Source organism: Candidatus Poribacteria bacterium (assembly GCA_009839745.1).
Classification (GTDB): Bacteria; Poribacteria; WGA-4E; order WGA-4E; family WGA-3G; genus WGA-3G.
In genome coordinates, this window is sequence record VXPE01000122.1 from 14,666 (window position 1) to 72,336 (window position 57,671).

The window sequence follows — 57,671 nt, forward strand, 5'->3', positions numbered from 1 at the left end:
TTTTAGATCGGCGTTGACAACGGAAACGCCGTCCAGAAGCACATGGTTAAAAAAACGATTAAAGCTGTGTCGTGCTCGTTGTCCTTGCAGTATTCCAATTGTTAACAGACCCTTCATAACCTGAAACAGAATCTTAACAATTTTAGATCGGCGTTGACAACGGAAACGCCGTCCAGAAGCACATGGTTAAAAAAATGAAACTTTCACTTTCCGTCCGCGTCGCAGAAACGGCATCGAAAAGAGATGCCACGCATACCTTTGAACAACTGACTGAACTGGCAGCAGGACTCGGCTACGAGGCAGTCTGCATGCGTGCCTCCCAAGTCGGTATCCACTCGCCTTTGGAGCACATTACCGCCGCGCGCAAACAGGCGGCATCGCTTAACCTGAAGGTCTCAATGATCACTGGGGATTTTCCTGTTCCGCTCAACAACGAGCAAGGACCGGATGGACTCCGCAATATAACCCCCTATCTGGATTTAACGGAACTTCTTGGCGCGGATCTCATCCGCATTGCGATGAAAGTCGAGGCAGACATCCCATGGGCACAACGTGCCTCCGATGAAGCCGCTGAGCGCGGTATCCGTCTGGCACATCAATCGCATACGCAAAGTCTGTTTGAAACGGTAGAGGGTTCAGTCGATGTATTGAAGCGGGTGGGTAGAAAAAATTTCGGGATCATCTATGAACCTGCCAACCTCGACCTGTGTGCTCAAGATTACGGTGTTGAGACACTCAAACGCTTTTCACCGTATCTTTTCAATGTCTATCTTCAGAATCACATTCGCCGACCAGAGGGAAAGACACGCCTTTTGACGTGGATTCAGGGTGAAGTCCCGCACGATCCGATCCGTTTGCAGGACGAAGGTGGCATCGATTATCCACTGGTGTTTCGCGGACTGAAAGCGCTCAGTTACGATGGATACGTGACGGTGCATCAGGCATTCCGAGAAATTATGGAGCCTGAAGACGCAGCGGAGCAGAGTTACACCTATCTCAAACCCTTTTGTGGATAGGAAAGGTAGCACCTTTAGCACTATGAGCACACAGCAACCGAATATCCTGATTATCACGACCGATCAGCAGCGGACAGATAGTTTGAGCTGCTATGGGTCAGCGTTTACAGATACACCGCATCTGGACCAGTTCGCCGCTGAAGGTGTCTGTTTTGAACGGGCATACTGTGCAAATCCAGTCTGCACACCCGCTCGCGCCTCAATTTTTTCGGGACGATATGTGAGTCGTCACGGGGCGTGGAACGTCGGCATGAACGTCCCTGAAGACGAAACCCTGCTGTCACATCGACTTGCTGAAGTCGGCTATCGCACGCACTACATCGGTAAGGCACACTTCCAACCTTTCGGCGCATCCCCGGCAGTGTCAGTTGAAACCCGCGGCGATACGAGGCGTTACCCGAATTTCCGGGGTCCCTACTATGGATTTGAGACGGTGGAACTGGCACTCGGTCATGCGACTTATGGCGTTGCGGGACATTACGGTGAGTGGGTGCGTTCGTGCGTTTCTGCGGAAACGTTCGCGAGTTACAGCAAAGCAACACGCCTGAGTGAACGGGGGTTCGGGGGCGAGGCTTACGATTGGGATATACCCCTGAAATACCATAATAGCGTCTGGACAGCCGATCGGACAATAGATTTCCTATCAAACCGAGACACCTCTCAGCCGTTCCTATTGGCGGTCGGTTTCCAAGATCCGCATCATCCACACTGTGTTCCAACTGAATTCGAGGCGCGCGTTGATCCAGCGCACGTCTCACTGCCGGATTTTGTCGAAGGCGAGTTGGATGACAAGCCGCCCCACTTTTTAGAGGCACGATATGGTCAGCTTGAAAAGTCGGAGATCCGTGGCACGTTTGCCATCGCGGGACAGGGTGGTGGTGCGGATTATCGCAAGGTCTCCGAAGCCGATGCCCGTCTTGGTAGAGCATACTATTACAATATGGTGAAGATTATCGATCAGCAGATGGGACGGATTCTGGAGTGTTTGGATACATACGGACTGACAGAGAATATGTTAGTGCTTTTCACGACCGATCACGGTGAACTTCTCGGTGATCACGGTCTCTGGATGAAGGGACCGTTCCATTATGAGCAGCTCGTCCGCGTGCCAACGTTGCTGCGATTCCCCGCAATGATTCCTGCTGGACAGCGGACACAGGCACTTTTCAGCCATGTTGATATCGTCCCGACGGTCCTCTCTGCAATCGGCTTGCCACCCCCATCAAATACAGATGGTGTGGACGTTATACCGATGCTTACAGGTGGGACGGCATCCACCCGAGATTCGGTATTGGTTGAATGTGTGGACGATCCGCGCGGCTTGCGACTCAAAACGATTGTGACGGATACACGGAAACTGACATGGTATTGTGGGCACACTTATGGGGAACTCTACGATCTGGAGCAGGATCCGAGTGAACGGGTCAATCAGTGGGAGAATAGTGCCTACGCTGCAGATAGGATGTATCTTATGGGTCGTATTCTTGAGACGATGGAACCATTGGAAAGAAGGGTTGAGCGGCTATCGTATGCGTAGGATTCGATTTTTAGACTTGCATAAAAAAGAAAGATTGGGTATCATACTAAAATAGGAGGCGCACACCGTGTGCCGTAACCAGATTTCCAATCCTCTTTCGTCCCGTAGGGACGATATATTTATAGAGGGAAAACATTGGGGGCATCCAGATGGAGCCTACACTATCCATTGTGATTCCGATTTACAACGAGGTTGCAAGTCTAAAAGAACTCCTGCAACAGGTCGGTAGTGTTGAAATCGGTATGAAAAAAGAGTTGATTCTCGTTGATGATTTTTCAACAGATGGCACACGCGATATTTTAAAGGAAATTGAAGCCATTCAAGCAGATTCAGACGAGATACGTCAGTATATCTCAGTACCCCAGATGCCCTCAAATGAAAATGCTATCTCCGATAGCGAAGTCCCGAAATCCGAAAGTTCCGCAGAAAACACCTCTGATATCTCCGCAAAAGTCTTTTATCACGATGTGAATAAAGGAAAAGGAGCAACTCTTCGGACTGGATTCCAGCATATCACGGGTGAAATTACTCTCATCCAAGATGCTGACTTGGAGTATGATCCAGAAGATTATCCTAAATTGCTTCAGCCTATCCTCACTGGAGAAGCCGATGTTGTATACGGCTCTCGGTTTCTGGAGGGGCGACAAACGGGATTGTTGCGCAGTTACCTCGCAAATCAATTTCTGACGACCCTTGCCAACATCGTCAATGGCACAAGGCTTACCGATATGGAGACTTGTTATAAGGTGATCCGAACATCAATTCTAAAGGAGATTTCGCTGTATTCGGATAGGTTCGGCTTTGAGCCTGAAATTACGGCGAAACTTGCCCGACGAAAGTGTAAAATCGTTGAGGTGCCTATCTCCTACCGCGGCAGAGACTACCATGAAGGGAAAACAGTGAGTTGGAAAGATGGTGTCGCCGCAATTTTTCACATCCTCCGTTTCCGATTCTTTTCATAGTGAAAATATGTCTAATTTGCGAGACTTGCTTAAAGAGGTAGATGCTATCCTCAACTCGGAAACCGATGTGTCAAGGGTTCCGACACAGGATTGTGAATCGCCAGCAGATCCCCTTTTGGTAGCACTCGATACCTACTTCGGTTACACTTTTTTCCGTAAAGGGCAACGCGAGATTGTTGAGGCAATCTTAGAGGGCGAAAACGTATTTGCTGTATTCCCAACAGGACACGGAAAGTCGTTGTGTTATCAACTTCCTGCGTTGATGCTTGAGGGCATAACGATCGTGATCTCACCTCTCATTTCACTGATGAAGGACCAGGTCGATGCCTTACGAGAGCAAGGGATTCATTCGGTTGCGCTCATAAACAGCACGCAGACCTGGGAAGAATACCAGCGTGAATTGGCGCGTCTGAGACGCAATGAAATAAAACTGCTCTACATCTCACCAGAACGCCTTCGGAGCCGACGGTTCTTGGACATCTTGAATGCGTTTCCCATCTCGCTATTCGTCATTGATGAGGCGCATTGTATCTCACAATGGGGACGCGATTTCCGTCCTGCCTATCTATCGCTCAAAGATACGATTGACGTTCTCCAACCGCGCGTTATCGCACTTTTCACCGCAACAGCACCCCCAGAGATTCAAGAAGATATCCTCAACGTGTTGAACATACCAACACCGCGCACCCTTACACAAGGGATCGAGCGCCCCAATTTGAAATTGGTCGTCCAACAGAGTGAAGATGACGATGAAAAGTATCAACACCTCGAAAGGTTTCTCACCGATCAGGACCCAAATCTTCTGCCAATTCGTCTGGGGAATCTGAAGACTTCACCGAAAAATGGGATCATCTATGCGGGACGCCGGCGAGAGACTGAGGAGGTCTCGGACTTTCTTCAAAGACGCGGATTTCGGGCAGATTTCTATCACGCTGGACTTGAACCTAACGAACGCACCCGCGTGCAAGAAGCCTTTTTTGATAATAGTGAGAACGGATTAGATATCGTTGTTGCCACAAACGCCTTCGGTATGGGTATAGACAAACCGGATATCCGATACATCGTGCATTGGACGCTTACTGGCACGCTTGAGGAGTATTGTCAAGAAGTGGGTAGGGCGGGTAGAGATGAAGAGGATGCCCTCTGTATCCTACTTTTTTGTAACGATGACCGCGGGTTACACGAGTGGTTTATCAAAGAGAGCGCACCGGATAAGCAGTTTTTGCTTAAACTTTTAAAGGTTGTTGAAAATTTCAGAGGGAGCGAAAGGTATCGCACAATTTCTAACGATGAATTGGAGTGGATGAGCAGTGCTAAAGGGACAAAAATCCACGTCTGCCTCAGTTATCTGGAAAAACTCGGATTTTTGAAGCGGTGGTATAACGTGCCGTCTCAGCTTTCTGTGAGATTTCGCGGATCTTGGATTGGCGCAGGCGCACCAATGGAAGCAACCCAGCGTGAATTACTCGGTCAATTGCGGGGTGGAAAACCAAAGACGATTTTAGAACTCTGTGAAGCCGTTGGAGAAAACCCGAAGGAGATCATGGAAGGCCTTGCCGAGTTGCAAAGCGAGGGTTATATCCAGTACTGGGGGCAGGAAGATTTGCTCCTCATTGAACTCCTTGAGGACAGTCAAATGCTCAGCACACTGACAGATGAACAGATTGAGGTCGGCGACTATGTTCGCCGAAAACAGAGCCAACTCAATCAGATGATCGTTTATGCGTTAGAGACGACCTGCCGAATGCGTGTGATTCGAAATTATTTCGGTGAATCTGTTGACGAAGGTTACCGGTGTGGGATGTGCGATTTGTGTCAATAGTTTTCAGTCTTTACTATAACTGTTCATTATTTAACTTTCGGTGCGGAGTGCTTCAATCGGTGAAAGCTGAGCGGCGAGTATCGCTGGATAGACCCCGAAAGTGATGCCCATGAAAACTGAGAAGATAACGGAGGTCAATATCCACGGCAAAGAGAGCACAACGGGCCATTCTGGCACAACCTGTACAATTCGGACAGCAAGTTGCGCCATACCGTGTGCTGCCATCCAGCCTCCTGCAATGCCGAGCACCGCACCCGACAAACAGAGACAGATGGATTCCGTCAAGAACTGACAGAAAATGTGAATCCGTTTCGCCCCGACGGATTTCCGCAAGCCTATCTCTCGCGTCTTTTCACCGACAGAGACGAGGCATATATTCATGATGCCGATGCCACTGACAAAGAGCGAAAAGCTGGCAATACTCCCTAAAGTAATTTTTATCACTTTTTCAATGTGGTCAAGTCGCCTGGCTGTCCGTTTTGCTATCCAGAGTCCGATAAAGTCATCCTTCCCTCGGTGCCTTTTACGTAGAATGTGCTTAACCGAATCAACGATGCTATCAATATCGGTCCCTTTTTCAAAAAAGACGACCATATCTTCGAGATAGCGGGTGCCTGTGATCCGTTGTTGGTATGTTGTTAAGGGAACACAAAGGGCATCATCTAAAGAATACCAGATACTGAGGCTGCGGCCCTTTGGTTTCATCACCCCCACGACCTGTAGCCTGACTGTCGCTCCCCGCCAACGATACCGAACCTTTACCTCCTGTCCAATTGGGGATTCCTCTCCAAACAGTTCAGTAGCGGTATCGGCACCGAGGACACACACCTGCTTGGCATCTTCAATATCCCCCTCCGAAAGGAATCTACCAGACTGTAACTTCCATCTCATGCCGTGTGCGTAGTCTGGCGTAACACCTTCCAGAAGCGGTCTGGCTTGGTTCCCATTCCTGCTGGTAACGAAGGTTTCGTAGCCTTCATGTTTGGGCAGGACATATAGAACATTCGGACATTCTGCCTCAATCGCAAGCGCGTCCTCAAGGGTATACCGTTCAGTGGTGCGTCGAACCAACCGTCGGCGTTTCCAAATAGAGGTCCGTGTCCAGAATTGGACTTGGTTTGCGCCGCCGAGGGTATCGATGTCTTGGGCGATAAGAAGTTTCGCACCATCGCCGATTGCGATCATGCACAGCACACTGGCAATCCCGATAAAGATACCGAGAATAGACAAACCGGCGCGGAGTTTATTTTGGACAAGATGCGCAATACCTGCGGTGATAGCATCACGAAATTTCATTGTTATGGTTTTCAGTTGTCAGTTTTCAGTTGTCGGTGGGACGCGTGGGCGTTGCAAACGTTTTGTCTGCCACACATCCTTTTAACCAAAAACCGAGAACCGATAATCACTTATACAGACCTTTGGATGCACTTTCAAGGAATTCAACACGTCTCGTTCAAGTGCTAATTTAAAGAATCACAGGTGTTTAAACCTCATTTTCACTTGAAAATTCATCTCGTCGGACGTTGTTGTGGTTATATAGAGGCGGATTCTCGGCAAAAAGGCTTAAAAAAGATAAAAACCAGTTTTCTGGAGTATGTGAAACGGAAGAAAACAAATTGGAGGGGTGAGTTTAGGTTTCAGAGCGATCTACAGTATCAACAGGATTGAGGTTACTGAGTGCCTGCGCATAGACCTGTCGGAGGGGGACGTTGTTCTGTTCCGCAAGCCGTTTGCAATCTTCATATTCGGGAACGGTTTTAATAAGGATGTCGTTGAGATACCCACGTTTCGCTCGAACTGTTCCCCACCGCGTCTTGACGTAGATGAAGTTGCGCCGTAGTTTGACCCGATTGGCAGACGAGAATCTGACGCCAAAGGTCGTGGTTTCGGTGAGCAAGCGTTCGATGAGTTTATCGCGATGGGTCGTAGGACAGAGGACTGTTATCTGTGTGGCGGGTCTGTTCTTTTTCATGAAAATGGGTGTGAGAAAAACATCAAGCGCGCCGTCTTCAAAGAGCTGAGAGGTGACATACCCCGTAATCTCTGGCGACATATCGTCCACATTGGTCTCAATGATGTCCACGCTGTCAGTTTCGGCGTGATGGTGGGTCGTTTGTAAACCGCCACTTGAAATCTTTTCACCGAGACAGAGGCGGAGGAGGTTGGGTCGTTGTTCAAGGTCGCGAGTGCCAGCACCGTACCCGACGCGATCCAATCGCATGTGGGGCATGGCACCGAATTCCTGCGATAATGTTGTAATGAGTGCAGCACCCGTCGGCGTTACCAGTTCTTTGGGTATATCGGTTTGATGAATCGGAAGACCCTTTAGGAGTTCCATTGTGCCGGGGACAGGAACAGGCATGCGTCCGTGAGCGCATTGGACAAAGCCCCTACCGAGAGAAAGGGGTGATGCGTAAACTGCGTCAACGTCGAGATAGGTCAAACCGATGACAGAACCGACGATGTCCACAATTGAATCGATGCCACTCACCTCGTGGAGATGAACGTCGGCTTTGTCCATGTTGTGAACCTTCGCCTCTGCTTCGGCGAGCCTGTCAAAGACGCGTTTGGCGGTATCCCGAATTTCTGGGTCTAAACCGCTGTCATCAAGCAATTTGAAAATATCGGAGAGATGACGAGCGGGTCCGTGCTCGTGGTGATGCCCATGCTCATGGTGTGAATCTGCGTGTGAGGTGTGTGCAGGGTGCACCTCCACAATCGCTTTGGTCCCGGTAATGCTGTGTTTCTTTGCTTTTTCAAAGTGTAGACTAAACTCGGCATCGAGTTTGAGCGTAGACAATCCCTCCCTAAGCATTTCGGGGGGAACGCCAGCATCGACGAGGGCACCCAGTGTCATATCGCCGCTAATACCTGAGAAACAGTCGAAATACGCGATTTTCACTATATTATAGTCATCCTCTTTAGAAATCTTGAAGTAAGTCTTGGAGCAGTGTTTTTGAGTCGTGTCGTTTGAGCTTAGCAATGGCTTCAACCTCTATCTGCCGGACACGTTCACGACTAATCCGAAGTTTGTTTCCGATGTCGGCTAAGGTATACTCGGTACCGTCCATTAAACCGTATCGCAGAATAATCACCTGTGTCTCACGAGGATTGAGCGTTCGGTTGAGAACCTCCGTAATAACCTCGATTTTTGCATAATCGAGCAAGTAATTTTCAGGTGTAATTTGAGATTGATCCGGAATCAGTTCGGAAAACGAACCGTCCGGGGAGTCTTCATTGATCGGTGCATCGAGCGGAACCGGATCCTTTGTGGCGTTGAAAATTTCGGAAACCTTTTTTTCTGTAAGTTCGACCTCTTTTGCAATTTCAGTCGTAGTCGGTTCACGTCCGAGTTGGGCTGTCAGATCTGATTGTGCCTGCTTAATGGCGCGACGGGCTTCGCCGATATAGCAGGGAACCCGGATCATCTGTCCTTGCTGATCGAGGGCGCGTTTGATGGATTGCATAATCCACCAAGTGGCGTAAGTGCTGAATCGGAATCGGAGGGTGTGGTCGAACTTATCTACGGCTCGCATCAATCCGAGGCTGCCTTCCTGCATCAAATCAAGGAAGGTTAAGGATGTTTTACTAAAATGATGTTGTTTGGCAATACTGGCGACAAGTCGCAGATTTGCTTCGACAATTTTTAGTTTCGTTCCGTGTGTGACTTGGTCGGCTGCTTCCAATTGTTCCGCCAACCACCTGACATGTGCAAATTCCCTTCGGATGTCCTCAAGTACAAACCGGAGTGTATGTGGCTTGCAGGTCATCATCCGTCCGCCTAACATATCGGCAGGTAATTCCTCCAAGAGTGTTTCGACTTCGTGGCGGATAACGTCGAATTCTTGAAAAGCCAAGGACTCCTGTTCTTTGTCAAAACATGCTGCTGCGATACGAGAGAGTTCAGGGATCCGATGTGCTTCTGCCAAAGGGAACTCGGTCTGTCGTTGCCGCACTTTCGTAGTTTTTTTGTTAAAGGTACTGATGTTGCTGCGAATCGCTTTGCGAGCGTATGTCCGAAATTCCGTGCCCCGCTTTGTGCCGCTATCGTCAATAGCTTTCAAGAGTCCGAGGCCTCCGACCTGCATCAATTCGGGGGATGCAGTAGGGTCAACATATTTTTGTAGGAGATATAAGTTTTCTTCAAAGATTTTCCAGCGTGTTTGTTCCAATAAATTTGCCTTCGCCTCTAATTTTTCCAATAGGACCCCAAGTGCTTGGATTTCGGCGCGGACTTGGTCTATAATGAATCCGTGTTCTGATTGTGGGGGTTCTAATTTTCGGTTTTTGTCTGAAGTAGGGTTCTCAGCAATGTTAAGCGAGGCTATCATCCAATCTGGGAATTGATTTAGCAGGTTGGTAAACGCCTGGAAACCTTCTCGGTATTTTTCAAAGAGTGTGGTTTCTTGCTCAGGTTCCAACAAAGGGGTCTTTGCAATTTTCTGTAGGTACGCAAAGGTCTCATCCCTTGGTGATTCTGTAGGGTTTTCTTCCCTCTCTTCATCCTCTGCAAAAAGTTCAGATTCTATTGCGTATGCCGGGTAATAGTCTCTCATGTCTCCAACCTCCCTATAGACATATTGCCCCGCTGGGGCTTTAGTATGAAAAAAAGTTTAACTTTTAATTGCGTATATGGTATGCTACTATGTATAATTTATTCGTATACCTTCTAAATAATATAATTGGCTTGCAAGCAGCCCCCTAAAACGGAGTATCAGACTGGAGGCAGTTAATTAATGGCTCAACTCACACAGAATGAAATAATTAAAAAGTGTCAAGCCGGTGAATCTCTTTCTGGTGAAAATCTGGCAAACTTAGATTTAGCGAATCAACCGCTCATAGGTGCTGATTTATCGGAAGCGAATTTGAGCGGGACTGATCTACAGAACGCGGATTTAACGGATGCGAATCTCAACGATGCGAATCTTTCCGGCGCGAATCTTTCCGGCGCGACTTTACATCGGACGTATTTGGTCGGTTCTAATTTAACGGATACCAACCTTGAAGCATCGAATCTATGTGGTGCGTTTCTCAGCGGAAGTCTGCTTTGTGGGACGAACTTCCGAGGTGCTGATCTGCGTCGTGCTACCCTTGGTTGTCCAAGATGCGAGGTGTCGGGACCCTTCGGTTCACTCACCAGTTTTGAGAACGCGAACCTCGGAGAGGCAATTTTCGGTGAAATCAAGCTGATAGGTGTTGTCTTACTCGGCGCCAATTTCAAAGATGCATATCTATATGAGGTTGACCTCTCTGAAGCCGTCTATCGTGAAGCCGATCTTGAAGGTGCTATTACGAAAAAGGGGCGAAATTAAACACGAGGCTTTTTGTTTTCGCCATAGCGTCTACCCATTTCGTCGATGTCATATCGATCTACCGATCTCATCCACCAATTGGAAATTGAGATTGCAAAAAATTGAATAGCACGGACCGCGTTCTTCTAATATGTGTGACGTTAACAAGGGGTAAGAGGTTTACCCAAATTGCATTTTTTTTTTTAGAGTTTCGATAATCTACGGGGCATCTTGTAAATATTTAAGAGTATACTCGAAAAGGTAAGAAATCGCGACCGGGAGATCGCTCCTACGAAATAGTGACCAGTCGTCAGTTATGAGTTAAGAGAGATCGCTCCTATAGGAATATAGAAGTAGCAATCAGCGGTCGGCACCTCCGAATTTTAGGATTAGCTGAGCTGCATTTCACAGAGTTTTTGATACAACCCTCCGCTTGCTAACAATGTTTCGTGTGTTCCAGTCTCCAGAATTTCCCCATCCTTGATAACCAGAATTTTGTCAGCCCGAACCACGGTTGAAAGCCTGTGCGCAATAATAAAACTGGTTCTCCCCTCCATCAGGTTTACCAACGATTTTTGGATGAGTGCTTCAGAGTGTGTATCCAATGAAGATGTGGCTTCATCTAAGATGAGAATCGGTGCATCTTTTAAGAGGGCACGGGCGATAGACAAGCGTTGCTGTTCCCCTCCTGAGAGTTTCATACCCGCTTCACCTATAGGGGTCTTATAACCTTGCGAGGTTTTCGTAATAAACTCGTGAGCGTTTGCCTTTTTCGCTGCAGCAATAATCGCCTCCTCAGTGGCACCTGGGCATCCGTAGCCGATGTTCTCCAAAATCGTGCCATCAAATAGAAAGGTGTCCTGTGGAACAAGCGCGATATTTTGTCGCAAGACTTCCAAATTTACTTCGGAAATAGAGACATTGTCAATCAGGATTCTCCCGGAACTCACCTCATAAAACCGTAACAGTAGGTTAAGGAGCGTTGTCTTTCCACTGCCACTCGGTCCGACAAGTGCTACAACCTCTCCCGACTTCGCTCCAAAGGTTATGTTGTCAATGACGGGTTTCGATCTTGGGTGGGGATTTCCCGAATTTGTTGTTAAAGGTTGGGGATAGGAAAAAGAGACGTTCTGAAATGTGACAGTGCCGTGGATATTTTGCAGTTGAATTCCGCCTGCTGTATCCTCTTCGAGGGTTCCGCGATCACGATTATCATGATGGCGTGCCTCCGTAGATTTCGGACGGAGATTATACTGACGTTCGTCGTTCTCTTGAGGCATCTCTGGTCCGAAGTCGAGGAGATAAAAGATCCGTTCTGCAGAGACAAGGCACTGTTGTAAGGCACTATTGACGCTGCCAATGGTTTTAATGGGCTTGAACATCCAGCTGACCATTGTAACATAGCCGATAAACCATCCTGTGGAGAGTTGTCCTATAATGACCTGCCAGCAGCCCAACCCGAAAACAGTTGCCACACCGAGGGCACCCAACCATTCGATCGTTGGTGGGAGAAGTGCGGCGAAACGGGCGCGTCGGATCGCTGAGCAGTACTGATCCCAGTTGATGGCTCGGAAGCGTTTGGTTTCAGCGTGTTCAGAGGTAAAACTTTTGATGATTTTGATACCAGCAAGTGTCTCTTTGAGTTGCGAATAGATATTTGCACTCTGCTGCTGAATTTCTATGCTGGCACCCCGAATTCGGGCACCGATAGATGTGATGAAGTAAGCAAGAAATGGGAGAATAAGCAGGACGAACAGGGTGAGTTTGAAACTTGTGATCAGCATCACAGAGACAAAGACACTCACAAGAACGACAGCGCGGATGATGTTCGCCATCGCGGCGACGAGATTTTGCCACACCCGGACATCGTCTGTGACGCGTGCCATGAGATCGCCAGTGCGTTCTTCACGTAAGATGCCTAAAGGGGCAGAGACCATACGTTCATAAAGGGCGTTCCGCAGTCGGAAGGATAGTTTGTGTCCGACCCGCGCCATCACGTAATCGTTACCGTAAACGAAGAACCCCTTGATGAATACAAGGATAAGCAACCCACCGAGAAGCCATAGGAAGGCTTTGAGAGCATCACCGGCATCTACCAATAATATCTCGAACCCTTCAAAAGCAAACAGACGTTCGCGCTGAAAGTATCGGATGGATACAGTCTCGTCGAATGGGTTTCCACCGACAATTTCAAGTGTATTAATTGTATCGGCTAAAATCTGAACAGCCCCTAATTCACACATAGCAATTACCAAGGCGAAAGCCATTGCCAAGAGAAGGGAACCGGTGTAGGGGGCGTGATACCGGACGAATCGAGTAAAGATTGGGTTTTTTGTGAAAGTTTTTTTATCCATGCCGAGTCTATCCCTTGGATCTGAACCGGAGCGCAACGCAACAGATTTGTTTCATCTCAATTGGTAACTGCCAAATTGAATGGCACATGCCTGCTTCACGGCATCGTCTCCCTTTGACAATGGAAAACGGATACTGAATTCTCGCTTTTGGAAATCAACCGCCTCGATAATCCCAATGGCGTAGGTATTACCGGCGGTATCGATTAAGCCAATCAAGCGGCGTTCAAAATAAGTGTGGACTTCTGTTGTGACGTGCGTCAAACTTAAATAGTTTTTGATGTGGGTAATCGTTGCTTTGGAAAGCGGTTCTGACGCAACGAGACACAAGGTGCGATGTCCCCATTCGGCGTGGTCAATTTGCGTTTCGGCGAGTCGAGAGAGTATCTTCAATTCTTTCTCATTTGCGATGCGTCCGATAAAGAAAGGGGTGCGCTCCCCGCGAATCTGTTCAAACGGTAGGGATTGGATACTATTTTGGGATTTCTGTAGAACAGGCTCTGGAAACTCACACGCTTCGCCACTTCTAACAGCAATCTTTGGAAACCCACAAGTTGTGCCACTTTCAACAGCAAGCTTTGGCTCGCAAGCAGCGCCAAAGTATGCCTCAAATTGGGTTTTTCGGTATCGGCTGCGTGCCTTGCTACTTTTGGATCGAACATTTCGGTGTGGAAGCAGATAATGAATATCGAGCCAGTCCTGTTGACGGTAGCATGCGGTTATCTGTTCCAATTCGCTGGAACGACCGATGCATACCACATGGTTGGGTCTGGTGAGTTCAATTTTGTGTCGTTTGAGAATAACAGCGGGTGCGTCGTGAATGTAACCACTCGTGTCGACGATAATGAAATCAGCCTCGGTTTCACGAGCGTGATCTACCATCAACCGCGTTCCTGTTAGCACTTCAAGAGAGTGCCTGTGTGGCGACAAATCCCCGACAAAATACAACTGGTCGGCGATGCGATTGAACTGAACAGGGGAACTTTCTGGATCAAAGGATTTCATACCGATTGTAGTGGGAGGACCGATTTGAGATTGTCCGACATCTGTATCCACAAAGACGGTTTTCAGTCCCCGATCAACGGCAGAATCCACCAAAAAACGGCAGAAGGTCGATTTTCCAACATCGGTTGCCCCTATCACAAGTACAACCTGTTGGGGTTTGACAATCCGACTCTCAAGTTTTTCCCAGTGTTGGTTAACTTGATAGGTGTCCTTCATTTTTGACCAAGGTTTTTATGATTTATGTGATTTACCATGATGAGATCTTCGATCATTAGGATAAATCTGATAATCATAACAATCTTTTGCAGATCCTATTCACTGACGGCTATTTGCCAAGGTGCATTTCATAACGAAAGGTGACACCGGGGAGGCTCAACATTTCATCCAAAGGGGGCATCTGTTTAATTCCGACGAGTTGCTCAAGGAGCGATGTCTTTTTCTCCTTACGCACGACCTTGGGTTTGCCTTCAATACCTGCTAACGCTCCGGCGGTTTCAATCGCATCAGGGAGATTACCGAGTTGGTCCAGTAACTTTGAATCTAACGCCTGCTTTCCAGAGAAAATGCGTCCATCTGCAAGTGCAACAATTTCGTCGCGCGTTAAGTGATTCCCCCGTGCCTCAAAGATTGTATCCACAAATTGATTGTAAACATCGTCCACAGTGGATTGGAGAACGGCTCGTTCCTGTTCCGTCAACTCGCGGAAAGGTGAACCTGTATCTTTAAAGTCGCCGCTCTTAATGACTTGATGCCCTAAGCCGACTTTGTCGTATAAACCCTTTAGTTGCGTGAATTGCATGATAACGCCGATGCTACCTGTCAAGGTGCCGGGGTTTGCGAAGATCGTGTCGGCGGCGCACGCGACATAGTAGCCGCCAGATGCCGCACTCCCGCCCATTGAAGCGACTACAGGCTTCTCTATTTTCTTCAATTCGCTGTAAATCTCTTGGACCGGGGCGACACTGCCGCCGGGGGAGTTGATTCTAACGACAATTGCTTTGATACTTTGATCATCGCGGTAAGTGTGAATTAGTTTAATTGTGTCATCTGAGCCTGAGATAATACCCGTAATGTCTACGACTGCGACCTTTTCTCCTATTGACACGTTGCTGCCCATTGACCGTAAAAACAGCAGCACGAAGAACAGCGCGATGATAGTTCCTAAAATAATGTAAACACGTCTCTTTCTCATTTTTTAATTATACCTTGCGGAGGAACAGCGTGCGTTTGGACTTTGAAGTGCGTCCCTCAAATCCGCCTGCGTGTCTTTGCAATGTAATACATTGTCCCGCAAGTCCACGCGCGACTTGCGTATGGATTTAGTCTATTCCGAGACTAAATCCGGTATTTCTGCGTATTGTTGCAGGCTACATACCTTGGGTTTAACAAAAATATCATTTGGAGCGGTGGGGCGCGAAGATAACCACCCAAAAGGTTTTTAGCAACCATCCGACATCAGCAGCGATGCTCTGCGTTGCAATGTAGTGGAGATCCAATGCAAGTTTTTTTGGCATTAACTCTGTTATGTAGTAATGCTCTGCATCGGGGTGCCCTTTGAGTTTCACCTCTTCATCGCGGTTCGCGAGTTGTGATGGACCCGTCATCCCTGGTTTTACTTGTAAGACCCGTTTCTGCGTCTGCGTGTAGTACTTGACGTAATCGGGTGCTTCCGGCCGTGGTCCAATAAGACTCATTTCGCCTTTGATAACGTTGATTAAGTTTGGGAGTTCGTCCAATTTCGTCCACCGCAAGAACCGACCCATCGGTGTAATGCGTTGATCCCTATAGGTTGTCAAACTACCGCCGAGCGTATCGGCGTTTACGACCATAGTCCTGAATTTATACATTTCAAAGATGATTTCGCCCCTACCGACGCGTTTTGCTTTGTAAAATACAGGTCCTTTTGATTGCAATTTTGCGAGCAGACTCCCCAGGAGAAAAAAGGGAGAGAGAAACACGAGTCCAATGGTAGCGAATAGAAGATCGAACGCCCGTTTCGCCCAGTCACGTTTCGGTTCTATATCATCTTGAATTTCTGTGGTTAAACGCTTGGTATGAGGCATGCGCTTATCCTATTTTTCGGGACTAACGGCGGCTTGCTCTGACGGTTTCCGTTTCCGTAGGAAACTGGATAATCTCAGACGCACCATCTGCATCATCTTCAGTGAGGAAGGCGCGGTTCGGCTGGTATGTTGGGACCAATTCTTGGAATTTAGTAACAATGCCTTCTGAATCCAATGCGTCTGCGAGTTGTGAGAGTTCTTCTATCTGGGCGAGGAGTTGGCGTTCTGCTATCTGCTCCAATTGTGCGACGAAAATACGCTGGTGCTTTGTGGCTGTAACGCCTTCTTGAGGGGTTAGGAGCTCCTCGTACAACTTTTCGCCCGGTTCTAAACCTGTAAATTCAATTTTGATGTCCGTGTCGACTTCAAGTCCCGAAAGGCGGATGAGGTCTTGGGCGAGGTCAAGAATTTTAATGGGGTCCCCCATGTCTAACATGAGAATTTCACCGTCGTTTCCCATAGCTCCTGCTTGGATGAGGAGTTGGACTGCTTCCGGGATGGTCATGAAGTAGCGTGTCGCTTCGCGATGTGTGACGGTGACGGGACCGCCCTTAGCGATCTGCCGTTTGAAATTGGGAATTACACTTGCCCGACTCCCAATAACGTTTCCGAAGCGGACTGCGATAAATCGGGTGCGGTTCTGCTTTGCTTTGCATTGCACCAATTTCTCTGTCACACGTTTGGAGGCACCGTAAACGCTCGTTGGGTTCACAGCTTTATCCGATGAGACGAGTATGAAAGCCTCTACCTCATGCTCAATCGCGGTATTGATGAGGTTTTGCGTGCCAAGTATGTTGTTTTTAACGGCTTCATCGGGATGGTTTTCCATGAATTTAACATGCTTGTGTGCAGCAGCGTGAAAAATAATATCAGGACGGTATTTGCGCGTAACTTGTGAAACTTTAGCGTTATCCCGAATGTCGCCAATTACTAAAGCACGATTAAGGTATGGTTCGAATTCCCGGAGTTCTATATCTGTATGGTAGAGACTGTTTTCACCCCGCCCGAAGAGAATGAGGAGTTCGGGGTCCAGCTTCGCCACTTGTCGACAAAGTTCGGATCCGATTGAGCCGCCCGCTCCCGTTACCATCACGCGTTTTCCTGAGAGATATTTAGAGACCTCCGCGAGGTCCATTTGCGAGGTAGACCGTTTCAAAAGATCCTCAAATCGGACTTCCCGAATCTGGCTGACGCTGGCTCGTCCTTCAAGGATGGCATGAATGTTCGGGACGATTTTAAACTGACAGTCCCGGTATTCACACTGTCGGATAATATCACGAATTTTGCCGCCTGGTGCTGAAGGGATAGCGATGACGACCTCATCAATCTCACGCTTGCGAGCGATATAGGTTAGGTCGCGGGTCGTCCCCAAGACTTCAAGCCCTGCGACACTTCTGCCCACCTTGTGTGGTGCATCGTCAATAAAGCCGACTGGCACGTAGCCTTTTTCAGGGTGGTTTCTAAGGGCGCGGAGCACACCGATCCCCGTTTCACCTGCGCCAACAATAAGGACTTTTGTTGGCGGTTTTTGCATGGACGGTTGTGATTCGGCGTGTAGTCCTATTGCCCTTTTATTGCTTTGGGGTCTCCTATGTATCGTTCCTTTGTCTCTTTGGAAGATTTGCGCTGAAAATTTGGTAAACCCGATGAGTGCGAAGTTATAAAATCCATCGATTAAGAAAAGGATCCAAGCGATTTTTAGTAGCATGGACAGCCCAATAAGTCCTACAGTCGCGACGATAATCGCTGTTGCCAAGGCGCGAAATTCCTTAGCAGTGGCGTATTGCCATATCGGTTTGTAGAGATTGAAAGCTAGTAGTAAACCGACGCGGACTATTGTGACAGCAGCTGCGATACCGAATCCGGTAATATGCTGTGGCTGGAAGGGAGATATATCAGCACTCTGCAGTATGGTGGAGAGTCCTGTAGCTTGTTCTAAAAAATCAAAACCGAGTTGCTTACCTGTCAAGTAAGCGAATAGAAATGCGAGATTGACGAGCAGCACATCAACAACAATTGTAAAACTCCATTTTATTTTGGGTTTATCCATATTTTAATTATTCCTTGCGGTTAAACAGTGTGGGTTCGGACTTTGACATGTCTTTTCCGTGTATGAACTGCCTGTGCATAGACATGCTCTAAGCGTTCGCCGATGGCTTCCCAACTATAATTGGTTTCGACGCGAGTTCTGGCGGTTTGCGCGAAAGTCTCTCGCGAATGCACATTATTCAGTAAATGAACGACCTGTTTCGTAAAGTCGGCGGGTGTATCGGCAACGAGTAATTCCTTGCCGATGTCTGCCTCTAACCCCATTGCACCAACGGAGGTTGTGACAACTGGCACTCCCATCGCCATTGCCTCCAGGTTTTTTGTTTGTATGCCTGATCCTGCCCGTAAAGGGGCAACAAAAACAGACGCCTTTTCAAAATAGGGGCGGATGTCTGGAACATAACCTGTGACGACTACACCGTCCTGTGTCTCAAGCCGCTTTACCTGATCCGATGGATGATTGCCTACTATATAAAATTGCGCGTTCGGATGACTCTCGCGGATACGCGGAAAAATCTCGTTACAAAAATAGATTGCGGCATCCGAATTCGGAAAATAGTTCATTGTTCCGGTAAAGAGCATCAAGGGTGTGGATTGTGCTGCTGACTTCGGTTGAAAATATCCGAGATCGACCCCCATTGGAACTATCGACAGATTTAGAGTGTTGTCCTGCTTTAGGAGATAGTCCTGATCAAAACGTGCGACAACAGTGCCGCAGTCAAAAGCCTTCATAATGTTGACTTCGTAACGCCGGACCCGCTTTTCCTCTAATTTTACCAAAAAACGCTTTGGAGTGCAATCTAATTTAATTTTCGCGAGCCACGGATTGCTTTCCAGTTCGGCGCGACGGCTCAGATTTAGTGCCAATGAATCACACAAATCTAAGACTTTGGTGGGACCCTGGACTTCCGTCACGTATTGTCCCATCCGAAAGAGTTGTGCGTGAATCAGTTCAAAGTTCTCTTGTTCGAGGAGTTGGTTAATCTTCCGTTGCATCTGGGGTGAGTACCAGTAATGCAACTGAAGTGGACGACGCGATAAGCAGTGGATCCCTGTATTCATGAAGGCAAAAGAACGATGAAAACGGACCCATTCTACGCGTTCACAAAAGGGTTCTAAATGCTTCGCGGATTCAATATCGTTTCCAGATTCTGCAAAGTAAACGAGTGTTACGGCATGTTGTTTCGAAAGTTGTTTAATAAAATTGTAAGACCGGATCCGATCGCCCCGATGTGGTGGATATGGGCATCGGAGGCTTAAAAATAGAATCTTCATCTTTTTAACTATGGAACATCTTCATTCGCTGCGTTTTTCGTCGGGCAATTCCGCTTCATCAATCAGCATAACTGGGATGCCTTCACGGATCGGATAGCGACGTTGACATCTGCCGACACACACGAGTTTCTGTGCCGTTTCATGGTATTCTATCCCACCTTTACAGGCTGGACATGCGAGAATCTCAAGTAGCGTCTTTGAAATTTTAATTTTACCTTGCGGTTCGGTGAGGTCATTTGAATGAACAACGATCCTCTCCGTAGAGCCGCCCTCCTTGTGCAAGTTTTTGGTGTGAAGTCTTAGCCTCCGTGGCATCTCTTATATTTCTTGCCGCTTCCGCAAGGACAAGGTGCGTTTCTACCGACCTTCGGGATGTTCCCCATCGCCTGTTGCGAAGCAAATTCGGCATCAGCACGGGTTGCGGCTGCACGGTTGCGTTGGGGTGCCCTCGGCTGGGGTCTACGCCGTCTGTCCGTTCGCTGACTCGGTGCCCTACGCGGTGCCTCGGTATTAACGCGAGATTTGAAGATGAACTCACTGACCTGTTCCTCAATCTGTTGATACATATTTTCAAAGACAGAGAGCGCTTCGTTTTTGAAAACGACGATCGGGTCTTTGCCGCCATATCCTGCGCCGAACCGAATACCTTCCTCAATATAGTCGATGTTATGGAGGTGTTCCTTCCAGTGATCATCAATTCGGTCCAAAAGGAGTAAGCGTTCAAGGATACGCATCATTCCTGGACCCATTTCTGCTTCGCGGGCTTCATAAGCGGTGCGCAACACCTGCAGTGTTTGTTCTTGAACCTCCTCGGGACTCGCCTGCGCCAAGGGTGTTTCCCATATCGGCTCGACTGGGAATGTGGTCGTCAACCACTGTTGAAACCGGTCAGGGGTCTCAAGGGGGCTTTCCGCCTTTTCTCCCATATTGTCCTCAATTGCATCTCTGACAACCCTCTCAATCATTCCCCAAATTGTGGTTTTGAGAGAGGTAGGGACTTTGGCATCCTTTTCAGCGAGTGCGGCGAGCCCCCCCTCGTCTGCCGTCTGTGCGTGTTCTTCAGGTAATTCGGCGATATCCGTGGTAGCAGCCAAGACGGTGTCCCGCAAGGTGTAGATGGTGTCGCGCTGTGTATCCATGACATCATCGAATTTGAGAAGATTCTTTCGGATCTCGAAATACATCTGTTCAACACGCGTCTGTGCCTTCTCAATGGATTTGGTGACCCACGGATGCTCTAACGGGACGCCTTCATCTATTCCGGCGCGTGACATTAACCCTTGCAAACGCTCAGATCCGAATTTTCGCATCAATTCGTCTTCAAGGGAGAGATAGAATCGGGATGAACCTGGGTCGCCCTGTCTCCCGGCGCGCCCACGGAGTTGGTTATCAATACGGCGGGACTCGTGGCGTTCAGTGCCGACGATATGGAGTCCTCCAGCGGCTAATACGTTCTCTCTGTTTTCGTCGCAAATGGCTTGCGCTTCTGCGAGTGCTGCTTGGAATTCTTCGGACTCTGGGGAGAGCGCTTCTGTCTTCGCTTTCCGTTTCCGGAGCGTTTCGAGTGCCATACCTTCGGGGTTACCGCCAAGGAGAATGTCTACACCTCTACCTGCCATATTCGTTGCGATTGTCACAGCGCCCGGCACTCCTGCTTGTGCGATGATGTCGGCTTCGCGTGCGTGCTCTTTGGCGTTCAGCACCTGATGGCGGATTTTACGGTGTTTGGTTCTGAGCATTTTGCTCAATTTCTCGGAATTTTCAATCGAAACAGTGCCAACAAGGACGGGACGTCCTTTCTCGGTTTGCTCGACGATATCTTCCAGAACGGCACTGTATTTTGCGTCTTCAGTGCTGTAAATTTGATCGGAATTGTCAACCCGGATCATCGGTTCGTTGGTGGGAATGACGGAAACCTCTAATCCATAGATGTGTGCGAATTCGTTGGCTTCCGTAGCGGCGGTCCCTGTCATACCTGCGAGTTTGTTATACATGCGGAAGTAGTTTTGGTAGGTAATCTTGGCACCGGTTTCGCTTTCCTCAACGACCTTAACGCGTTCTTTCGCTTCAATGGCTTGATGGAGTCCTTCACTGAGCCGTCTCCCGATCTGTTTCCGTCCTGTGAATTCGTCAACGAGAAGGACTTCGCCATTTTCGACGAGGTAATCGACATCGCGCTTATAGAGCTGGTGCGCAGAAAGTGCCTGATTGACGTGATGCACCATAGCGATGTTGGTGTGTTCATAGAGATTCCCCACGCCGAGACGCCGTTCGACTTCCTCAACGCCTTCATCGGTCAGGGTTGCACTGCCGCGCGATTTCCCCTGTTGATCGATTTGAAAGTGTTCACCTTCTCGGAGTTGTGCGACGACGCCGTTAATTTGCTTGTAAAGTTCTGGTGGTTTACCGGAGGGTTCTGAGATGATGAGGGGCGTGCGGGATTCATCAATGAGGATGCTGTCAACTTCGTCAAGGATGGCGTAGACATGCCCGCGCTGGACCTTATCTTCAACTGAGAGGGATTTGTTGTCCCAGAGGTAATCGAATCCAAATTCGCTGTGAACGCCGTAGGTAATGTCTGATTTGTATCCGAGTCTTTTCTGTTCCTTCGGCATTAGACTGAGTGTCAATCCCACAGAGAGTCCGAGGAAGTTATAAATTTTGCCCATCCATTCGGCATCACGCCGGGCGAGGTAGTCGTTGACGGTGGCAAGGTGGACACCTTTTCCCGTCAAAGCGTTCAGATAGACGGCGAGGGTTGAGGTAAGCGTTTTGCCTTCACCCGTGCGCATCTCTGCGATAGTGCCTCGGTGGAGTGCGATACCGCCCATGAGTTGGACATCGTAGTGTCGCTGCTTTAGGGTTCGCACCGCGGCTTCACGGACGACAGCGAAGGCGTCTGGTAAGAGGTCATCAAGGGATACCCCGGCATCCAACTGTCGGCGAAATTCTGGTGTTTTGGATTGCAGTTGGGCATCGGTGAGTTTTTTGATTTCGGGTTCGCGTTGATTGATGGCTTCAACGATGTCGCGAAACTTCTTGACATCACGATCCTCTTTACTGCCGAAGACTTTGGTTATCATTTTTTGGAACATTTTTTTAACTATTGCTCCTGGGCGCCTTTCACGTTGTGAAAGGCGATATATTTCTAAGTCGTGATCGACTTGGCATCTACGCCCCGTTCGTTTCAGTTAATTGCGATTCGGATGGGACTAACACATTCTGTCCGTCGAGTTTTTTTCTTAATATCGTATAAATTACCGTGTTTCCGGCAGAGGCGATTGAAAACAGGTATGCAATTATCAATCCCACACTCATGAGAAGTGTGATCGTCAGAAAGATAGCGGTTACTGGGGTTGTAACTGTCGCCATTCCTGTTAGTGTCGGTATTTGATCACTTGTAGCGGTATTGAAAACTCCGAGACTGTTAACATAAGGCAGTGTTGCTATCCTTTCAATAGCCCCACCGAGCCATAGGTTCGCGTAACTCATCAACTGCTGCATCATTTCGGTGTGGAAGAGGCGCGTTGGAAGCGTCATGATCGAAAAGCCCGCGAGGCAAAAGAATGCCCAGATCGGCACGAAAATCAATTTGATCAGGAGCAACATCACCTCATAACACACTAACAACCAAGGTTTGTTCCAAACGATCGCGAATTGCTGATAAATTATTTCAAATGCATCGGCACCCGTGGCAGCGGCAACGGCTGGCACAAAGAGCAAACTCACACTGAAAACGACCGCCATGAACACCATCAGAAGACCGAGGAAAAATCCGATCGGCATGAGCAGCGAGGTGAACATGAGGAACGGTTTTCCCACTGCTGGTAACTTCGCGATCCCTGCGATGCTGAGGGGGATTATCGCGAGAAATATCTGGATGAGTAGTAAACCGATGAACGCGCCGAAAACGGATTTCCAATGTCCTTTGAGGAATCCCAAAGCGTCCCCGACCGAAAAGAAGATATCCCCACGGAGCTGCTCGATGGTAATTTTAGAAGCCACGGTGCTTGCCAAGAAAAAGATGCACGCGAAGCTGACTATCCCTACCCACATTGCGATTTCAGTTGTCTGCGTAAGTCCTGCATCACCGAAGGGTGGTAGAGGTAGGAGGGCATACGTGTTCCAGAAGTCCTGCACGGCAGTGCCTCCTACACTGACGAGACTGAGATACACCAAAGTTTCATAGATGAGATATGCGAGAACGAGTCCAATGAAATGAACTGCGATCTTTCGTCCACTGAATCCGTAGCGGATAACTTGGAAAATATCCCTGAAATCGAAGTAGCGTTTTTCCATCAAGGGTTCTTCTGCTTTTTTTGCGTATTCTTATATTAATGATACGATAATTTGGGGTATTTTGTCAAGTGGTTATTCTTGTCAGTTGTCAGTAGGGGCAACGTTGGCGGTGACGGGGAGGGTCAGTGTTCGTTGGTTTGGGAAGTGGACAGTGAGTAGCGATGCAAAGGTGCCTCTGTCTTTCAAGGGACCGAGTTGGACAGTAATGAGAGCGGTATCTGTTTCCAGATCGCGTGTTATCCGCCAAGTGAGTGCCTCATGTCCCGATGGCAGCAGGTGGATGTCCGATGTGTTGAGTGGGGCATTCACAGTGAGTTTAAGGGTCTTTTGATGCATCGTTTCGGGATGGACCTTCCCAAATTCGCAAATGCTCGGTGTGAGGATCGCAAATCGTTTCGGGGCGGCGATGATTGTTAGATGGACAATTGGGGTCTTGGGACTGTCTGTGAAGATAGTGGTGGTTGCCGAGGTCTCGTCATCGGGCAAAAGTTCTGCGGTGAGGTGTATCTGGAATATGGCTTCTGTATCGGGTTGGATCACTTCCGATCCTGTGATTTCGGCGTAACTGCACCCGGTGTGGACGTTTTGGATGTGGAGGGGGGATTTTCCGACGTTTCGGGCTGTTACGGCTCGCGTTACGGGTCCCTCCCATTCTGGGAGCGTTCCGAAGTGGATCTGTTGCTGCGTTAGGAAGAGTTCGGCTGCGGGCGGTTGCCGGTTGTTGATGAGAAAGACAATAAGTCCAGAGATCAGTAAGGTAGGGATGATAATGGTTGTGAGGATTGTGCGTTTGGACATAGATGCTCCTATGCGTATTTCTGCGTATTGTTGCAGGCTGCCATTTAGAAAATTACTCAGCTTTAAACTTACCTTGTCAAGGAATAAAGGCGATGCGTAGAACGACTGCTTTCCTCATGAACTGCCTACGCAGCCTGAATCAGGTGTTGTCTATCTCCCCTTGAGTTGTCCCCATATTAGGGTTAATTTTATTTCTGGAGAGACGTTCAGTCCGGAGATGGTGAAGGAATCCGCCCATGCCGCGCCGACCCATTCGTTTGCGATGTTAATGCCTTCCATAACGAAGCCGAGAATCTCAATCTTATTGAAGTTCGCGTCTTGGAAGGCTGTGCGGAGTTCGCCATCTGCGAACAATACAAAATGTCCGTTATTAAATTGGAGTTCCATCTTTGAGAGGGCATCCGTTTCCCAGCGGGTGCGTGGTTCTCTGGAGAGCCGAGTTCGGAAGGGATGGCTGCTCCCTTTACCGTCGAAACGCCTCGCTCTGATTTCATCTGGGAAAAACACGTAGAAGAAAGGATCCTCTTCCGAGGTGTCGAGGAAATGGCGTCCTACACAAAAGCCGAAACGTGTTTTGTCGCCACCGAAGTCGTTTATCGTGATTGTGAAGTTCCTGTAGGGGGGTGGGAGCGCGGTGAATTGGTAAAGTTCGTATTGCACATCCCAGTCTCGGTTGACCTCTGCGTGTAAGAATCCGTCGTTGATTTTCCAGATGGCATCGTTGCCGATGACGCGCCACGCCTCCGGCTTTTCCGCATCGAAATCATCGTGCCACGTCGCGGCGGAGGCGGAAAGGGTGCAGCTCATGAACATATAAAAGAGTATGAGGCGTGTTGTGTTTTTGTTTGACATGGGATTAATTGATTTTGATGCAGTCATACCACTGCTGCGTTTTCTTTCCTTTTCGGCTGAGGACCCCAGGTTTGCGTTCGACTGGGGGTCCGAAGTCTCCATCTTTCTGTTTTAGGACGTTCCAGTCTGGGGGAAACCATGTCCTGAGGGTTTTGCAATCGACTTCAACGGTTTCACCCTCCCATCCGCCGATCTTGTAATACATCGGGCAGACCCACCGCTCTGCGCCGCGGGCATATCGCCGCCAACCGATAACAGAGGCTTGTGCTCGGATAATGTTCCCGTCTCGCCAGTGTCGTTCGACGCCGCTCCACGGATAGCCGGTTGTTCCGCCGCCTACACTAATTTCATCCCATCCTAAATCGTCATGGAGCGTAATATAGGAGAAGTTCGTACCCCACGGTGTCTCGTCCGTACTGAAATACCACCGCTGCCCACGATACCAACGGAGTGCACCTCGGATGCTTGAACGGGAAACTGTTGCATTTTCGATGGTTTCTACGATGTCGAACCGCCCCCTATTGTTATAAGGGTTGTGAACACCGACGCAGAGGGTCAACGAGTTGACTTCAGGTCCGAACCACGTGCCGTTTGATCCCGGGGTTCTGTAATAGAATCCTGAATTCGCGGGTTGTGCACGCTCCCCAGGGTTCAATCTTGCTCTGGCGTAGGTGCTCCAAAACGCGATGAGGAGCACCACTCCGAGTAGAGATGCATTGAAAATCAGATCTAAGTTTTTTTGCATTTTTTAATAGTTGTCACTTATCAGAAAGCGTCGGGATTCGGAGATTCCTCCTACAATTCTTTTTTTAAGCTTGCCCATGTGGTTGTTAATTTCCGTTTTGGTGAAACCGCGAGTCCGTCAATCATAAATGTGTCTACCCAGGCGCTCCCGATGTTAACGTCCTCTGTGACAAATCCGGCGAGGACGAAGGCAATGGTATCAATGTGATGGAAGTTTGCGTCCCTGAAGTCGAGGCGTGATTCGCCATCCGCACTCAATTGGAATCTGCCATCCTTGAAGTGGAGTTCCATCTGTTGGAGTGCGTCGGTGTCCCAGCGTCGTTCGGGTCCGACAAACACACCCCCGTTTCGTGAGGCTTGCATATCGTTCGTGAAAAAGAGATAGTAGCCGAATTCCTCTATTTCGGTCCCGGCATTCTGAAAGTGCTTTGCGAGTGCAATGCCGAATCGGGCGCGCGTTGCGCCGACGGTTTCAAGCGTAATTGTAAAATCATTATAGGGACCGGGATAGGCGATGAGTTGGTAGCGTTCAAAGATAACACTCCATTGGTTCTGTGCCTGAATTTCTGCCCTTAAAAATCCATCTTCGATCGTCCAGACGGCATCGTTTCCGAGGTGTTTCCAATCCACTACTGCCTCTTGCTCAAAGTGGTCTTCCCAAAAAGCGGCATTCACATTCCCTTGCAAAAGGAGGGAGGTATAAACAATGATGAGTGCATTTAGCAAATGCGCGATGTTTTTCATAGATTCGACGTAATTCCGGGTTCCAAATCCCTCTCACAAGAGGTTAGAAACCTAACCAGTGGAAAATAACTATTTTAGCGGTAGACAGTCGTACCAATTGTCTGTGCCTTTTTCGCGGCGGCTGAGTTGGTTAGATTCGGGACGAAATATCGGATCTGTCAAGTGTCCCTCGGTGTGGCTTAGGACTTTCAGGTTAAGCCATCCCGTCCCAGTCGCACAGATGTAGTCCAGCGTTCCGACTTTGATGTACTTCGGTGTGAGATATTTTTTGCCAGCGTGTTCATGAGGGTAGTAGCCGACTATATCTGCCTTAGATTTTACGAGGTCTCCCTCACGCCAATGTTCCTCGAACCCACTCCAAGGAAACCCCGTAGTGCTGTTCGTAGCGTCGATATCCATCCAACCGATCTCGGATGCAAGGGTAACGCGGACGGTGTCTGTGCCCCAAGGCGTGTCGTCAGTTGCGAAACGCCACTCCTGTTTCCGATACCACCACACTTTTCCGGGTCTTGAGGAGGGCCAGACTTGTGCCTCTTCTCTGGTATAGATGATGTCAAAGAACCCCGCGTCGTTAAAGGGGTTTGTCATCTTATGACAAAGCACGCGACTGTCGATTTCCGGTCCGAACCAGCGATTTTCGTCTTCGGATTCAATGAATTTGCCTGGGTTTCGGTAGTAGTCGCCAGCGGCTTTCGGGACGGCAATCTCCTGAGTGATGATCCGCTCCCCATCATTATATACGCCGTGCAAGCCAGCATTTGCCGGGAGATAGAGAAATAGGATAGTGACGATTGCTGTTAATGCGAGTGTAAATGCATGTTTCTGTGTCATGCGTGGATGCCATACGGAATGTATTGCTTATGAGTTTTATGCCGCCTTTATGGTAAACGGGACCCGGCGCGTGCCTACTACTTTGTAAAGGGGGTACCGTCTCGCCTGCCGATGTAGATATGATATTCGGGACCAGCGGCAGGAATTTCAACCCGTTTGTGAAGAAGTGTCCGTTGATAACGTTCTGTCTCTGTTTCAAATATCGCGTGAACAGCACGGATGTGGAGTTGATAGTGCGCCTGTGTTAGGTGGTGGAATTTAAATTTGCCGTGCACGTCCGTTTCCACTTCAAACCGATCCAGCGTCATTGACATGTCATAGGGCTGTAATTCCCAAGGATACCATGAACGCGAAACGACAGCATTGTGGATAGGTTTACCTGTATCTGCCCAGAAAATTTGTCCATGTAATATTGTTGTGGACTGATCCGCTACAACAAGCACCTGTTCGGTATTCATTGCGGCATCTACATCAATTCGAGCCGCCGAAATGCCATTTCCAACGATATAGAGCGTATATTTTTCCGCAAAAAGCCCGTCAACCACAAAATCGGATTCTGTCACAGGGAAGTGTCTTGACAAAATCGGTCTGTATAATACCAACGGATTCAGGCTTGGCTCCATCTGTGCCTCCATGGGAAACACCTTCACAGCATACTGCCCATCAGCGGGTATACTCTGCGGGAGGATCACACGTCCTTTAATACTCACCCCCTTCTTTAAGGGTAGAATTGACGGCATCTTACCGAGGTCTACGTTCTCGTATACCCTCGAAAAGTATCCTTTTTTACTGACTTCAAGTGAGAGCAGTCGTGGTTCAGTCTCTAAGACCTCCATCTGAAAGTTGCCCGCCTCGTTTGTTTGCGCTGCTGAGAGAAGGTCCCCGTGCCCGTGAGGTGTTTTCGCGTGCCGAGTTGCGTGGATCTGTGCGCCCGCTATGGGTCGCTCTTGCGCATCAACAACTGTGCCGCGTAAGGTCTTCAATTGTAATAGACGGACAGAAATCTGTGCCTGTTTTTGTGGATGAATAGACTCTATAAAGGCTATGATACGTCCGCTCCGAGAAATTGTCAAGGTGTATTCGATTGGATAGAGCTCAGAAAAATGGAAATTGCCGGTCGGATCGGTCTTCACAGCGTGTTCAATCGGTGCAGCGGCGCGAAAGAAGTCTGCCGACTTGTCGTGCATCTTCAGGTTCACAACAAGTCCACCCACACTTTTCTCACCAGAAACGCTGCCTTGCAGGGGTAGCGTTCGCTTCAACGCAATCACCCCCAAATTATATTCGCTTTTACTGGGAGGCATTTCCTTTCGTAAGCGCTTCGCCTGATATTGTGGGTGGAGTGCCATGAGTGAGAAGGCGTGATAGGCTTGGCTTTCGCTGGGAATGGTGAGCGAAAAAGTGCCTTTCGTGTCCGTTACGGTTGCGTGTGCGAACTCCTGATCGGGATAGACCTGCTCAATTTTTTCAGGCGCAACGCGGACGAGGACCTCCGGAATAGGGTGTCCATCTTGGGCATCAACGAACGTGCCGTAGAAAGTGGTGTCATCCGATGGTGTTTGGCAGATGCCGGAGCCAGTCCAGAGAAAGAGCAGCAGTAAAATCGAGTGAGTGATACGCGCGTTGTTCATGCAGTAGTCCCGTTGATTTTTTAGAGTCACGTCGAAAAATATCTGGGCACTTCAAAGAATTTCGTCTGCGTCTGGTAACAAAAAACAAGCCCCCTGGCAACAGAGGCTTGTTTTTTTTAAAGGAACTATTTTTGCGTTTGCTTTGAGTGAGATACCCCCGACGAGATTTGAACTCGTGTCGCCGCCGTGAAAGGGCGGTGTCCTTGGCCAGGCTAGACGACGGGGGCAACAGAATGTGAGCCGTACAGGGATCGAACCTGTGACCACCTGATTAAAAGTCAGATGCTCTACCAGCTGAGCTAACGGCTCGAATTAACAACATTTAATAATACCATACTTTAAGTCGGATGTCAAATTAAAATTCAGAAATTTTAGTAACGTCAGGCATCGGGATTCAGAGACCCGTTCTACCTCAATTTTGACTTACCACAGAGGTTGTCCGAGTTGCACGATCTGATCTCTGTCGGGTCCGACGGAGATAATGGGGATTGGCACGTCAAGATAATCCGCGACATACGCGATGTAGTCTTTAGTGCGTTGCGGAATGTCTGCGGCAGTGCGTGCTTCGGTCAAGGGCTGCTGCCATCCGGGTAGCGTTTCGTAGACGGGTTCGCATTCCTCTAAGACCTGTAGGCTACTCGGGAAAGTCGTTGTCTGTTTCCCGTTGTGGCGGTAGGCGACACAGACTTGGAGATCTTCGAGCGTATCAAAGACATCCAGTTTCGTCATTGCGATGGCGGTTAATCCGTTAATCTGCGTGGCATATCGGAGTGCGACGAGGTCTAACCAACCGCAGCGTCTTGGACGTTGCGTTGTGGCACCATACTCTTTGCCGATTTCCCGAATTTGCTCATCTAAGTCAGGCGGCATCTCGGTGGGGAATGGACCCCCGCCGACGCGTGTGACGTAGGCTTTAGAAACACCGAGTATCTCTTCCAGTGCTTTCGGTCCTATACCGAGTCCGGTACAGACGGCACCAGCGGTGCAGTTGGAAGAAGTAACGTAGGGATAGGTCCCGAAGTCTATATCAAGCATCGTTCCCTGTGCCCCCTCAAAGAGAATGCGTTTCTGGGAAGCGAGGGTGTCGTGCATGAAAGCGACGGTATCGGTTACATAGGGTGCGATCCGCTGTGCGTAACTGTGATACGTTTCGAGCAGGATGTTTCGTTCCGGTCCACCTATTTGGAGAGCGTCTGCTTTGGTTTCGAGGTTGTAATCCAACTTCTTTTGGAACTGGTCAAACTCAAGGAGGTCCCCGACGCGAATGCCCGCATGTCGGTTCATCTTATCGGAGTAAGTAGGACCGATCCCACGGGAGGTCGTGCCGATTTTGGTAGCACTCCCCATCTGTTCCCACTGTTCAACAACCTTGTGGTATGGCATGATGAGATGTGCGCGATCGCTGATTTTCAGGTTATCGCTACTGACTTCAATATCCTGCGCCTGTAGGCGATCCATCTCACCGAAAAGTGTCTCCAAATTAATGACGACCCCGTTGCCAATAATGTTGACGGTATCAGGGCGTAAGATGCCGGATGGAATCAAGTGGAGAATAAACGTTTTTTCTCCGAGAACAATAGTATGCCCTGCGTTATCGCCGCCTTGATAGCGTGCGACCACATCCGCATCTGCGGCGAAGACATCGGTCAACTTCCCTTTACTTTCATCGCCCCATTGTGCGCCTAAAATAACAATGTTCGACATACGAAACCTCTTCCTACTTACAAATGTTTGTAGGCGCGGTGCCTGCCCGCGCGTGTTTTGTAGCCCACGCGTGTTTTTAAAGTTAGTGTCAATTGATGATTTAACGGTACGCTGTTGCTGGCGGAGAAGGAATGGGCGTGTAGCATTCCAGAAGGGTTTCCAGAAAGGGTTGAAACCCAGCCAGCGAGAGATGGAGACTTGCGTTAAATTTTATAAATGCCTGAAGACCCCAACGATTTTAACGCTTGGAGAATTGGAAGCGTGCCCGTGCGCCTTTCTGTCCGTACTTCTTCCGCTCCACCATTCTCGGATCGCGCGTTAAAAATCCTGCCTTTTTCAATGAAGGCTTCAAGGATTCATCGGCTTTGACGAGTGCGCGTGCGAGTCCGTGTGAGATTGCTCCAGCCTGTCCAGTCTTTCCGCCGCCTTTTACGTTGACGTGGATGGCATATTCGCCGAGTTTCTCAACGTGCTCAATGGGGCGTTGTGCTGCCTGCCAGTGGTCTGCGCGTTCGAAGTACTCTTGAATCGGTTTTTTGTTAACGGTAACCCCGACTTCACCGCCGGGAATGATTCGGACCCGTGCGACTGAGGTTTTGCGTCTGCCGGTTCCCCAGAATTGTTCAATAGCCATACTGTTCGTACTCTCCGTAGCTGTAGGAGTGCCTTTGTTGACGACTCCTCAACTTAACTTAAAGTGTTAAGACTTCCGGTTCCTGTGCTTGGTGCGGATGTGTTGGTCCGGTGTAAACCCTGAGCCCCTTCATGAGTTGTCGACCGAGATGATTTTTGGGGAGCATTCCCTTAACGGCATTGGTGATAATCACTTCTGGCTTGCGAGCCATCTGTTCATCAAAAGTTCGATATTTATCACCGCCGGGGTAGCCGCTATGCCTAAAATAGGTTTTCTGCTCCCTTTTATTGCCTGTGACGACGATTTTCTCCGCATTCACAACAGCAACGCGAAAACCTAAATCGGCGTGAGGTGTATACCGTGGATCATTCTTTCCACGCAGTACCTGTGCGATCCGGGATGCTAAACGCCCGAGCACTTGTCCGTCGGCATCCACTACATACCATCTAATATCTTTTTCCGTTTTCGGGAAATAGGTTTTCGTTTTCAGTACCATGATTTCCTGTCCCTTCAACCGAATTTAGCCGGCGAGCGGTTAAATTTGGCATTGCTTTACACTGCTTTTTGTAGTTTGTTGTTCGGGTGCGCCTTTCCGAGAAAGGTATTCTCACGATTGCGAACACAACCGCATAATATTATACGATAAAACGGGGCGTTTGTCAAATTTTTTACAATTCGTCTGTTTTGCACATTACCTTTCTTTTATCTTATCTTTCATGTTATACTATATAGCAGTAAGCGATCTGAACAAACTGAAGAAAAAATAAGACAGAGGAATTAAATAAGAATGCGAATTATTCTTTACACAGGCAAAGGGGGTGTCGGCAAAACAACGATTGCCGCGGCTACGGGTATCAAGCTCGCAGAACTCGGTTACAAAACCATTGTTATTTCGCTGGACGTGGCACATTCGCTCCGCGATGCTTTTGACAACCACGAAAAACTTGTTCGTCAGCGTGAAGAGAAACAGATCCAAATCAGAGAAAATCTCTGGATACAGGAAATCAACGTTCAGGAAGCAATCGTTGAATACTGGAACGATGTATATGGCTATATCCGTTCGTTGCTGAATCGTTCTGGACTTGACAGTCTCGTTGCAGAGGAAATAGCGGTATTTCCCGGAATGGAGGAGATTTGCGCACTTCTGTATATCAATCAATATGTTCGCGAAAAAAGTTATGATGTGATTATCCTTGATTGTGCACCGACCGGTGAGTCGCTCAGGTTTGTCAGTATCCCCACGACGCTGGAGTGGTACATGCGCCACATTTTCAAATTGGAACGCAACCTTGCGAAAGTTGCGGGTCCAGTCATCGAACGGGTGAGTTCCGTTCCGATTCCACGAGATAATTACTTTCAGAATATTCAAGATTTATTCGATAAATTGGAAGGGATTGAGGGTGTCCTGACGGATCCGAAGATCACGACGGTCCGTTTAGTGACGAATCCTGAAAAAATTGTTATCAAAGAGACGCAGCGGGCATTCATGTATTTTTGCCTTTACGGGTTGTGTATTGACGCCGTGATTATCAATCGCATTTTTCCTGATGACGTAGATTCGGCATACTTTGCGGCTTGGAAGCGATCACAACAGCACTATATTGCGGAGGCAACGGACTATTTTTCGGATGTCCCGATTTGGAAGGTGAACCTCTTCACGGAAGAGATTGTAGGGGAACAGGGACTGCATCGGTTGGCGGACACACTCTATTCAGGGATTAACCCGGCAGATCAATTCTCTGAAGAGCGTCCGTATCAATTCCAAAAAATGGGAGATACGTATCAGTTATCTATGCGTCTTCCGTTTCTGAGCAAAGAGGAAATTGGATTGACAAAACACGGCGATGAGTTAATTATCACAGTGGGTGGTTTTAAGCAACATATCGCACTGCCGCGGACGCTCTCGAACAAAAAAACGAGTGGCGCGAAACTCACCGGCAACCAACTCGTGATTAAGTTTGAAGGAGAGAGCCGGATCTGAAATGTATGTGTACCAAAACGGACAAAGCGGTTTTTGCTGTAACAGGGACGACGCTTTTAACGTTCTTAATAGCCAGTCGCATCGGGACTATCTGGCTACTTTATCCAAACGTGCTGATTGCAGTCTCTTTGTGCGTTTATTGTATTTGGCAGCTTGACGAAGATGTTTCGCTCCTTTTAAGTAGTTCCATTTTTGGGATTGCGGCGACGCTGACATACGTGCCGATGGACTGGTTGTTCTCGCGAAAAGCGGGTTTAATTTTCTACCTACGTCCAGACTTTCTGGCGCATCTAACGACCCCGATCGGAATAATCCTGAATTGGATAGTGTTCGCGACGCTGGCAGCATACTGCTATCAGCGGCTTACAATGATTTTCCGAACCCGTTTTGCGTCCGAGGCTGACAACTCGAAAATTGGGTTCATGGGTCTTGCCATGTTGGCGGCGGGTGTCACCGGTATCGCTGCGGGGGTGGGAAGTAACACAATTTACGCGCTTGGGGAATCGCAGTTGTGGGTGTGGAATGCAACACAGGTGGATCGGATACCAGAAATTGCGTCCGTCCCGGTTTTTGTGCCGATTTCTTTTCTGGTGGCTTTTCTGCTGTGTCCTTACTTTTTCGGGGTAGCCGGTGGTTTTCTGAGAGAACAACACGCGGGTGTCGCTGGGATCCGGTGTGGTATCTTTATCGGTGCCCTACAGTTCTTCAGCTTTCTTCTGTTTTATGTCTGGAAATAGTTATCGGTTGCCAGTTAAGAAGGGATTTGGAGTTCCTGAATGCCCCTGGTTCCTGTTAGATGACCGAAAACTGATGGTTCTTAAAAAGGAAAGTTATAGGCATGCACATTCGTTCAACAACGATTTTGGCGGTTCGCCGTGATGGCGAGGTAGCGGTCGGTGGTGATGGTCAAGTCACTTTAGGGGATACGGCGATTAAACACGGTGCCCGCAAAGTGCGTAAAATTCATAACGACAAGGTGCTGATCGGTTTTGCGGGTTCCGCCTCGGATGCGATCACCCTCTATGAGAATTTAGAGAAGAAGTTGGAGCAGTATCGCGGGAATCTTCAGAAATCAGCGGTGGAACTTGCTCGGGAATGGCGTAGCGATAGAGTTTTGAGACAGGTAGACGCACTATTAATCGCCGCGGACAGTAGCGACAGTTATCTCATCTCCGGGAGCGGGGACGTAATTTCGCCTGACGACGATGTTCTGGCAATCGGCTCCGGGGGTTCTATTGCCCTGGCGGCAGCAAAGGCACTGCTTAAATACTCAGACTTGACCGCAAAAGAGATTATTTCAGAAGCCCTTCAACTGACGAGTGAAATCTGTATTTATACGAATGCAAAAATTGAAATTGACACGATAGGGACTTAAGATGTCTAACGTGATGCTATCCGAGTAGCATCGCATTATTTATGGACGACCCTCTCATAATAGAGGGTTGTAGGGAAGAATACCGGACTTTATCCACACAAAACAGTTATGAAATGGCGAGAGGATAGTTAATTTTACGGAGGTTTACCTTTGGAAAGACCAAAAGTAAAGCGCGCGGAGAACACTTTAGCAGCAGCTCTTACACCTCGGCAGATCGTTGAGGAATTGGATAAGTATATCATTGGGCAGTTTGAAGCGAAACGTTGTGTCGCTATTGCCCTGCGCAACCGCGCGCGGCGGCAGATGTTGGCAGAAGATATGCAGGACGAAGTATCGCCGAAAAATATAATTATGATAGGTTCAACAGGCGTGGGAAAAACTGAAATCGCCCGTAGACTCGCGCGCCTCGTTGACGCGCCTTTCATCAAAGTAGAGGCATCAAAGTATACCGAGATCGGTTACGTGGGTCGAGATGTGGAATCCATGATACGCGACCTTACGGAAACGGCTATCAGTCGCGTCAAAGCCGAGCAAACGGAGGCGGTTGAAGAAAAAGCACAGGAATCGACTGAAGAACGGCTGCTGGATTGCATTTTTCCGGTTCCCCGTTCGCTCCAGCGCCGGCCTCGTTTAAAAGAGGAGGATGCACTTGAGGAGCCAGAGGAAGAGGACGATGGAGTTCTACAACTTCCATTTGACCTGGGTCCCGATGTAGGGGCTGAAGCCGAGGAAGCCAGAGAGAAGGAGCGTGAACGTTATCTGAAAACGAGAGAGAAATTTAGAGAGTGGCTACGAGACGGTAGACTTGAGGAGAAACCGGTTGAAATCAATGTGAGACATCAAAGCATGCCCTTTGTAGAAATCTTCTCGCCCGGCGGTATTGAGGAGATGGACATCAATTTCAAGGATATGTTCAGCAACATCCTACCGAATCAGACGAAGAAACGAAGAGTGCCAGTCTCTGAAGCGCGAACCATCTTGATGCAGGAGGAATCCGAGAAACTTATTGATATGGATGCCGTCATCACTGAAGCGATTCAACGGGTTGAAGACTCCGGCATCGTTTTTTTGGATGAGATCGATAAAATTGCAGGCAGGGAATCCCGGCACGGACCTGACATTTCGCGTGAAGGTGTGCAACGGGATATCCTTCCTATTATCGAAGGTAGCACGGTGACCTCGAAATACGGGGCGGTCCGCACGCATCACATCCTGTTCATCGCCGCTGGTGCGTTCCACGTCTCAAGCCCATCCGACCTTATCCCGGAGCTACAGGGCAGGTTTCCGATCCGAGTAGAACTCAAAAGCCTGAATAAGGATGACTTTAAATCTATCCTGACGGAACCGAAGAACGCGTTGGTGAAACAGTATGCTGCATTGCTAAGTACCGAAGGTATTGAGGCAACTATTACCGATGATGCGATTGATGAGATCGCTGCGCTTGCCTTCCAAGTTAATGAATCGGTTGAGGACATCGGTGCCCGCCGTCTGCATACGATTATGGAAAAACTCTTCGAGAACCTCTTTTTTGACGCACCTAACCTCGGAAAAAATCACATCACCATTGATGCGGAATATGTCAAAGCGGAACTGTCAGAAATTGTCAAAGATCAGGATCTGAGCAGGTATATCCTCTAACATAGTTATCAGTTTTCAGTTGTCAGTCATCAGTTAAAAGAAGATGTTGTTAAACGAATATCTTCTAACCAAAAACTGAAAGGGTTTTCATAGAAAACCCGTACTGACAACCGACAGCTATTGAACCGTGAAATATTACCGAATTCTTATCCCTCTGTTCGTCTATGCCGTGTTCCTCCCGGGCAGTTTCGCCGAAGATGTGACGCAATGGCGTGTATTTGAAGGCGGTGCGGCATCCGTCGGCCCAACAGCGATAAACGCTATAACTTTCTCTCCCGATGGCACACAACTCGCCATCGCAGATGTAAACGGTATTACCGTATATGACACCTATACCGGTGAAACACTTGCGCTGCTACCGTCGTCAATAGGGCATGTGACGACCCTGGCATTCTCTCCCGATAACCGCACCGTTGCAAGTGCAGATGAAGATTCTACGATCCATCTCTGGAATGCACAGACCCGTGAACACATAACAGACTTTACAAGCCACACTGATCCGGTTGTCGCGTTGGCATTCTCACCCGATGGCAAGACACTCGCCAGTGGAAGTTTCAAGGAGATTCGTTTGTGGGATTTAACCTTGGGACAGATGCGCCGTGCGACAGTCCTTCACGGACATCGAGATATGGTTACCACGTTAGCATTCTCACCCGATAGCAAGACGCTGGCGAGCGCGAGCTTTTATGGCACAATCCTATTATGGGATTTGGAAACTTTTCAACTCCGACACAATCTCTCCGCACATACCGACTCAATTTTGGCACTCGCCTTTTCGCCGGACAATCAAACCTTAGCGAGCGGTGGATATTGGAGTTCGGACGCGGAGAGCACAATTCGTATGTGGCATATACACACCGGACATCTCCTCGTCACCTTTGAAGACCACACCACGCCGGTTCTTGCCTTAGCGTTTGCGTCGGAGGTCTACGGGGTTAATGGAAGTCACCTTGTGAGTGCGGGTTGGGATAACACAATCCGTATGTGGGATTTATCCACCGGGCAGTTACAGGCAATATTTGAAGCGCATACCGCTCCCGTCCTCGCCTTAGCGTTCCTACCGGATATCCACGGCTCTGATGAGAGAACACTCGCGAGCGCGAGTCTTGATGGCATAATCCAATTGAGACCTTTAACCAGTTCTCTGGTGCGGCTCCCATGGGATGTTAATAACGATGGTATCGTGAATATCTTGGATCTGACGTTTATTGCTTCGCGTTTCGGGGAAGATTCACCCGACCTCAACGGGGACGGGATCGTCAATATTTTGGACCTGACGCTCATTGCCCGGCAGATTGGAGAATGAAAAGGGGCAAAGGATTTGCGACTTGACACACCTGGCGTTTTATGGTAGAATGGTGAAGTCAAATTGGATGCCAAAAGAGAGGAAAAATTAATGAGATTCTTACAAAAATGCGCGTTTCTACTGGCGTTGCTTGTGCTCGTCTCGCCGGTATTTGCTGAGGAACAGGCGACGGAAGAAACCGTTCCGCCCGTTAAAAAATATGTTGCGTTGACATTGGGGGGCACCTACACCGATACCAAAACAGTCAACACCTTTGGAACCTCCTCGACGAAGACGCTACGCGGGCTCTTTAAAAAATTAGATACACTCAAAACAGATGATGAAATTGCTGGGATTGTCTTCAAAATAGAGAATGTCAGCATGGGGTGGGCAACGCTTCAAGAAATTCGCAATAAACTTCACGAATTGCGGGAAACCGAAAAAGAGACGATCGGGTATCTGGAAAGCGGTGGTAATGCCGAATATCTCCTCGCTGCTGCGATGGAGCGTGTTGTCCTGATGCCTGCCGGAAGCCTCAATTTAACGGGCTTACGCGCCGAAGTGCTTTTCTATAAGGGACTGCTGGACAAGTTGGACATCGAAGCCGATATGTTGGCGATGGGAAAATACAAGTCGGGTGTTGAACCCTATATGCGGGACGGCATGTCTGATGCGTTTCGTGAGTCGATGACCGCGCTATTGGACGATTTATACGCCCAATTGCTGGCACACATTGCTGAGAGCCGAGACGGTATCACCGCTGAGGAGGTGTCGAATTTAATAAATAGTGGTCCGTTCACGGCGGAAGAAGCACATCAGGAGCACTTGGTTGATGCGTTGCAATACTACGACGAACTCCTTGAGACCCTAAAGACAGCGTCTCCAGACGAAGATGTTCAGGTGGTCAAGCCGGATTACGAGCGTAAGCGAAAAGTACCGGATATGAACAGTTTCGCCGGACTCATGCAACTACTTAGTATGTTGAACCCACCGCAACGGGCAAAAAGCACGGCGGAAAATCAGATCGCACTTATTTATGCGGATGGACCCATTTTACCGGATATTGATCAGTTATTTCCTTCAACGTCAGTGATTATGCCGAGCACGCTGAAGGAGGCGTTCGAGAAAGCGCGCACCGATGATACCGTTCGGGCAGTTGTGCTACGTATAGACAGTCCGGGGGGTTCTGCGCTCGCCTCGGATCTGATTTGGCGGGAAGTAATGCTCACACAACGCGAAAAGCCGGTTGTCGTTTCTATGGGAGATGTCGCGGCATCGGGTGGCTATTATATTGCAATGGCGGCTGGGACCATCGTCGCACACCCAAGCACACTGACGGGTTCAATCGGTGTGTTCGGTGGTAAGCTGAACATGAAGGGATTTTATAACAAAATCGGTTTGACGAAAGAGATCATCGCACACGGTCAGAACGCGACCCTCTATTCGGATTACGGCGGCTTTACACCGACCGAACGGGAACGCGTCGAAAAGATGATGAAAACGGTGTATAAGGATTTTGTCAGTAAGGCGGCGGAAGGCAGAAACAAATCCTTTGATGAAGTCGATGAGATCGCGCAAGGGCGCGTCTGGACAGGTAAACAGGCGAAAGCACTTGGACTCGTTGATGAATTCGGCGGGCTTGAGACTGCGCTGTCTATCGCTAAAGAACAGGCGGGTTTTGCCGATGATGAAGAAGTTAACCTTATCGTGTTACCGAAGCAGAAACCTTTTTTTGAGCAACTCATGGAACGGATGATCGAGGACATGGAGGGTTCGGTTCAGTTACCACTCGAATTGACAGCGAGTCATCCTGCCTTGTCCGTATTCGGTAATCGGTGGCAGCATGTCGTCACGTGGTTGAGCCTGTTTGGTTTTGAAGATGGGACACAAGTGGTAACAATTTTACCTTATGACGTTTTAATTCGGTGAACTATGCAATCTAACGACAATTTGCACGTTGATGTAACTGATGAACAGATCGCCTTCTTTCGAGAAAACGGATACCTGAGCATTCCACGTATTACAACAGAAGCAGAGGTAGAATGGCTCAAAGGCATCTACGATGAACTCTTCACGGAACGGACTGGCGAAGCGGAGGGACGGTATTTCGATCTTGCGGGTCCGCGTGCGCATACCGGACGAGAGACGTTGCCGCAGGTGTTAGGTCCAGAGGCGCGATTCCCGGAACTCCGTGAGACTGTCTATTTCCGAAACGCGCAGCGGCTCGCCGCGAAATTGCTCCGTGTGTCAACTGACAAGGTGAGCGGCGGTGGACACATGATTTTGAAGCCTGCGCATTATGGCAATGAAACGCCGTGGCATCAAGATGAGGCGTATTGGAATCCAGAGGTGCTACCGCACAGTCTGAGTGTTTGGCTGCCACTTGATAAGGCGACAGTTGAAAGTGGGTGTCTCCAATTTATCCCGAAATCTCACAAAGGCGGGGTGCGTTGGCATCGGCACATTGACAACGATCCACTCGTGCACGGGTTGGTGACAGATGATGTTGATGTATCCGAGGCAGTGGCATGCCCGATACCGGCAGGCGGTGCGACTTTCCATCACTGTCGGACTTTGCACTATTCTGCGCCGAACCGGACACCGGAAGCACGTAGAGCGTATATTCTCGTCTTTGGTGGACCCCCTAAGAAACTGGATACACCGGCGCATCGTCCATGGCAAAAGGAAGAACAGGAGGCACTTTTGGATCGATGCTGACAACGGAGGCATCGCCAAGAGTACATAGTTAAAAAAATGAAAATTATTTGTACGGGTATCAGTTGTTCAGGACGTAAGGAGCTGATGGCGAATTTTAAGATACTGTGCATGAAACGGAAGTTGAACATCGGTTTCTTCAATGTCGGCGATGTGATGCACCGTGTTGCTGCGGAGGCGCGTGTCCATTTTACGGACAAAGTGCTTGATTCGGATCCTGCGGTTTTATCATTGGCACGGCGCACGGCTTTCTATGAAATCGCTCGGCGCGCCGAGGATTATGAGCATGCTGTCATTGGATTACACGCCTGTTTCCGGTGGCGCGGGAGCCTTATTGAGGGATTTTCTTTTAAAGATATTGATATTCTTCTACCGGATCTGCTGATTAACGTTGTTGACAACATCACCGATATATCGGAACGGATGGAAAACACGTCCCAATGGGAAGGGATGGGTAAAGCGGCACTCAACGTCTGGTTGGATGAAGAAGAGTTCCTGACGCGGCAACTTGCACATTTCACGGAGAAACCCCATTATACCGTTGCGAGACAACACACTCTCGAAAATTTTTATGAACTCCTCTTTTCACCGAAGCCGAAATTTTACCTCAGCTACCCCATCACGCTCCTGAGAGATACGCCGAAGGAAATTGAGAAGATCCGCGAGATTGGAGAAAAACTGAGCCGTTCCTTCATTGTCTTCGATCCGCTCACGATCAAGGATATGGAACTCGTTACCCTCACGAAAGATGAAAGTGCTGATGCCCCACGCGTGAGTGAAATGGGTGAGGAAGTGATTGAACAGATTCAAACCCGAACGATCTCACGGGATTATCAGTTCGTTCACCAGAGCGATTTCGTAGTTGTGATTTATCCGACGGATAAGTTATCGCCGGGCGTTCTGAGCGAGATGAATTACGCTTCCCGCCATAACAAGCCTGTATATGCGGTTTATCCTGGAACCCGGAGTATCTTTTTCGAGAACTTGTGTGATCGGATTTTTGATACATTTGAGGAGTTGGCGGATTTTCTGATTACTACCTATAAGACGGACGCAGGTTGAAAGTTTTAGATTCTTAACCTTCACACGGGGTGCGGAAAGGGCATGAAATCTTTGTTAGAATCCGCAGAAATACGCAGAAACACCCTATCAAAGCCCCCTATCAAAAACCCCAAGCAAATAAACTCTCCGGGATCCAAGAGGGATATTGGAGTGTGCGAGGTTTGTGCATAGAATCCGGCGCGGTTGCAAACCGTGCCTACCGGACCTGGGACCGCGTCTATTATTTTTTGACACCCGTGATGCGTTGGAGCATCGACCCTACTATCGTTATAGAAAGGTTTATCTTATGGCTGATGCCTATTACACGACTGACGAATCTCATTACAATGAGTGTCTTGAGAAAGGAACTATTGTTCCGATAAAAGATTGGTATGGTAAAAGGTTTTGCATCGAGGATTTTTTAGCTGGTGATCACCAGTACATTTTTATGTTTGTCAATGACCGCTACAGTATTTTTGACGAGAACGGAAAGGATCAAACTTTCGGTTTTGTCTTGGACGCTGAGTCATTGGTTACAGAGAGCAATGCGCTTGTAGGACCGGATTTGATAAACAAGTATCGCTCTCTGATTAACGAGTGTGCAACGCTTTCTGTTGAACAAAACCCGGTGCTCAAAAATGTCCAATTGATTATTCGAGGCGTGCTTGCTGGTGCTGTTACCGAACCCGGGGTTGCTGAGACGATGCTGCTTTTCAGAACGCGTGTATCTGAACTTCAAAACGAACATCGTTGTCAGGGAGAGGCGGCACTGAAACTTTTGCGAGAATCAACGGAGCCGCTGGAACTGCTCATCGGCGGGAATTCACCAGCATCCAGATAGCATTATATCTCTATCCATATGAAAATCGGTATCCTCTCACGGGGACCTCAAAACCACTCCACACGCAGGCTTAGCGAAACTGCCCTCACTGCAGGACACACCGCAGAAATTTTAGATCCCTTCGGTTTCTATCTCCATATCGGTGGCACCGGTAACCGTATGACTTATCACGGGAAACCGGCAGAAGACTTTGATGTCATCGTGCCGCGACTCAGTCGGACGACAGCGCAATACGGCGAAGAGGTCTTGGCGCATTTTGAATGGGTCGGAACACTTGTGGTGAATCGGGCAAAAGCGATTGCGGCGGCACGCCATAAATTTCACTCCTTACGTATCCTTGCACAGCACGGCTTACCTATCCCACCGAGTCTCACCGTCGGTTCCGCTACGTTTTTAGAAGACGCTGTGGCGGAAGTCGGGACGTATCCCTTTATTTTAAAACCGTTTCACGGCACACACGGCACGGGTGTTATGTTGTTAGATACACCGACATCGCTCACGTCGGCTGTAGATGCGCTGTGTGATCTGCATCAGGACTATGTCATCCAACCGTTTATTGCGGAAGCCGGTGGCGTTGATATCCGTGTTTTTGTTGTAGGCGGTGAAGTCGTTGCGGCGATGAAAAGGAGTGCGCCTCCCGGTGAATTCCGAGCGAATATTCATAAAGGGGCATCTGGAGAGGCTATAGCACTGACAGACGAATACACGCGCTTGGCTATAGTAGCGGCAGCAGCACTGGAATTGGAGATAGCCGGGGTCGATCTACTTCAGACAAATGAGGGTCCCGTTGTTCTGGAAGTCAATCCATCGCCGGGATTTGAGGAGTTGGAGTCAGTCACAGGCATCGATATCGCGGATGCGATTATTGAATTTGTAACGGCGTTCGCACAAGAAAGTTAAAAAGTGTGTCGCCTGAAACGAAGTGGAAGACGGATCTACGGAAATGGGCATCAAACCTTCAAGTCACCTCACCGAACCGCAAGGAAAGTTAAAAATATTGATGTTCAATCACGAATTTCCACCGATTGGTGGAGGTGGTGGTTGGGTCAGCTACTTTTTAGGTAAACACTTCGCGGCGGCGGGGCATGAAGTGCATCTGATTACCTCTCAGTTTCGTGAGTGTCCAACAGCTGAGAAAATGGAGGGTTTTCATGTGCATCGTGTGCGTGCACTTCGGAAGAATCGCGATGTGTGTGCGGTCCACGAAATGCTGACTTACGCGGTGAGTTCAAGTCTCTACGGTTTGCGATTTGCGAAACAGTTCCAACCGGACATCGTTCAGGTCTTTTTTGGTATCCCTGCGGGGGGTGGTGCGTATCTTCTCCAGAAACGCCGCGGTGTGCCATACGTCGTGTTTTTAGGGGGACGTGATGTGCCGAGTCGCAATCCGGATCCGCCCTATTATCGGTGGTTATATCTACTGCTGAAGCCGATCATCCGAGCGATTTGGGGCAACGCATCAGCGGTTGTGGCGTGTAGTGACGGTTTACGCGAACTGGCGAGAGAGACGGATTCGGTTGTGAAAATGGACGTGATCCCTGATGGCTTGGATTTAGGACGTTTTGAGCCGGTTCACCGCGATGCCTGTCCGGAAAAGGTCCGAGTGCTCACAATTGGGAGGCTTATCCCGCGCAAAGGCTTCCAATTTCTGATTCGCGCGCTTCCCCAAATCATTGAAAACGCGGGAACCGATGACTTTGAAATCGAAATTGTCGGCGATGGACCGTATCAGGGGGAACTTCTGAAATTGTCAGAAGATCTCGGCGTAGCGTCACATATCCGATTCGCGGGTTCAGTGCCGTATTCGGAATTGCCACAAAAGTATCGTGATGCTGACGTTTTCATTTTGCCCTCGCTCGCGGAGGGGATGCCGCTTGTTGTTTTGGAGGCGATGGGGACGGGGTTGCCGATCGTTGCCAGCCGCGTTCAAGGGATTGATGAACTCGTGGTGGAGGGTGTTAATGGTGCACTGTTCGACGCCGGTGATGTTGACGGACTTGCACACTCGCTGGTCAAACTGATTAACGCCGGTGAAGGTCGTATTGAGATGGGTAAAGCGAGTGTTGAACGTGTTAAGCCCTACGATTGGAAACACATCGCAGACGCTTATTTAGCCCTTTACGATGATATTTTAGAATAGCGGCCAGCAATCAGAAAGCGGATGTGAAAGTTTCAAAGTTGTAAAGTGTGCTAAAGTTTCAAAGTTGTAAGGTTGTCAGAAGTGATGAAACCCTCTTTGCTGATAGAAACCGAAAGCGAATAAAGTGAACGTGCTGATAACCAATAGCCAAATCGAAAATGGAGGTTTAAACGTAAAAAATGCTGCCAACCAAAATACTTGCGATCGGTGCGGGCGGTTTACAACGCGCCTTAACCCATGAATTTGTCCATATCCTCAATCAACGGAACCTTTATGATGGCGGTATATTTGTGGGTCAGCCGCGCGGCACTGAGAAAGCCGATGCCTTCAACCAACAAGGCGGGGTATACCATGTTGTCACGTTCGATATGCGTGGTGTTCATGACATCCGACAGGTCTCAAGCGTCGTTGGTGCGACGACACTCGCAACAGCGGCAGGACGCGAGCAGTTCTATGCACAGACAAAACATCCGTTGGACCTCCTCCTTATCGGTGTAACTGAAGCAGGGATCGCCAAGGGTGAACTGGCGATGGATGTGTTGGAAGAGACGCTCTATCGCTATTTCTGTCATCACTGTGCGGAGGCGACGCTTTGTGTCATCAACACCGATAACCTCCGAAATAACGGAGATATTATTCGCGATATTCTCTGCAACGCGTATCCGAAACGGAGTGATGATTACGCGGCGTGGCTGGAAACGAACGTGGGGTTTCTCAACGAAATGGGGGACCGGCTTGTGCCGCAGGTCTATGCCGTGCCTGACGAGATTCAAGAGGAGGCGCGTGCACGCATCGAACGTCAAGATGAATTGATAACCTACGCCGAGGCAATGCCAGCGACCCCGCTTATCTTGGAGGATTTGGACGCCGTGTTGCGTGTGCCATTCAGTAAACTTCAAGACGCCGGCGTTGTTGTCAGTCGCGAGAGTATTGAACCGTATCATGACTGGAAATTGCTCCTGGTGAATTCCGTGCATGTGCCTGGGATTACGCACAAAGGAACACTCTCCGGTATTGAATATGTCAACGAAGCAGCGACACACCCAACGTTTGCACCACACCTGGAGCGTCTGATGGATGGATACGCTAAGATCGTGGAAGCGGACATCCCGATAGCTGGAAAAAGCGCGCGGGCATATTCATTGGAATTCGTTGCGCGTATCCGTCGCGTCAAAGATGACAATGCCCGGATTAACATCATCGAAACAGTGAAACTTCGTGAACGCGCCGCCGACATTGTGCGTTCACCGAACTATGATGCGAGTACAGAACTCTTCAAATCCGATTTCGCGTATTCCTTCGCAACAGTGCTTCGGTTTCTGACCCCGCACACAATCTCGTCTCCTGACGACTATAAAGGTATTACCGATACGGGTGAGGTATACGAAATCCGTGACCCTGATCGGACGATACAGGATATTCTGAAGGGAGCGTTTGGGGTTAGCGAATCAGATGCAGCGGCGCGGATCGCGACGATTCTCTCAAATGCGGCGTTGTGGTCGCCTGCGGGTGCTGTATCGTCAAGTGGTTTGGACGGGAACCGGGACTTTATGGAACGCGTCAGCGGATATTATCATCGGTTGGTTAATCGGGAGACGTGTCTCGGGGTTTTGGAAAACATTAATTTGGGGACAGCGTAAAAGAAGAGACGCGCTTTAAAAGCGCGCCTACAAGAAATAGAACATACCTAAAGAGAAAGTGAGTCCACTAATCAACCAAAGAGATAACGCCTTTTTTGCGTTGAAGGACAGCATCATAGAACCGCATCGTGCCAACACAATCGTGTATGCTGGATATTGGCTCTCGGTCTTCACGAATGGCGTTGACGAACTCGGTGAGACTGATGCCATCCCCTGTTAGTTCGCCGTTGCGCTGATCGGAGAAGTTTGAGGTGAAGGAGTTCCCGGATTCGGTGAAGTGTTGCGCGCCCCACAATCCGTCTAAAACGATGTATTCGTGTTGTCCGGTAATCTCGATGTAGTCATAGTTGCGCTGCCATAAGCGTTGGCTGGTCAACTGTAAACTTCCGACGGCGCCGTTTGTGTATTCTACAGCGACAGCGAAGGCACCTTGTCCATCAACTTCATTGTGAAAAACGCTGAGTTCTTTCACATCCGCGCCAGCGATGTGTCGTGCCAAATCGAAGTGGTGGATCGCGAAATCGAGCAGGTAACTTTTGACCGTCGGGTACTTTCCACTACAGAACGAGCAGAAGAGTTGTGTGAGTTGTCCGAAGGATTCGGTTTGCATGATTTCCCGTGCCTCTCGCACCCCAAGACTGAACCGACGCTGGAAGTTCACCATCAACGTCCTATTGTGTTGTTCTGCGGTTTCCGCCAGCGTGAGTGTTTCCGCGAGCGATGGTGCGGGGGGTTTGGGGACGAAGACATGATAACCTTCTGCAAGCGTTTCAAGCACGAGGGACTGCCTCGGGTCGGGTCCCATGCAGATGATGACGGCTTCCAAGTCTTCCTTTGCAAACATTTCGTGCCGATCGGTGTAATATCTGCCCGTGCCGAATTTGCCGGCAGCGTCCTTTGCCCGATTCTCGTCGGCATCGCAAACGGCTTGCAATGCGACAGGGGCGAGATGTAATGCGGGATAAATGGTGTGCCTTGCGAAACCGCCGGCACCGAGAAATCCAATCCGAAGAGGTTCCATATTTTTTAATTATTCCTTTTTTTGTAGTTGTCAGTTGTCGGTTCGGGTTTTCTACGAAAACCCTTCCGGTTGTCAGTTAAGAGGTCTCTTTAAACGAAAACCTTTTAACCGATAACCGATAACCGACTATCGGCAACTCATACAGCGTTTGTATGAACTTTAGCACAACCTTAGGGTGCTGTAAAGGATTTTTTTTCGAGGGTCGGATAAACGATGGAAATTTCAATTCAACCTAATTGCGAAAATTGTGTCAAAATATAAAGTGCAGGATTTCTGATTGCTGCGGTTATAATACAAAAAGTTTGGATAGGAATAAAAAAAGAGAATGCCTAAAAAAGTAGGTGACCAACGGCGAAACTTCCGATTTGCGCTGCTCCAAGGCACCTTTATGCGCATTAATTTAGCGTTTGCGGATTCATCGACGGTGCTGCCTGCTTTTATTCATAAATTAAGCGGTTCCGACATTCTGGTGGGTTTAACGGGTTCAATGATGACGGCAGGGTGGATGTGGCCTCAACTGCTGATGTCGAACCTGCTTGAACACCGTCCGAGAAAAATGCCGTTCTACGCGCTGGGTATGAGCGTCCGGGTTTTAGCATGGCTCGCTGTCTTTTTCTGCACTATTACGATTGGTGAGCGAAATCCAACGTTGCTCGCGGCTTCCTTTCTGTCTCTTTATTTTATATCCTCCTCCGCCATGGGCGTTTCGACCCTTCCGTACATGGACATCGTTTCTAAAGCGATAGCCCCGCAGCAGCGCGCCCGTTTCTTTAGCCTACGACAACTCTACGGTGGCTTTTTCGCGATCTGGGTTGGGTTCTTGGTTCGTGCGGTGCTCGGGGACGAATCTGAATTTACAGGTATATTGGGGAGTATCACACAAGCTTTCAAAACGGTCACGATGTATTTTATCGGTTCCATCTGTAATCTGGATACCGATCTTGGGTTCCCGTATAACTATGCCTTTCTTTTTGTCTGCTCGGTGGCGGCAGCGTTCTTCTCTTTCGTGAGTTTTTTAGGGGTGCGCGAGCCGATTCACCCTGTTCACCCGAGGCGTCAACCGATGTGGCAACATTTAAAACATGGTGCCTACTTCCTCCGGACAGACGAGAATTATCGGCGTTTTATTTTCTTCCGCGTTTTTGCACATTTCTCTGGCATGGCATCACCTTTTTATATGCCTTACGCCCTGAATGAACTCGGATTTTCAGAAGCGACGATGGGATTTTTCATCGTTTGTTCTGCGTTGAGTGGTGTGGTTTCAAACGCGTTGTGGGGACCTATCGGGGAAAAGTATGGTGTTCGATGGTTGTTGATTATTACAGCAGCACTGATGGGTATCCCGCCTGGCCTCGCCTTTTTGTCCGGCATGTTGCCGACCTCCTTGCAAATGCCTGCCTTTTTCTTAATCTTCATCGTTGGGGGTATTTTGGCGAACGGTATGATGGTAGGTTTCATGGCATACATGTTAAACATTGCGCCGCCGCGGAACCGTCCGAGTTACATCGGTTTCATGAACACGCTCCTTATGCCTGTGAGTTGCGCGCCGCTCCTTGGCGGGTTTCTCGCGCCTTACATCGGTTATCAGTCGTTGTTCGCTATATCGGTAGGTATCTGCATCGCGGCTTTCTGGATTGGGCTCAAATTAAAGGAAATTATGCACGAAGATGAGACAGGAGAGGAAACCGAAGCGTAAAATGTAGAAGGGAGATTTGAATGAAAGTTGTTGCAAAATTCGGTACTGAAAGTGCGGGTTTAATAGATAAACCCGACCCAGTTGCTAAAGGTGAGTTCGTCGTCGTCAAAATTCATTCGGCCCCGATGTGTACGGAATACAAAGGTTTCAAAAGCGAACATACAGGCGACAGTTTCGGGCACGAAGCCGCGGGTGAAGTGGTAGAAATAGCACAGGAAGGCACTGTTAAGGTAGGCGATCGCGTTGTGGTAATGCCACACTACCCTTGTGGGAAGTGTCATCTCTGCTTAACAGGCGAATATGCGCACTGCCCAGACGACAACAAGATCCTACACGTTACCGAGCAGACAGGTGTGACGGCGACTTTCGCGCAGTACATCCTTAAGCAGGACTGGTTACTGGTGCCGATTCCGGACGGGATCTCGTATGATCACGCTGGAATGGCATGTTGTGGACTCGGATCGACATCTAATGCCATGCGGTTGATGAATGTCAACGCGTTTGATACCGTTCTGATTACGGGAATGGGACCCATCGGGCTTGGCGGCGTGATTAACGCAGTGTATAGAGGTGCGCGCGTCATTGCGGTTGAGAGCCATCCGTATCGGGCGGACCTGGCGAAGAAACTCGGTGCAGCAGCAGTCGTCAACCCACAAGACGAGGATGTCGCCGATCAGATTCAGGATTTGACGGATGGTAAAGGTGTAGACAAAGGCGTGGAGTGCTCAGCGGCTTCTCCAGCAGTTCGACTCTTGATTGACGTAACACGCCCGAAAGGACACATTGCGTTGATTGGTGGAATTGGTGACGTGGAAATTCAGGGGAGCAGTATTATCAATAAAGGCTTGATATTACACGGCACGCGGCATTATAACCTCGCAGACACACCTGCTATGATGCGGATGATTGCAGAAGTGAAGGATCCGTTGGATACATTCATCACACATACCTTCCCGATGCGCCAGATTCAGGAGGCGTGGGCATTGCAGTGCACACATGACTGTGGGAAAGTTGTCCTTGACGCGTGGGCGTAACAGTGAACATTAGACAGACCCACCAAGTATGCTTCGACGAACGGAGATTGTTATGAATTCTATGACCAACAACATACCTCTCTCAACACCACTGGACATTCGCCGCGGACTTACCAGTGCTACAGATGTCGCTTTTCCGTTGCGTTGGGGTATTCTCGGTGCTGGTAACATTTCAGCGCAGTGGGTAGAGGTTCTACACGCCTGTGAAGGCGCGACCCTAACCGCTGTAGCGGCACGGGAGATTGATCGAGCGCAAGAATTCGCGCGGCAGTATGGCGTTGCGACTGCTTACGGGGACTATAGGGAAATGGTGGCAGCCGATGACGTAGATATTGTATACATCGGGACGATCAACCGACTGCACAAGGAGCATACCCTTCTCGCAATCGAGGGGGGCAAGCATGTGCTTTGTGAGAAACCGCTCACGGAGACCCTCTCCGATGCCGAAGAGATGTATGCGGCAGCCGAGGCGAAGGGTGTCATGATGCAGGATGGCATGTGGACGCGTTTCTTTCCTGCGGTGGAGCATGCTCGCGCCGCTATTGAGGCAGGCATGATTGGGAAAGTTGTGCTCACACAATCCGACTTCTTCGACCCGATCTATACCATCCAAGCGGCACCGCTTGCCTTTGGTGCGTCGGCTGTGCCTGTAGCGGTCACCGCCTTGGGTGATAAAGCCGGTGGTGCGATTGTTGATTACGGTGATGACAAATACGCCGTATTTACATTTCCGCCTCGCGCCTCTGAACTCGCAGAGGTGACGGAACTCGTTGGGACAGAGGGACGCATTACGCTTGAGCGACCCGGACATTGCCCGACGCGTATCTCTATCCGAATTCCACCGCCGAATGGCGTGCCTTCTCAATACAGGACCCGAAACGCCCCTGCGCCGCTGCATTACTTTGAGTATCCGTTGCCGGGGTCTGTCGCGATGGCGAGATCCTCTCCGAATCAACACGGATTTCTCTATCAAGCCGAAGCAGTTCACCGGTGCCTTGCTGCCGGTTTACGTCAGTGCCCACAATACGACAAAGAGGAATCCTTACACGCCATGAACGTGTTGACGGAGATCAACAAGGCGAAACAAGCGGCGGTCACCTGATTATTTCTCCACCCAATCAGAAATTTTGCCGTCAGTGTGGGTCTCGGGAACCTCGGCTTGAAATCTCGCCTTTCTCGCTTCCCGCTCGACATCCTCATCAAACAGAGCAAGTAAGCGCACTTCAATGGTTTTTCGAAGTGGCGCGTCTTCCGGGGTTGTCGGATCGTCTATCGCCCCGTGGAAGGCTGTGCGCATGTTGGATTTCTCTTGACGTGTGTCATACTGCTTGAAAATTAGCGTTTCCTGCGGTGTCATTCGTGGGAAATAATACCAACGCTGGTTCGGGCTATGCACGAGCCGCAAACTGACGAGTCGTCTCGGGGTTTCCGTCTGAGACCAAGCATCGGCGGCAATTATATCCTCTCTCGCAACCGTTGCCATATCGCAAATAGCGAGTGGCATGACGTAAATGTCTCTCTCCAGATCGGTGCTCCGCCACACATTGTACATCTGAAAGTGCTTTCCGTTGGCGATTTTTTCAAATCCATCTTCGGAATACGGACTCACATCCGAATGGATGCCCCCATAGGTGCCTTCGCTTCCATTCGCTGTCGGTTTATTGCCACGTGGATGCCCTTCAGGCAGTCCGCCGAACCCATTCCGATATTGGTGTTGCATCACGTGTGTGTCGCTGCACCCTGTAATTGCCGTGATGAGGCCAGCGCACTCCTGATAGAAATGGGTTGTTATGGCATCCTGATCGTGCAGATTTCTCACCTGCGTATCGGCGTCTACTAACTGGAATCCGTTCGCTTCAAGGTTCGGAGGTGGCTGCAATAGACGGGCATTGTGGACTTTGATCGATTCCCGCACATACATACTTTTCCGTTCATCGGGATTTTCAACCCATTCTGGTGGCGGCATGCGGGTACCTCGGTATCTTGCGTTCGCAAAACTACCCGTCGATTCCACGAAAGGTAGCGTTTCTCGTTGTGCCATTGGTGCTCCCCTTTGTGTTGGAAGTTTTTAATTGGACCTTGCGGAAGAACAACGCGATTGGAGATTTAACGGTTTTTTTCAGAGTATCCACCCGCACCGTTGTTGCGTGCTGCGTTTTTGATACTAATTTTCAAGAGATGAGCCGGACGCATTTTCTGACATGATACGATAGTCGCAATTTACTGTCAACAAAATGTATAAATATTTTGAAAAAAAATCCTTGACATTTTTGCGAATTTAAAGTATACTTGGGTTATACAACATTAACCAGATATGCATTGGCTTTCCTATCCGCTCTCAGTTTTGATGGGGCGGACGTTCATAGGAGGTGTACCATGTCAAAAATTGTTGAAACGACAATCGATGCCCAGCGCACTACGGAATTCACTCGACCCCATCGATTGCCCAAAATCAGACGAGCATTTGCGACAATTTTCAGTGAGGAACTCCGAGTTCCTGAAATTGCCTTGCTAAGTGAATTTGTGCTTACGCAAGATCGGCACCTTTCGGAGGAAGATACTGCCCGGGCACACCTCCAGCCGGAGTAACTCCCGGCTTATGCAAAAGAGTTTTGGGTAAATAAAGAAGTCTTTTTCAAAATTGGCGCGCTCCATAGGCGCGCCTACTTTATATTAAGGGTTACTGCATGAACAAACCAAATATAGTCTATATTCATTCACACGATACAGGTCGGTATGTGCAACCTTACGGGCATGCGATCCCGACTCCGAATATCCAGAAACTCGCAGAGGAGGGTGCTGTCTTCCGAAACGCATTCTGTGCGAATCCAACGTGTTCACCCTCCCGTGCTGCACTCCTCACCGGACAGTGGGCACATAGTTGCGGTATGGGCGGTTTGGCAAATCGGGGGTGGAGCCTTCCAGTGCCAGAACATCTGATCACCTACACCTTGAATGCGGCTGGATATACCACTGCCTTGGCAGGATTCCAGCATGTCGTCCGAGATCTTAAGGAGACAGGATACCAACGACTTTTATCCGAAGGCACCGTCCGAGCAGGCGCAGAGGAACGCGCACGCGATTTCATCTCGGAGAAGCATGACGCGCCATTTTTCTTAGACGTTGGATTTGGTGAGACGCATCGCCGACAGAAAGGATTCGATCCGCCGCCGGATGGAGCACCGAAAACCGATCCACGCTATGTGAAACCGCCTGCACCGTTCCCCGATACACCTGTTACGCGACAGGATATGGCGGAATATATAGACGCGGCGCGCACGTTAGATAGGAAAATGGGTGTGGTTTTTGACGCCCTGGAGGAAAACGGTCTTGCTGAGAACACGCTCGTGATATGCACGACTGACCACGGGCTTGCCTTCCCTCGTATGAAGTGCCATCTCAGCGACCACGGCATCGGGATAATGCTTATTGTCCGCGGTCCCGGGGGTTTCAGTGGTGGACAAGTTTTGGACGGGTTGGTGAGTCAGATTGACCTCTTCCCGACGATTTGCGAATTGGCGGGGATTGAAGCACCGGCGTGGTTACAAGGGAATTCTGTGCTCCCGTTGGTTCGGGGTGAAGCGGAAGATGTGCGTGATGCGATTTTCGCTGAAGTTAACTATCACTGTTGTTATGAACCGCAACGCGCCATCCGAACGAAGCGATGGAAATATATCCGCCGTTATGACACTGCGGAAAAATGGGCACTGCCGAACTGCGATGACAGCATTAGTAAAACTTTTATGATGGAACACGGTTGGGGTGATGCTCCCGTTGAATCGGAACGGTTATACGATGTCGTGTTTGATTCGTCGGAGGCACATAATCTCGCGGGGAATCCCGATTACGCAGACGTTTTGACGGAGATGCAAAACTGTTTGGAGCAGTGGCGGACGGAGACCGATGATCCGGTGAACGAAAATCAGATTATGGTGCCACCGGAGACGGCTGTATCCAACGATCCGAGGGATATATCCCCAGGGGATACGCATTATCCAGCACGCGATATGATTTTTTAATTATACCTTGCGGTTCGGTCAGATCAATTGTGTCAATTACGCTTCTTGCCGTTGATCCGCCTGCGCCGATGTTGCAGGCTACAATTTCTATCTCATGAAATGGTTTAATTATATCTTGGGATAAGGTAGGCGCGGTTGGAAAACCGCACCTACCGGACCTGGGACAACATTGTTTTCCTTCAAAGGCGGTTTCCAGCCCATAACGCGCCGCGGCAGATAACCCTCTGAAAACTCGGATTCTCAAGCACTGCCATATCGTGTCCAAGGGCGAAGTAGCACACTCTGCCTTCGCCATACGTATGGTGAAACGCCATGACATGCGTCTCATCTTTCGTCTCGTCATAGGCGTGCATGAGATGGTGTGAGGCATCGGGATTGTGCTTTAGATAATAGAGTTCATCCGTTACCTCAAAATCGGTTAATCCCTCGGTAATTGGATGTGCAGCGTCGCTTACATTGACGGTGAAATCCATATATGGACTGTGCCCGTCAAAAAATCCGTTGAGCATACCGTGGTAGCCTTCAGCCTCCCTGAACGAAGCGGCTGCGGTGTGGAGTCCAAAAAATCCGCCTCCCCTTTGGATATAGGTGAGTAGACCGGTTTCTTGTGCCTCCGTGAGTTCCCCGACATCGGTGTAGAAGAGCACGGTATCGTATGTGTCAAGTCCATTCGCAAGTTGGTTGTAGTCTTGCGAGAACTCGGCTTCAATATTAGCAGTATCGTTGAGCATCGTTGTCAAGAACTGTCCGTTCCCGGCGTGATCGTGGTAAATCCCTTCCGTCCCGACAAATATAAGCAGTTTAAGAGTCTCCATCTTACCTCCGTTAATTATTCGGCAACACGAGAACTTTGACAGATCCGTGTTCATCACGTCCAGCAGCGACTGCGAAGGCTTGTGCAACGTCGTCTAAGTCGAACCGATGCGTAATCAGTGGATTCGGGTCGAGTTTGCCGGCAGCGAGTAAGTCGATGGCGATTTGGAACTCCGTTTTCCCACCGCGTCTGCCGTAGCAGAACGACCAGATGACTGTGAGTTCTCGACTCCGTGCGAACCGTTCCGAAAAGGAGAGCGGGGTCCGATGCCCACCTACCATACAGATACGTCCGCGTTTCGCGGCGATCTCTGTTGCTTGTTCCAGCGTATTCGCGCTCCCACCAACCGCCTCAAAAACGACATCCGCCCCTCTGCCATCGCTCCACTCCATAACAGCCTCGACAGCGTCCGTTTTATCTACATTGATAGGCACGGCACCGACCGCCTCGTGTGCGATCTGTATGGGACCGTCTGGTTTGCCGAGCATAGCGATAGAGGTCGCGCCCGCGCTATCGGCTACCTGGGCGATCGTCAACCCAACGGGACCACTTCCGATAATAGCGACGCAGTCTCCGGGGGATACCATCGCTCTGTTGACGGCATGGACGGCGACTGCGTAAACCTCTGCCAAGGCGCCACCTTCTGCAGAAACACTCTCCGGCAATGTGTACACGTTTGGCGTGCGGGCAACCGTGAACTCCGCAAAGCCGCCGCCCGCGTGCCGCAGGTTGCCACAGATATTGTAGTAGCCATTAAAGCATTCGGGACAGTTGTTACACGGCGTGATCGGTTCAACGGCTACGCGCGTGCCTTTCTCATGCCCTGTAACGCCTTTGCCTATGTCGATAACTTCTCCCGTCAATTCATGTCCACCAATACGTGGCGATAGAGGTTTCTCGGGTTGATGATGGTAGCCGTGCAGATCACTTCCACAGATCCCTGCGGCTTCCACTTGGACCAGCACTTGTCCCTCTTCGGGTGTTGGATCAGGGACGGTTTCGACCCTTATGTCTTTTCCACCGTAAAATTGTGCGGCTTTCACAATATTCTCCTCAAATGCTAAGAGTGTGTTTGAAATATAGCATAGGATCGAAATTGTGTCAATACGCGTTTGGGCAGGAGTGGGTCTAAAATCTTTGACAAAACCCCGATTTTAGATTATACTTATATGTAATGCAGACCTCGGATCAAAATTCTAAAACCCGTTCTTCAGGCATTCTACGGAAAAGGAGGGACACCGATGCAAAATTACCCGAATCAACCCAAAATCCCCTACGCGCCGACTGAAACGGAACTTTACCCAGAAACGGACGGAAAACCTATGGCAGTCAGTGATATGCACAGACGCATCCTCACTCGCATCATACAAACACTTGAGAATCATTTTTCACAACGTCCGGAAGTCTATGTTTCTGGCGATATACTCATGTATTACGTGGAGGGGCAACCACAGAAGGTCGTCACACCCGATGCTCTTATTACTTTCGGAATGGGTCAGAAACCTCGGCTGACGTATAAGGTCTGGGAGGAAGGCAAGGTGCCTGATTTTGTGATGGAGATGAGCAGCAAAACCACCTATCGAAACGACTTAGGCGAGAAGATGGAGCTCTATGCTTCATTGGGAATCCAGGACTATGTCTTGTATGATGCAGAGGGGCTGTATTTGCCTACATCGCTGATGGGGTTTACATTGGTGGATGGCAGGTATGTGGCAATTTCACCAAATGCGGATGGGGGTATCTATTCAGAGGCATTAGGCTTAGAGTTTCGGTTGCGTGATATGGAGTGTGGGATTTACGATCCGGTTTCGGAGGTATGGCTGCAAACACCTGCAGAAGCGGCTGAGGCACGCGCTGAAAGTGCCGAAACACGCGCTGAAAACGCTGAATCCGAAGCTGCAAAACTCCGAGAACAACTCGCTCGTTTGCAAGCACGTTCCCGATAACGTGAAAGAAGATGGACAGTCCACCAGTTTTTTCGCCCTGACAAAAACCCTTGCACAGAAGACCCGAAAAGGGTATAATGCCTATGAACTTTCAAACACGTTGTAACCGTTATCTACAGAAGATACGCCGCACACAAGAGAGCGCAGCAGCAACTCCAGAACTTTCGCTATTTCCACATCTGCAAGCCTTCCTTGAGGAACTCTCCGTTGAGCATTTTCGTAGAAACACGATACGGTTCGTCCAAGAGCCGAGGCGATTAGATCAGATCGGTAGACCGGATTTCGTTGCGATGAATGGGCTCCTGCCGCTCGGTTATATTGAGGCGGAGGCGTATGGCAGAGATCTGAGAGGATAAATACAATACCCTTTCAGAGAACGATATCCAATCCACTGAGTGGTATGAACTACAACCGACTTCACCGTATTATCTTTTTGCGCCGCAAGTAACAGACTATGGCACTGAATATGACACAGGCTGGCAAATTACTGACACCTTTCAAACCAAATCAATTGGAATTGTAACAGCACGAGATAAATTGACTATTCATCGGACAGTTGAAGAGGTCCACGAAACAGTAACCAATTTTGCTTCACTTTCTGTGGACGAAGCGCGGGAACGGTAAGGGTTACCAAAGGATACTCGAGATTGGCAAGTTCATCATCCGTATTTCTCGTTCACACCTGTATCAAGGGCCCGATTGGCATGGCAGGATCGCAAGCAAACGCCGCTACTTCTATGGGTTAAAAGCGCATCTGATGGTCACCGAGACCGGTAAAATCGTTGAAGCGTTTTTCACCCCAGGACGCTGTTCGGATGTGCTTGGCTTACGGTGTTATGCCTTTGATTTACCCCAAGGGTCTGTTGTATACGCAGAT

50 protein-coding genes and 2 tRNA genes (1 of these 52 cut by a window edge) are annotated in these 57,671 nt (G+C 49.2%); 25 read left to right on the plus strand and 27 right to left on the minus strand.

All coding sequences use genetic code 11. The annotated features are described in order from the left end of the window. Positions 1 to 182 precede the first annotated feature (182 nt). From F4X88_19240 to F4X88_19255, 4 genes are all read left to right on the plus strand, one after another. Entirely contained in the window at positions 183 to 1,016 is an 834-nt protein-coding gene (locus tag F4X88_19240; protein MYA58418.1) for a sugar phosphate isomerase/epimerase, read from the plus strand. Between the two features lie 22 nt (positions 1,017 to 1,038). Beyond that, positions 1,039 to 2,553 (plus strand): sulfatase-like hydrolase/transferase, encoded by a 1,515-nt coding sequence (locus tag F4X88_19245; GenBank protein ID MYA58419.1) that lies wholly within the window; start codon positions 1,039 to 1,041, stop codon positions 2,551 to 2,553. A 149-nt stretch (positions 2,554 to 2,702) separates the two neighbouring features. Then, positions 2,703 to 3,515 (plus strand): glycosyltransferase family 2 protein, encoded by an 813-nt coding sequence (locus F4X88_19250; protein ID MYA58420.1) that lies wholly within the window; start codon positions 2,703 to 2,705, stop codon positions 3,513 to 3,515. Positions 3,516 to 3,522: 7 nt separating this feature from the next. Further along, entirely contained in the window at positions 3,523 to 5,337 is a 1,815-nt protein-coding gene (locus tag F4X88_19255; protein MYA58421.1) for a RecQ family ATP-dependent DNA helicase, read from the plus strand. A 30-nt stretch (positions 5,338 to 5,367) separates the two neighbouring features. On the opposite strand, the gene F4X88_19260 is transcribed toward F4X88_19255, so the two are convergent. From F4X88_19260 to F4X88_19270, 3 genes are all read right to left on the minus strand, one after another. Then, positions 5,368 to 6,633 (minus strand): FtsX-like permease family protein, encoded by a 1,266-nt coding sequence (locus F4X88_19260; protein MYA58422.1) that lies wholly within the window; start codon positions 6,631 to 6,633, stop codon positions 5,368 to 5,370. Between the two features lie 334 nt (positions 6,634 to 6,967). Then, positions 6,968 to 8,239, minus strand: coding sequence for a nickel pincer cofactor biosynthesis protein LarC (gene larC / locus F4X88_19265; protein ID MYA58423.1), 1,272 nt, complete (start codon positions 8,237 to 8,239; stop codon positions 6,968 to 6,970). A 19-nt stretch (positions 8,240 to 8,258) separates the two neighbouring features. Beyond that, on the minus strand, positions 8,259 to 9,893 hold the full coding sequence (locus F4X88_19270; GenBank protein ID MYA58424.1) for a sigma-70 family RNA polymerase sigma factor: 1,635 nt from the start codon (positions 9,891 to 9,893) through the stop codon (positions 8,259 to 8,261). 180 nt (positions 9,894 to 10,073) lie between these two features. Here F4X88_19270 and F4X88_19275 point away from each other — a divergent pair, with 180 nt between their 5' ends. Beyond that, positions 10,074 to 10,649 carry a pentapeptide repeat-containing protein gene (locus F4X88_19275; GenBank protein MYA58425.1) on the plus strand — a complete coding sequence of 192 codons (576 nt, stop codon included), beginning with the start codon at positions 10,074 to 10,076 and terminating at the stop codon, positions 10,647 to 10,649. A 368-nt stretch (positions 10,650 to 11,017) separates the two neighbouring features. Here the strand turns inward: F4X88_19275 and F4X88_19280 are convergent, their stop codons facing one another. The 20 genes from F4X88_19280 to rplM form a co-directional block, all read right to left on the minus strand. Next, positions 11,018 to 12,982, minus strand: coding sequence for an ABC transporter ATP-binding protein (locus tag F4X88_19280; protein ID MYA58426.1), 1,965 nt, complete (start codon positions 12,980 to 12,982; stop codon positions 11,018 to 11,020). 51 nt (positions 12,983 to 13,033) lie between these two features. Further along, on the minus strand, positions 13,034 to 14,200 hold the full coding sequence (locus F4X88_19285; GenBank protein ID MYA58427.1) for a hypothetical protein: 1,167 nt from the start codon (positions 14,198 to 14,200) through the stop codon (positions 13,034 to 13,036). A gap of 109 nt (positions 14,201 to 14,309) precedes the next feature. Further along, positions 14,310 to 15,176: a signal peptide peptidase SppA gene (gene sppA, locus F4X88_19290; protein MYA58428.1), complete on the minus strand. Its 867-nt coding sequence runs from the start codon at positions 15,174 to 15,176 to the stop codon at positions 14,310 to 14,312. A 202-nt stretch (positions 15,177 to 15,378) separates the two neighbouring features. After that, positions 15,379 to 16,047: a sugar transferase gene (locus F4X88_19295; protein ID MYA58429.1), complete on the minus strand. Its 669-nt coding sequence runs from the start codon at positions 16,045 to 16,047 to the stop codon at positions 15,379 to 15,381. A gap of 22 nt (positions 16,048 to 16,069) precedes the next feature. Further along, positions 16,070 to 18,097 carry a polysaccharide biosynthesis protein gene (locus F4X88_19300; GenBank protein MYA58430.1) on the minus strand — a complete coding sequence of 676 codons (2,028 nt, stop codon included), beginning with the start codon at positions 18,095 to 18,097 and terminating at the stop codon, positions 16,070 to 16,072. A 20-nt stretch (positions 18,098 to 18,117) separates the two neighbouring features. Continuing rightward, the gene (locus tag F4X88_19305; protein MYA58431.1) at positions 18,118 to 19,371 is read right to left on the minus strand and encodes a TIGR03087 family PEP-CTERM/XrtA system glycosyltransferase; all 1,254 of its coding nucleotides are present in this window, start codon (positions 19,369 to 19,371) and stop codon (positions 18,118 to 18,120) included. A gap of 21 nt (positions 19,372 to 19,392) precedes the next feature. Beyond that, positions 19,393 to 19,686 (minus strand): Trm112 family protein, encoded by a 294-nt coding sequence (locus F4X88_19310; protein ID MYA58432.1) that lies wholly within the window; start codon positions 19,684 to 19,686, stop codon positions 19,393 to 19,395. Continuing rightward, the gene (gene secA, locus F4X88_19315; GenBank protein MYA58433.1) at positions 19,671 to 22,466 is read right to left on the minus strand and encodes a preprotein translocase subunit SecA; all 2,796 of its coding nucleotides are present in this window, start codon (positions 22,464 to 22,466) and stop codon (positions 19,671 to 19,673) included. Before secA ends, F4X88_19310 begins: the two co-directional genes overlap by 16 nt. 76 nt (positions 22,467 to 22,542) lie before the next feature. Beyond that, the gene (locus F4X88_19320) at positions 22,543 to 23,670 is read right to left on the minus strand and encodes a hypothetical protein (protein ID MYA58434.1); all 1,128 of its coding nucleotides are present in this window, start codon (positions 23,668 to 23,670) and stop codon (positions 22,543 to 22,545) included. Between the two features lie 81 nt (positions 23,671 to 23,751). Next, a complete protein-coding gene (locus F4X88_19325) occupies positions 23,752 to 24,468 on the minus strand; it encodes a DUF1573 domain-containing protein (GenBank protein MYA58435.1) in 717 nt (238 codons plus the stop codon). Between the two features lie 150 nt (positions 24,469 to 24,618). Continuing rightward, positions 24,619 to 25,320 carry a hypothetical protein gene (locus F4X88_19330; GenBank protein MYA58436.1) on the minus strand — a complete coding sequence of 234 codons (702 nt, stop codon included), beginning with the start codon at positions 25,318 to 25,320 and terminating at the stop codon, positions 24,619 to 24,621. Between the two features lie 4 nt (positions 25,321 to 25,324). Next, on the minus strand, positions 25,325 to 26,065 hold the full coding sequence (locus tag F4X88_19335; protein MYA58437.1) for a hypothetical protein: 741 nt from the start codon (positions 26,063 to 26,065) through the stop codon (positions 25,325 to 25,327). Positions 26,066 to 26,115: 50 nt separating this feature from the next. After that, positions 26,116 to 26,808, minus strand: a complete 693-nt coding sequence (locus F4X88_19340) for a hypothetical protein (protein MYA58438.1) — start codon at positions 26,806 to 26,808, stop codon at positions 26,116 to 26,118. Positions 26,809 to 26,877: 69 nt separating this feature from the next. Next, positions 26,878 to 27,639 (minus strand): hypothetical protein, encoded by a 762-nt coding sequence (locus tag F4X88_19345; protein MYA58439.1) that lies wholly within the window; start codon positions 27,637 to 27,639, stop codon positions 26,878 to 26,880. 77 nt (positions 27,640 to 27,716) lie between these two features. Continuing rightward, the gene (locus F4X88_19350) at positions 27,717 to 29,270 is read right to left on the minus strand and encodes a carboxypeptidase regulatory-like domain-containing protein (protein MYA58440.1); all 1,554 of its coding nucleotides are present in this window, start codon (positions 29,268 to 29,270) and stop codon (positions 27,717 to 27,719) included. A 152-nt stretch (positions 29,271 to 29,422) separates the two neighbouring features. After that, positions 29,423 to 29,497, minus strand: a tRNA-Glu gene (locus F4X88_19355). Between the two features lie 9 nt (positions 29,498 to 29,506). Beyond that, positions 29,507 to 29,579: transfer RNA gene (locus F4X88_19360), tRNA-Lys, on the minus strand. Between the two features lie 114 nt (positions 29,580 to 29,693). Further along, positions 29,694 to 30,974 carry an adenylosuccinate synthase gene (locus F4X88_19365; protein MYA58441.1) on the minus strand — a complete coding sequence of 427 codons (1,281 nt, stop codon included), beginning with the start codon at positions 30,972 to 30,974 and terminating at the stop codon, positions 29,694 to 29,696. Positions 30,975 to 31,212: 238 nt separating this feature from the next. Then, positions 31,213 to 31,608, minus strand: a complete 396-nt coding sequence (rpsI, locus tag F4X88_19370) for a 30S ribosomal protein S9 (GenBank protein ID MYA58442.1) — start codon at positions 31,606 to 31,608, stop codon at positions 31,213 to 31,215. Positions 31,609 to 31,666: 58 nt separating this feature from the next. Further along, the gene (gene rplM, locus F4X88_19375) at positions 31,667 to 32,104 is read right to left on the minus strand and encodes a 50S ribosomal protein L13 (protein ID MYA58443.1); all 438 of its coding nucleotides are present in this window, start codon (positions 32,102 to 32,104) and stop codon (positions 31,667 to 31,669) included. A 291-nt stretch (positions 32,105 to 32,395) separates the two neighbouring features. On the opposite strand from rplM, the gene F4X88_19380 reads away from it, so the two are divergent. From F4X88_19380 to F4X88_19435, 12 genes are all read left to right on the plus strand, one after another. Beyond that, on the plus strand, positions 32,396 to 33,589 hold the full coding sequence (locus F4X88_19380) for an AAA family ATPase (protein ID MYA58444.1): 1,194 nt from the start codon (positions 32,396 to 32,398) through the stop codon (positions 33,587 to 33,589). A 5-nt stretch (positions 33,590 to 33,594) separates the two neighbouring features. Then, positions 33,595 to 34,326: a hypothetical protein gene (locus tag F4X88_19385; GenBank protein ID MYA58445.1), complete on the plus strand. Its 732-nt coding sequence runs from the start codon at positions 33,595 to 33,597 to the stop codon at positions 34,324 to 34,326. A gap of 95 nt (positions 34,327 to 34,421) precedes the next feature. Beyond that, positions 34,422 to 34,964: an ATP-dependent protease subunit HslV gene (hslV, locus tag F4X88_19390; protein MYA58446.1), complete on the plus strand. Its 543-nt coding sequence runs from the start codon at positions 34,422 to 34,424 to the stop codon at positions 34,962 to 34,964. A gap of 150 nt (positions 34,965 to 35,114) precedes the next feature. Then, the gene (gene hslU, locus F4X88_19395; GenBank protein MYA58447.1) at positions 35,115 to 36,602 is read left to right on the plus strand and encodes an ATP-dependent protease ATPase subunit HslU; all 1,488 of its coding nucleotides are present in this window, start codon (positions 35,115 to 35,117) and stop codon (positions 36,600 to 36,602) included. A gap of 127 nt (positions 36,603 to 36,729) precedes the next feature. Further along, the gene (locus tag F4X88_19400) at positions 36,730 to 37,908 is read left to right on the plus strand and encodes a hypothetical protein (protein ID MYA58448.1); all 1,179 of its coding nucleotides are present in this window, start codon (positions 36,730 to 36,732) and stop codon (positions 37,906 to 37,908) included. 90 nt (positions 37,909 to 37,998) lie between these two features. Next, on the plus strand, positions 37,999 to 39,816 hold the full coding sequence (gene sppA / locus F4X88_19405) for a signal peptide peptidase SppA (GenBank protein ID MYA58449.1): 1,818 nt from the start codon (positions 37,999 to 38,001) through the stop codon (positions 39,814 to 39,816). 3 nt (positions 39,817 to 39,819) lie between these two features. Further along, positions 39,820 to 40,605 (plus strand): phytanoyl-CoA dioxygenase family protein, encoded by a 786-nt coding sequence (locus F4X88_19410; protein MYA58450.1) that lies wholly within the window; start codon positions 39,820 to 39,822, stop codon positions 40,603 to 40,605. A gap of 36 nt (positions 40,606 to 40,641) precedes the next feature. Next, the gene (locus F4X88_19415; protein MYA58451.1) at positions 40,642 to 41,664 is read left to right on the plus strand and encodes an AAA family ATPase; all 1,023 of its coding nucleotides are present in this window, start codon (positions 40,642 to 40,644) and stop codon (positions 41,662 to 41,664) included. 163 nt (positions 41,665 to 41,827) lie between these two features. Next, positions 41,828 to 42,484, plus strand: coding sequence for a hypothetical protein (locus F4X88_19420; GenBank protein MYA58452.1), 657 nt, complete (start codon positions 41,828 to 41,830; stop codon positions 42,482 to 42,484). Between the two features lie 18 nt (positions 42,485 to 42,502). Next, positions 42,503 to 43,384 carry a RimK family alpha-L-glutamate ligase gene (locus F4X88_19425; protein ID MYA58453.1) on the plus strand — a complete coding sequence of 294 codons (882 nt, stop codon included), beginning with the start codon at positions 42,503 to 42,505 and terminating at the stop codon, positions 43,382 to 43,384. A 43-nt stretch (positions 43,385 to 43,427) separates the two neighbouring features. Beyond that, entirely contained in the window at positions 43,428 to 44,624 is a 1,197-nt protein-coding gene (locus tag F4X88_19430; GenBank protein ID MYA58454.1) for a glycosyltransferase family 4 protein, read from the plus strand. 179 nt (positions 44,625 to 44,803) lie between these two features. Then, positions 44,804 to 46,264: a hypothetical protein gene (locus F4X88_19435; protein ID MYA58455.1), complete on the plus strand. Its 1,461-nt coding sequence runs from the start codon at positions 44,804 to 44,806 to the stop codon at positions 46,262 to 46,264. 67 nt (positions 46,265 to 46,331) lie between these two features. On the opposite strand, the gene F4X88_19440 is transcribed toward F4X88_19435, so the two are convergent. Further along, on the minus strand, positions 46,332 to 47,285 hold the full coding sequence (locus F4X88_19440) for a Gfo/Idh/MocA family oxidoreductase (GenBank protein MYA58456.1): 954 nt from the start codon (positions 47,283 to 47,285) through the stop codon (positions 46,332 to 46,334). Positions 47,286 to 47,610: 325 nt separating this feature from the next. Between F4X88_19440 and F4X88_19445 the strand changes: the two genes are divergently transcribed. The 3 genes from F4X88_19445 to F4X88_19455 are packed head-to-tail and all read left to right on the plus strand — an operon-like array spanning position 47,611 to position 51,117. After that, complete coding sequence (locus F4X88_19445) at positions 47,611 to 48,981, plus strand: MFS transporter (GenBank protein ID MYA58457.1); 1,371 nt, start codon at positions 47,611 to 47,613, stop codon at positions 48,979 to 48,981. A 20-nt stretch (positions 48,982 to 49,001) separates the two neighbouring features. Continuing rightward, complete coding sequence (locus F4X88_19450; GenBank protein MYA58458.1) at positions 49,002 to 50,015, plus strand: zinc-binding dehydrogenase; 1,014 nt, start codon at positions 49,002 to 49,004, stop codon at positions 50,013 to 50,015. Between the two features lie 28 nt (positions 50,016 to 50,043). After that, positions 50,044 to 51,117 (plus strand): Gfo/Idh/MocA family oxidoreductase, encoded by a 1,074-nt coding sequence (locus tag F4X88_19455; GenBank protein MYA58459.1) that lies wholly within the window; start codon positions 50,044 to 50,046, stop codon positions 51,115 to 51,117. On the opposite strand, the gene F4X88_19460 is transcribed toward F4X88_19455, so the two are convergent. Continuing rightward, positions 51,118 to 52,056, minus strand: coding sequence for a hypothetical protein (locus F4X88_19460; GenBank protein MYA58460.1), 939 nt, complete (start codon positions 52,054 to 52,056; stop codon positions 51,118 to 51,120). Positions 52,057 to 52,391: 335 nt separating this feature from the next. On the opposite strand from F4X88_19460, the gene F4X88_19465 reads away from it, so the two are divergent. Together F4X88_19465 and F4X88_19470 are read left to right on the plus strand one after the other, a co-directional pair. Beyond that, positions 52,392 to 52,604: a hypothetical protein gene (locus F4X88_19465; protein MYA58461.1), complete on the plus strand. Its 213-nt coding sequence runs from the start codon at positions 52,392 to 52,394 to the stop codon at positions 52,602 to 52,604. 98 nt (positions 52,605 to 52,702) lie between these two features. Then, positions 52,703 to 54,034 (plus strand): sulfatase, encoded by a 1,332-nt coding sequence (locus tag F4X88_19470; GenBank protein MYA58462.1) that lies wholly within the window; start codon positions 52,703 to 52,705, stop codon positions 54,032 to 54,034. Between the two features lie 179 nt (positions 54,035 to 54,213). Here the strand turns inward: F4X88_19470 and F4X88_19475 are convergent, their stop codons facing one another. Next, positions 54,214 to 54,903, minus strand: coding sequence for a ThuA domain-containing protein (locus F4X88_19475; protein MYA58463.1), 690 nt, complete (start codon positions 54,901 to 54,903; stop codon positions 54,214 to 54,216). After that, positions 54,860 to 55,891: an alcohol dehydrogenase catalytic domain-containing protein gene (locus tag F4X88_19480; GenBank protein MYA58464.1), complete on the minus strand. Its 1,032-nt coding sequence runs from the start codon at positions 55,889 to 55,891 to the stop codon at positions 54,860 to 54,862. The genes F4X88_19475 and F4X88_19480 overlap by 44 nt, the downstream gene beginning before the upstream one ends. A 198-nt stretch (positions 55,892 to 56,089) precedes the next feature. On the opposite strand from F4X88_19480, the gene F4X88_19485 reads away from it, so the two are divergent. From F4X88_19485 to F4X88_19495, 3 genes are all read left to right on the plus strand, one after another. Then, the gene (locus F4X88_19485) at positions 56,090 to 56,794 is read left to right on the plus strand and encodes a Uma2 family endonuclease (protein MYA58465.1); all 705 of its coding nucleotides are present in this window, start codon (positions 56,090 to 56,092) and stop codon (positions 56,792 to 56,794) included. An 83-nt stretch (positions 56,795 to 56,877) separates the two neighbouring features. Then, positions 56,878 to 57,150, plus strand: a complete 273-nt coding sequence (locus tag F4X88_19490) for a hypothetical protein (protein ID MYA58466.1) — start codon at positions 56,878 to 56,880, stop codon at positions 57,148 to 57,150. 227 nt (positions 57,151 to 57,377) lie between these two features. Continuing rightward, on the plus strand, positions 57,378 to 57,671 hold the 5' portion of the coding sequence (locus F4X88_19495) for a transposase (protein ID MYA58467.1). It continues 270 nt past the right edge of the window; only the first 294 of its 564 coding nucleotides appear in the window; its start codon is at positions 57,378 to 57,380; the stop codon falls past the right edge of the window.

Excerpts from the sequence above, each read along its gene's own strand:
- F4X88_19240 (MYA58418.1), top strand. The coding sequence starts at position 183 with ATGGTTAAAAAAATGAAACTTTCACTTTCCGTCCGCGTCGCAGAAACG.
- F4X88_19245 (MYA58419.1), top strand. The coding sequence starts at position 1,039 with ATGAGCACACAGCAACCGAATATCCTGATTATCACGACCGATCAGCAG.
- F4X88_19250 (MYA58420.1), top strand. The coding sequence starts at position 2,703 with ATGGAGCCTACACTATCCATTGTGATTCCGATTTACAACGAGGTTGCA.
- F4X88_19255 (MYA58421.1), top strand. The coding sequence starts at position 3,523 with ATGTCTAATTTGCGAGACTTGCTTAAAGAGGTAGATGCTATCCTCAAC.
- F4X88_19260 (MYA58422.1), bottom strand. The coding sequence starts at position 6,633 with ATGAAATTTCGTGATGCTATCACCGCAGGTATTGCGCATCTTGTCCAA.
- F4X88_19270 (MYA58424.1), bottom strand. The coding sequence starts at position 9,893 with ATGAGAGACTATTACCCGGCATACGCAATAGAATCTGAACTTTTTGCA.
- F4X88_19275 (MYA58425.1), top strand. The coding sequence starts at position 10,074 with ATGGCTCAACTCACACAGAATGAAATAATTAAAAAGTGTCAAGCCGGT.
- F4X88_19280 (MYA58426.1), bottom strand. The coding sequence starts at position 12,982 with ATGGATAAAAAAACTTTCACAAAAAACCCAATCTTTACTCGATTCGTC.
- F4X88_19285 (MYA58427.1), bottom strand. The coding sequence starts at position 14,200 with ATGAAGGACACCTATCAAGTTAACCAACACTGGGAAAAACTTGAGAGT.
- sppA (MYA58428.1), bottom strand. The coding sequence starts at position 15,176 with ATGAGAAAGAGACGTGTTTACATTATTTTAGGAACTATCATCGCGCTG.
- F4X88_19295 (MYA58429.1), bottom strand. The coding sequence starts at position 16,047 with ATGCCTCATACCAAGCGTTTAACCACAGAAATTCAAGATGATATAGAA.
- F4X88_19300 (MYA58430.1), bottom strand. The coding sequence starts at position 18,097 with ATGGATAAACCCAAAATAAAATGGAGTTTTACAATTGTTGTTGATGTG.
- F4X88_19305 (MYA58431.1), bottom strand. The coding sequence starts at position 19,371 with ATGAAGATTCTATTTTTAAGCCTCCGATGCCCATATCCACCACATCGG.
- F4X88_19310 (MYA58432.1), bottom strand. The coding sequence starts at position 19,686 with ATGCCACGGAGGCTAAGACTTCACACCAAAAACTTGCACAAGGAGGGC.
- secA (MYA58433.1), bottom strand. The coding sequence starts at position 22,466 with ATGTTCCAAAAAATGATAACCAAAGTCTTCGGCAGTAAAGAGGATCGT.
- F4X88_19320 (MYA58434.1), bottom strand. The coding sequence starts at position 23,670 with ATGGAAAAACGCTACTTCGATTTCAGGGATATTTTCCAAGTTATCCGC.
- F4X88_19325 (MYA58435.1), bottom strand. The coding sequence starts at position 24,468 with ATGTCCAAACGCACAATCCTCACAACCATTATCATCCCTACCTTACTG.
- F4X88_19330 (MYA58436.1), bottom strand. The coding sequence starts at position 25,320 with ATGTCAAACAAAAACACAACACGCCTCATACTCTTTTATATGTTCATG.
- F4X88_19335 (MYA58437.1), bottom strand. The coding sequence starts at position 26,065 with ATGCAAAAAAACTTAGATCTGATTTTCAATGCATCTCTACTCGGAGTG.
- F4X88_19340 (MYA58438.1), bottom strand. The coding sequence starts at position 26,808 with ATGAAAAACATCGCGCATTTGCTAAATGCACTCATCATTGTTTATACC.
- F4X88_19345 (MYA58439.1), bottom strand. The coding sequence starts at position 27,639 with ATGACACAGAAACATGCATTTACACTCGCATTAACAGCAATCGTCACT.
- F4X88_19350 (MYA58440.1), bottom strand. The coding sequence starts at position 29,270 with ATGAACAACGCGCGTATCACTCACTCGATTTTACTGCTGCTCTTTCTC.
- F4X88_19365 (MYA58441.1), bottom strand. The coding sequence starts at position 30,974 with ATGTCGAACATTGTTATTTTAGGCGCACAATGGGGCGATGAAAGTAAA.
- rpsI (MYA58442.1), bottom strand. The coding sequence starts at position 31,608 with ATGGCTATTGAACAATTCTGGGGAACCGGCAGACGCAAAACCTCAGTC.
- rplM (MYA58443.1), bottom strand. The coding sequence starts at position 32,104 with ATGGTACTGAAAACGAAAACCTATTTCCCGAAAACGGAAAAAGATATT.
- F4X88_19380 (MYA58444.1), top strand. The coding sequence starts at position 32,396 with ATGCGAATTATTCTTTACACAGGCAAAGGGGGTGTCGGCAAAACAACG.
- F4X88_19385 (MYA58445.1), top strand. The coding sequence starts at position 33,595 with ATGTGTACCAAAACGGACAAAGCGGTTTTTGCTGTAACAGGGACGACG.
- sppA (MYA58449.1), top strand. The coding sequence starts at position 37,999 with ATGAGATTCTTACAAAAATGCGCGTTTCTACTGGCGTTGCTTGTGCTC.
- F4X88_19410 (MYA58450.1), top strand. The coding sequence starts at position 39,820 with ATGCAATCTAACGACAATTTGCACGTTGATGTAACTGATGAACAGATC.
- F4X88_19415 (MYA58451.1), top strand. The coding sequence starts at position 40,642 with ATGAAAATTATTTGTACGGGTATCAGTTGTTCAGGACGTAAGGAGCTG.
- F4X88_19425 (MYA58453.1), top strand. The coding sequence starts at position 42,503 with ATGAAAATCGGTATCCTCTCACGGGGACCTCAAAACCACTCCACACGC.
- F4X88_19430 (MYA58454.1), top strand. The coding sequence starts at position 43,428 with ATGGGCATCAAACCTTCAAGTCACCTCACCGAACCGCAAGGAAAGTTA.
- F4X88_19435 (MYA58455.1), top strand. The coding sequence starts at position 44,804 with ATGCTGCCAACCAAAATACTTGCGATCGGTGCGGGCGGTTTACAACGC.
- F4X88_19440 (MYA58456.1), bottom strand. The coding sequence starts at position 47,285 with ATGGAACCTCTTCGGATTGGATTTCTCGGTGCCGGCGGTTTCGCAAGG.
- F4X88_19445 (MYA58457.1), top strand. The coding sequence starts at position 47,611 with ATGCCTAAAAAAGTAGGTGACCAACGGCGAAACTTCCGATTTGCGCTG.
- F4X88_19450 (MYA58458.1), top strand. The coding sequence starts at position 49,002 with ATGAAAGTTGTTGCAAAATTCGGTACTGAAAGTGCGGGTTTAATAGAT.
- F4X88_19455 (MYA58459.1), top strand. The coding sequence starts at position 50,044 with ATGCTTCGACGAACGGAGATTGTTATGAATTCTATGACCAACAACATA.
- F4X88_19460 (MYA58460.1), bottom strand. The coding sequence starts at position 52,056 with ATGGCACAACGAGAAACGCTACCTTTCGTGGAATCGACGGGTAGTTTT.
- F4X88_19465 (MYA58461.1), top strand. The coding sequence starts at position 52,392 with ATGTCAAAAATTGTTGAAACGACAATCGATGCCCAGCGCACTACGGAA.
- F4X88_19470 (MYA58462.1), top strand. The coding sequence starts at position 52,703 with ATGAACAAACCAAATATAGTCTATATTCATTCACACGATACAGGTCGG.
- F4X88_19475 (MYA58463.1), bottom strand. The coding sequence starts at position 54,903 with ATGAACACGGATCTGTCAAAGTTCTCGTGTTGCCGAATAATTAACGGA.
- F4X88_19485 (MYA58465.1), top strand. The coding sequence starts at position 56,090 with ATGCAAAATTACCCGAATCAACCCAAAATCCCCTACGCGCCGACTGAA.
- F4X88_19490 (MYA58466.1), top strand. The coding sequence starts at position 56,878 with ATGAACTTTCAAACACGTTGTAACCGTTATCTACAGAAGATACGCCGC.